The following is a 57,671-nucleotide window of genomic DNA, read 5'->3' on the forward strand; positions in this document are numbered from 1 at the left end:
TTATACGAAACGTCTTCTGGTAAATTAGCATCTTTGTCTACTTCATCTTGTAAAGGCTTGGTGTCTACACCGTCGAGGGCTGCGGCTGCAACTTTAAGAGTCTGGAGAGCCTTATCAACAAGAGCTTGCTTCTCTTTTTGAGACTTGCCTGCGTATTGTTTACCTGTGCCTTCAAGATCACCTAATTGAGAGATAAGGTCTTGTGCATCTGTGAGCGCTTTATCAAATGCAGATTGCTTGTCCTTTGAAGCGTTCTTATACGAAACGTCTTCTGGTAAATTAGCATCTTTGTCTACTTCATCTTGTAAATCATTAGTGTTTACACCATCTAAAGCTAAACGAGCTTTAATAAGCTTATCGAGCGCAGCGTCGATTTCTTTCTGTTCAGCTGCTTCTTTATCTGCAGTAGAAATATCAGCGTTCTCAGCACCATTCAAAACCGTTTGAGCTTCATTCAACGCTTTATCAAACTCATCTTTCTTAGCTTTAGAAGATGTGTTGTAAACAGAGTTGCCTGGGGTCTTAGGATCGGTTTCACTTGGCTTGAAGGTCTTATCGGACTCAATCTCTTTGCTAAGAGCATCGGTCTTTAGACCAGCACTTTTTGCATCAGGATCAATATCGCGCATTGCTTTTAGAAGGTCGTTATACAGCTCATTAACCTGATCCGCATCCTTAGGATCGCCCTTAGCTTTATCAAGTACAGCACCTGCAGCAGTAGAAGCATTATCAAATGCGGTCTTCTTTGCAGGATCACCGTTCTTGTACTTTTCACCTTTAGCAAACTTATCCGCAATGATCTTCAACTCTTCAAGACGAGCCATAGCATTATCGGTGTTTGCAGCGTTAGCAAGTACATCATCAATATCATCAGACGTTGTGCCATCAGCATTGGTGTGATCACCAGCATCAGTATCTTCAATAATCTTCTTGAAAGTTTCCTTCTGCTTATCATTAAGATGCGTGAACTCATCAATCTTCTTTAGAGCTTCGTCAATCTTCTTAGCTTTCAAAGCACGATTAGCAATAGCAGTTGGGTCGCCAATCTTCTTTGCATTATTGATGTCATCAATAGCCTTCTGCTTGTCAGCATCCGGGAGATTGCTATCTTGAATGCGCTTCTTCTGAGCTTCCTTTTCTTTATTAAGTTCAGACTGATCGTCATATGTGTTCTGAGTAGTATCGCGCTTAGGCGTATTATTCTTGATGGCTCCCTTAGCAACATTAAGCGAAGTATCTACACCATTAACAGCTGTCATGATGTCAGAAGGCTTTGTTGCGTTGTTCACAGTAGTCTTAGCATCATTGATTGCCTTAATAGCCGCGTCGTACTTATCCTTGGCTTTCGCCTGTTGATCAGCTGCTAAAGCATTGTATGCTGCATCAAGTTCTGCTTTCTTAGCTTCAAGCTTCGCAATACCAGCATTCTTAGCATTCTGCTCGTTAATGCTATTCTGACGCTTAGCAGCATCGAGAGCTGCGCGGATATCAGCTGCAGTAGGATTCTGCTTTGCAAGAGCATCTTCCAAAGCAGTGAGCGTGCTATCCTTCTGAGCTGAATCAGCACCGATTAGCTCCTTAAGAGCTTTATCGTCGTTGTCGCTTTCTCCCTTGCCGTGGCTTAAGAATGGAAGCGCGCCTTCCTTCAAAGCACCTCGAGCGTCGTTAATCGCCTTGGCCTTGTCGAGAATCTTCTGAACGGCTTCAGGAGTTGTGGCACCATTTGGATCCGCTCCCGTACCATCACCGTTTATCTCGTTCTTGAGAGCCTTTTTCTCTTCATCACTCAGATTATTGAGCTTGTCAATCTCCTCAGAAGCTTTCTTTTTTTCATCTTGAAGCTTTTGCTCTTTTTGCTTTTCCTCTTCTTTTTGCTTCTTGTCTTCGGCTTCTTTCTTTGCGTCGCCACCACCCTTGTTCTTGTTTATCGTTGCCTGGGTATTCGGGTCGGTAGATTTTGCATTCTCCTTGCCCTTTTCAGCAGCTTTTTTCAGAATTTCTTTAATCTTGTCGGGAGTGGTCGCTGCCTCAATCTGCTTCTTATATTCTTCTTTTTGCTCTTTCGTTAAGTTAGGATTACGGTCGATTTGCTGCTCAGCGTCCTTTTTCATCTGCGCAAGCGCATCAGGCGATGGCGTAGGAGTAGGAGTAGGATCTGCAGCCTTTTTCTTGTATGTTACAGGAACAGTAAACAGCTGATTCTTATTTTTGTCAGTGAAAATAAGCGTCTTAAGATCACTGTTTGTGTATTTAATCGTTGAAATACCTGTTGCGTTAGTATCGGATGCAGGCTCCATTAAGACGGTATCTGTTTTTGGCTTGAGACTCGTAGGAACGGTATACGGCACCTTATCTACTGCTAGTGAATCCGTGCCATCGTAATTGGCTTTCAAGAATGCTTCCACAGCTTTCTTGAAATCATCTGCAGACGGATTTTCTGGGTCGGTAACTTCAATATCAGGAATTGGATTGTACTTGCGCTCAGCTTTCTTGGCATCGGTAAGCTTGCGAATAAGATCGCGCAGATCCTTTTCACTCATACCGTCAATCTTGCTATCATTCAGCTGATCAGGATCCACGATACCAGCGCGTTTCAAGTCGTCGTCGGTAAGCCCATCATCTTTACGCTGCTTCAGCAGTGCTTTTGCTTGCTTCTTCAAATCATCGATCGTGGTATCTTTTTGAGGTTGAGTACTGCCTTTTTTGACGTACAAATCGCTGGCTTTTATGGTAAACAGCTGCCCTTGCATATCAGCAGACCAATCGCCATCACTACCATCATCTTGCATCCACTGGTGACCATTTACTTGGATGCCAAAGCCATCAGACAGCTGTATAGACATTACAGGTTGAGTATTACCTGTGCCATCCCAAGATCCCATATTCACAGTGCCTTGCTTTGGAGTCCAGGTCGCTGCTATTGGAATACTATCGTTTACATTAGCCAATTCGGAATCTTGAACATTGTCATAGTTGTCTTTGACGAACTGCTTCATAGCCTTAATGGCGTCTTGAGCAGTTGGTGTATCGCCATCAATCTCCGTCTTTGTAACCTTATATGTGAAGGTATTTTTCGGATGTTCTGCATCCGTTTCTGTCTTAGTTTCCGTAGAAGGTGTCTGAGGAGTTTGCTTATTAGCTTTCTGCTTAAGGAATACGCTCATTGGATACTTAGCGTCTTTGTAGTTGTCGGCGTGGAATACTACTACGCCCTTACCATCTTCTATCTTAAATTCAACATCTTTGATTGTGACAGGGGTCTTGTTGTCCTTTGCATCTTTTGCTACACATTTTTTCAATTGATCTTTAATTGAATTCAAACTCTGTCTGTTAATAGGGTCCGTTAAGTCCGTATCCTTAGCATTAAATGGATCGAAATTAACACTTGATTGGTTTTGAGGCGCTTCAACAATGAACTCTTTTTCGGCAGTAGGAGTTGGAGTTGGCGGCTGAGGATTTGGAGTTGGAGTTTCAGCCTTCTTCGTTAAGAATTGCCAAGAAGGAATCTCTGTTGTTGAACCGTCTGCCCAAGTAATAATAGCGTTCTTGAATTCTTTATCAAAGCTTACAGGAGTTTTACCGTCTTTCTTAGCTGCAGTATAGACATCCAAGTCAACGTTTGCTTTATCAAAAGCATCGGTTACTTGCTTTTGCTCTTCTGTAGTCAAGCTAGAAAGATTCTCAACCGCAATTGGATCAGGAACAACATACGGAGCCCAGTCGGCAATCGTTGCTCCTTGACACACCAGTTCAGAGGCGTCAATTTCAAGCTTTGAGCCATCTTTGTACGTAACAACGAGCTTCGTGCCGTCATCGTTGAACTTGATGCCGTCAGGATCAGCTTTCACATGCTCGTTAAAGTCTTTGTTGTCTTTGTTGGCATCCTTAAGTGCGGCAATTACCGCCTTTTTGTCAGCGTCAGTAAGCTTAGACGGCTTCACAACGGGTGTGCGCGCTGGCATGATAGGCTTGTACTTATCTCTGTCTTCTTCATTCTTAAAGACAAGCAAATCGGCAGAAATTGTGCGTTTGGACTGGTCTTTGAAGGTGATAGTAGCCACGCCCTTATCAGATACTTCCACTTTATCCACTAAGTCCGAATAATGCTTCGTATCTTTATTAGCTGTCGCAATTTTGCCTTTAATCGTGTCTTGCTCGTCGGGGCTTACTTTTTTAAGATCTTTAACAGGTGTAAGCTCAGGATACTTCAGGTCGATATGGTCGGCGATGCGCGGTGTATTGTGCTTTTGGCCTATGGCATAGTGCCAGTTACCTGCAAAGCGATAAACACCAGCAGCAAAGCGAAGTGGATTCTCATCGCGCTTTTTCCAGGCGTCATCGGTCATTTCGGCGACATAAGTCATATCATACCAACGTTGACCAGCAGATTCCCAATCTACAAATATACCCTTAAGACCTTGAGTTTGGTTTTGATATTCTCCCCATTGTTTTGCGGTATTGCCCTTATCATCATAACCCTTACTGCCTTTGGCATCCAAGCCCATAAGCTGTTTCCAGCCCTTGCTTGCAAGAATTTTTTGATCACTAAAATAATAATTAGAAATATTATTCCATTGCTTAGGGTTGTTAAAATGTTTGTCCGAGACAACTCCATAACCATTAGCGTCTGTAGTAATATACTGGGAAGAACCAGCAGGTTTAACCTGCTCCTTGCCGTTTTTTGTTAACTTTTCTATACGCTTAAATTGAATATCTTGAGGATCTTTTAAACCAGCAGGAACGCCAAACCACCACATTGGGCGGAATCGCCAGTCGTCAGCTGTACCGCCGTCCTTATTGCAATTAGAAAGATAATGGACGCGAACAAACTTACCAAGCGGGTCTTTGCCCTCATCCTTGCCCGCCTTAGCATGCTCAAGAGTATCGTAATAATCCACCTCAAGGTGGAAACGAGCTTCTGTATATTGTGCATCAGTTTTGAAACCATAATAAATGTTGTTACCTGTGCCGTCTACATAACCATCGGCATAGGCTAATGAACTAGGCAAACCCCCCAGAAGCATGGTACCTGCAAGAATGGCAGAACATGCGCCCGCAGAGAGCGCGAGGCGCGAATTTTTAGAGAGCTGATTTATATACGGCTTATGAGAACTGTGCTTAGGTGCCAATTTGCTCATGGTGTCTCCTATCAAGTATTGCCTGGGCACAAGGCCTTCATGAAAAGGTCTCATCAACTTAGATGTATTCTTATGATACATCAACACATAATAAACAACTTTTATTTTACCCTTTTTTAACTTTTTTTAAAACTATTTTAAGCTTATAAATTATTTTGTTGCTTAAAATAATGGTGCCAATCTCTACGACTTTTAAAACTGTTATTCAATTTCACATTAAATCTTTTTGGACTGCTCTAGAACTCATGAAACTATCAAAAAAGGTACTTTTCAGCATATGCCGAAAAGTACCTTAACTAGCACATATTATACAAATGTTTTTATAGCAAAATAGCTACAAAACTACGCGCATATTTTGGCATAAACGCCAAAAACAGCAAAAAATTAGTTCCAGCCTTTGTTGTCGCAACCAAAATCGCGGATAAGCTCACATGCGCGCTCCACAATTGCTTCACGTCCAGGCTTTAAGATCTTACGAGGATCAAAGCCCTTGGGCTCTAAGTCTTTACCCTCTTCTACATATTTACGAACTGCAGCGGTAAATACTTGTTGGAGCTCGGTATTAACGTTAACTTTGGAGATACCCATAGAAATTGCTTTTTGAACTTGCTCGGTAGGAATACCGCTTCCTCCGTGAAGAACCAAAGGAAGATCGCCAACTTTTTCTTTAATCATAGAAATACGCTCAAAGGAAAGGCTCTTCCAGCTCTTAGGATAAACACCGTGAATGTTACCAATACCACAAGCAAGTGCGTCTACACCAAGATTAGCAAAGATTTCGCACTGCTCAGGATCCGCCAATTCACCTGTGTTGGTTACACCGTCTTCGGTACCACCAATGCCACCAACTTCTGCCTCAACAGAAATACCTTTTTTGTGGCAAAGCTTAACAATTTCTTCGGTGCGCTTACGATTGAGATCAAAATCGTTCTCACGAGAACCGTCGTACATAACAGAGGTAAATCCTGCCTCGATAGCCTGAAATACTTCTTCGTAGTTACCGTGATCGAGGTGCATAGCAACAGGAACTGTAATATTTTTAACTTTAACTAATTCTTCGACCATGTCTTTAACAAGCTTGAATGAAGTTTGCCATTTAGCAGCTCCACCTGTGCACTGAACAATAACAGGAGCCTGCTCTTTTTCAGCGGCGTCCAAAATTGAAGAAGCCCACTCAAGATTGTTGGTGTTAAATGCACCAATAGCATAATGTCCTTGCTCTGCGCTGCGAAGCATAGAAGATGCAGAAACGAGCATGAAAGTACCTCCTTGACGTACCAACCGTTAGCATTCATATATATAATACCTTTTTCTTCATAAGAGTAACGTAGGTATTGTAACTTATACGAAATATATACGAAACTTCACGAATACCGATGTGATATAACGTTTTATCACGGATTATCTGATCATTTTTGCTTATGGTGACACATTACATTTGAAGGCAATTTTGATGAAATGAGCCAAATGTATACAATTTCATGCTCATCATGTGACACTTCTATTGTCTTTGTTTGCACGCGAACATTTAGCGACATATTTTATACCAACAAGCCTGCGATGTGTCTTTACCACGCAAACGCATCAGTGGGCGCTTGATAATAGGCAAGCCATGAGGGATCATGAAGCTTAAAGAGGGTAACTGATAGCCCCGACATATTTAAGCTTGTCATATATGTTCCAACTTTTACATCGATAATATTGAGCCCTTCAAGATCAAGCAGTTGCAGTATGTCATGCGTGAAAATAAGCTCCTCTTCGCGCGTGCAGCCACCCAGATTGTTTACAAGCACAATATAGGGGTCGTGAGTATGCCAGTGGAATTTTAAATTGAGCTTATTTACCAGCTCAACGGCTAATTTTTCAGACGATTCAAAACCAATAGTACGATAACCTTCTTCGCCATGAATACCAATGCCATAAGAAATATCATGGTCATCGAGCTCAAACATGGGCTCTGTTTTTCCTGGTAGCGTTGCTGCTCGGCTTGCCACACCAAGCGTGGCAATACATTCAGAAATTTGATTCCCCATGTACACCAAGCTATCAAGATCAACTTTTGCCTGCGCCGCAGCGCCCAAAATTTTGTGCATAAGCACGGTACCTGCCACACCACGTTGACGGCGCGTAAACGAACTAGACTCAATAGAAATATCGTCGTGAGAAATTACATACTCAACGTTCATGCCCATCTCACGAGCCTGGCGTATAGCACTCCCAAAGTTTGTAACGTCTTCTTCAAAGTTTTTAATGATAACAAGTAAACCCGTTTTGTCGTTATACACCGTTTTAATACCCTCAAGGATGTGCTCGGCTGAAGGAGGTACAAAGATTGGACCCTCTACGGCACAACTAAGCATTCCTTGGCCAACATATCCAAAGTGCGCAGGCTCATGACCCGAGCCACCGCCTGACAGCAGTGGTACACAGTCTTTTGTTAGATTTGTACGATATACAATGCCTGTTTCTTTTTTGTACTTAAGTTTGGGATAAACATCAGGCAAAACGCTCAGCATATCTTCAACAACGTTCTCTGGCTGATTGATAATCTGTATCATAATGCTTCCTGTTCTGTATTTTGCTTATGAGGCTGCGCTAGAGCGTATTGTCCGAAATAATTTGTAACGTAATGTTTATGGTATTCTTGCACATCTTAAACAATATCTCACGGTTAAAATTTTCATGCATAACATGATAGCGAATAACGTTAGAAAGCGCGATGCTGTGATAGCTTATATACGGAGCAATGTCTATATCTGCACCGTTCAGCTCCTCGTCAAAGATTTTGCGTATGAGTTGGGCGCAGTAGTCCAAAAAATAGGTTGAAAAGTCGTTTTGATCAACAATCTTAAATAATTGTGCATAATAATGCATGTGTTTTTCAAAAAAGTAAAACACTTCTTGCAGCAAGTCCAGACCACTCAAAAAGTCGAGCCGATCGGAAATTTGCTCGTGAAGATCGTTTTGGAATATCCAATCTACCAGGTCGTATTTGTCGATAAAGCAATCGTAGAAGGTTTGCCTACGGATCTGTGCGCGTTTCATTATCTGGCTTACCGATATTGAATCGAACGTGCGACATTCAATTTCTGTTTTAAACGCATTTGCAATTTTCTTTTTGGTGATGATCGACCCGGACATGCACTTTATCACCTCCCACGTGTATCAACAGTATATAAATTATTACGGAAAATGTGACTAAGAACAATGGACAAGGAGTATAAGTTGTCCACTACAATCAAAAAAATTCCTTGCATACAATAACACTAACAAGAATGCAAAGCGTACAGATGCAAGTGGTTACTACAAAAATAGGCGCGCAGCACGTGATACGAGGTTTGCACAACTACGCGCGTATCAGGTTTCTGCCTAGCAAGGCTCAGCACCAGCAGTACCAACGGTTATCTGCACGTTTGCAGTAAACTTTTACAGAAAGGTTGGTAGCCATGAAAAAGATTATCAACGATCCCACTACCGTTGTAGATGAGATGTTGCAAGGCCTCACCTTTATTCACAGCGATGTGTTGCGTCGTGCAGAAGGTTTCGACGTTATTATGCGCCGCGCTGAAAAGCAAGGTCACGTTGGCATTATTTCGGGTGGTGGCTCGGGTCATGAGCCTGCACACGCAGGGTTTGTAGGTGAGGGCATGCTTTCTGGTGCCGTATGTGGTGCCGTGTTTACGTCTCCTACACCCGACCAAATTTTGGAGGCAATTCGCCAGGCAGACGAGGGTGCTGGCGTATTTATGGTTATCAAAAACTACTCAGGCGATATCATGAACTTTGAGATGGCACAAGAGCTTGCCGAATCCGAAGATATCAAGGTAGCAAGTGTTGTTGTAGACGACGATATTGCTGTTGAAGACAGTTTGTACACACAAGGGCGCCGCGGCGTTGCAGGAACCATTTTTGTACATAAAATTTTAGGCGATGCGGCACGTCGTGGTTGCACGCTTGAGGAGATTAAAGCGCTTGCCGATGACATTGTTCCACGTATTCACACAATTGGTTTGGCACTTTCGGGTGCAACCGTGCCTGAGGCTGGAAAACCTGGCTTTGTTCTCGCAGAAGACGAAATTGAGTTTGGTATTGGTATTCACGGTGAGCCTGGTTACAAGCGCGACAAGATGGCTCCGTCCAAAACCTTTGCACAAGAACTCTTTGGAAAACTGTATGAAAGCTTTAATTGGGATACCAATAAAAAAGTTGCTCTTCTTGTTAATGGTATGGGTGCAACTCCACTTATGGAACAATACATTTTTGCGCACGATGTTGAAGAACTTTTAGCCGAAAAGGGCATTGAAGTTGCATTTAAGAAACTTGGCAACTATATGACATCTATTGATATGGCGGGCTTGTCGCTTACCCTTATGCAGGTAACCGATAACGACGTTAAGGCGCTTAACGCACCTGTTAATACACCAGCTTGGTAGTGATGACATGGAAACTCAAGTAACTGTAAAGTGGCTCTTAGCCTTTGATAAAAAAATTCAAGAAAACAAAACCTACCTTACCGACCTTGACACCCCCATTGGTGACGGTGATCACGGCGCAAACATGGCACGCGGCATGGAGTTTGTGCGCAAAGCGCTCGAAGAAAAACCACCTAAAACAGCAGCTGAAGCCCTTAAACTGTGTGCAATGCAACTTCTGAGCCACGTTGGTGGTGCATCAGGTCCTCTGTACGGTTCGGCATTTTTGGGCATGAGTATGCATGCAAACGATAGTCTTCCCGACATGTTACAATGCGGACTCGATCAAATCCAAAAGCGTGGTCATGCCGAGCTGGGAGAAAAAACCATGGTTGATTTTTGGAGCCCAGCTATTGAACAGCTACGCCGTGGTGAACTTACCTGCGACAGTATTAAAGCTCTGGTAGACGCTACTGCACCTTTGCGCGCAACGAAGGGTCGTGCTTCATACACTGGCGAGCGCTCGTGCGGTCATATCGATCCTGGCGCAGCTTCATCTGGCATGCTCTTTTGCGCCCTTCTTGAGCAAGGAGTGTAGTATGAGCACAACAGATGCACAAGACACTGGCAGCGTTGGTATTGTTATTGTTTCGCACGTACCCGAAATTGCACTCGGCGTAAAAAAGCTGGTGGATCAGGTTGCCCATGATGTAAGTATTACCTATTGTGGCGGTACGGCAGACGGTGATATTGGAAGTACGTTTGATGTGGTTTTAGGAGCTATCGAAGAAAACACCGCTGATACGCTGCTTGCATTTTATGACTTGGGAAGCGCAAAGCTCAACTTGGAGCTTGCGTGCGAAACGTGTACAAAAAAAGTGCTTATGCAGCCAGTTCCTATTGTTGAAGGTACGTTTGCCGCAGCTGTGTTACTCCAGGCAGGCGCTGCGCTTAGCGAAGTCTTAGACGAGTTAGAACCCCTCAAAATTACTAAATAATCTTCTTGAAATGAGATGAATAGTTAGGTGTAATTGCTAAAAGGAGGCACGTATGAATGCTCTTATTGGTGAATTTTTTGGCACTATGATCATGGTGTTGCTTGGTAACGGCGTTGTAGCAGGTAACATCTTACACAAAACAAAAGAGGAAGGCACTGGCTGGACGGCCATAGTCCTCGGCTGGGGTGTTGCAGTAACCATTGCCGTATATATTGCAGGTGTTGTATGTCCCGGTCACTTAAATCCTGCAGTAACTATTGCACTTGCCGTCGCTGGTATGTTTCCTGTTGAGCAAGTACCCAGCTTTGTTCTTGCGCAAACGCTTGGCGCAGCTGCTGGTGCTGTTTTAGTGTGGCTGCACTACTACCCACACTGGAAAGAAACCAAAGACGCTCCCACCATCTTGGGTTGTTTCTCAACTGCTCCTGCCATTAGGCACACCTGGTCTAACGTACTTGACGAGGCACTTGGTACCGCTGTACTGGTTATTTGCGTTATGGCATTAGGTCCAAACAACCTTGCGAGCGGCCTTGGTCCTATTGTTGTTGGTTTGGTAGTTATCGTTGTTGGTTTTTCTCTTGGCGCAACAACTGGTTATGCTATTAACCCTGCTCGAGACCTTGGTCCTCGTATTATGCACGCCATTTTACCTATCACAAACAAAGGCGACTCCGACTGGGGTTATGCATGGATTCCTGTTGTTGGCCCAATCGTAGGCGGCGTTTGCGGTGCATTGTTGTATCAGGCATTTTTAACGCTTATGTAGGCTGATATGATCCTTTGTCTACCTGTTTGTTACAGCCTCAGCTTTTGCTGTAACTCTTGGTGTAGTTGCACTTCTAGCGTTAATTGTGTTTGAGTTTGTGACTTAAGTTTTGGTTGTAGCAACGTTTGCACTGCCTTGCACCATAGGTGTAAGGCAGTGCGTTTTTATGGCGTATGGGCGTTTAGACGTATAGGCGTTTTTTGGCGATCACATTCCCATGGAATGCGGTGTGTATTAAAAAGCTACACCCAAACATCTTTTGTTCTCAATATGGCCTATGTATGTTTTGATACGCATTTATACTGAAAACTGCAAAATGTATACAATTTCATGCTTATCATGTGACACTTCTATCGTCTTTGTTTGCACGCGAAGATTTAGGGATATATTTCAAATACACCTATGAGCTAAAGGACAATCTATGGATAACCATCAGCTTCAACAAAAGCAACTTTTTACACGTGAACAGCAGAAAGAACAAACGACAACGTATCTGAACAAGCCTCAAAAAGAGCAAACGTTACGCGATGTGGAGCAGCAACGCAGTGTGGATCAACAACGCGGTATGGATCAACCGCAAGAAATACATGCCGCTACCAAAAAAGGCATGCTTAACGACGTGTCATTAGTGGCCATTATTGCCAGTACGCTTGCTTCTATTACTTCATTTGTTCTGTCTTCGCAAATAGGACTCACAGGATCACTTATAGGAGTTGGCGTAGCAGCAGCAACATCAGCGCTTGCATCGCAAGTATGCAGCTCTGTCTTAACTGCTACGGGTGAAAAAATTAAAGCACAACAGGCACAACAGGCACAACAGGCGCAAAGCCATGGTATAAACCTCAACAACAACCACTACGAAAAAACTCAATACCGTGACATGCGCTATCCTACGCCACTTGCACCTCAACATTTACGCATAGCAGCAGCGCGGCAAGCAAAACGGCGCCTTGTGCTTATCAGCGTAACAAGCACATTAGTAGCGCTTGTATGCGTTGGAATTTACGCGGCAGTAGTTATGTTTGCAACGCATGGCGAAGGCATTGGCTCAAAACAAGTCTTAAACTCAAACTCTTTATCTGCGGCTTTGGCATCTAAAAAACCCGAGAACGCCGAAAAAACCACTGCAAACGCTTCTAAGAAAAACTCAGCCGCAAATAAGCAGAACAAAGACGCATCGGCAGATCAAAATATGCCTGATACAAACGCTTTAGACAAGGATTCTCAAAAGCAGACAACAGACGTCAAAACAGAGCCGGATGAAACTAATCAACAATCTGATGAAAAACACAAAGGCACTGAGGACAAACACAAAGACGCTCATAAGGAAAAGACGCATTCCAACAACGATAAATCGCAAGGAACACAAAACAATCAGCAAAGCGATGCTCAGCAAAAAGCATCAAAGGATGCCGCTGATAACTAGCACTCTCTACACGCCGCACGCCTCATATGCATGCAATTCGCGCGCGCGCAAACGCTACCACACGTTCCAAATTACAGCAGCGATAAAATTTCTTTTTTGCACGATAAAAATTCAGGTGTAAGCGCAAAAGAATCGGCATGCATTGACGAATCGTGAGTGGGAACATGAACCTCACCAACTATAGTATGCGCCGTAGTGGGTACAGGTTGATCTAAAAGAGCACCATCAGTTTTTTTGGATATACTTCCTAACACATACACGCGCGATGCCATGGTAGCCGCTTCGTCTACATCGTGCGTAATCGCAAGCGTTGCAATGCCTAAATCGTGCGCAATATCGCAATACCAGCTTCGCATAGCAACGCGCGTAAGCGCATCAAGTGCCGAAAAAGGCTCATCCAGCAAAATACAATCGCTTCCCATAAGATAGGTACGCAAAAAAGCAGCGCGCTGACGCATGCCGCCCGAAAGCTCGTGCGGCCACTTATATTCACAACCCGCCAAGCCAAAGCGCTCAAAAAGTGGCTGAGCTTGACCGTAGGCTTCTGCTTGCGCAACACGGCGCAAAGTAAGTGGAAGGCAAACATTATCAATAATGCGTTTATGCTCCAAGAGCAAGTCTTTTTGGAACATGTAAGAAACATGCCCGGGATGTCCCGTAATATCTTTTCCATGAAAAAACACCTGCCCCATCACAGGCGTCATAAGTCCTGACAACGCATGTAAAATGGTTGTTTTACCACAGCCCGATCTTCCCACCAAACACACCAACTCGCCTTTTGCCACACGGATGTTAATGTCTGCAACAACCACCGAGCGCCACTGCTGTTCATCAGATGCATCTGCATTTTGACGTGCGCTGCGTTTTGAAGCAAAACATAGCAAACGTCCATGACGTGAGGAGGGCATCTGTTGCCACGAAAGATAGAGATGTTGCGCCATAAGTGTAGGCGTATCAGTTTGTTCATTCATATGCATTCCAACTTACGTATACAAGCAAACCTGCATGTGTTCATACGTAAACGCGCATATAAACACATGCAAGCAAACGGGCGCACATAAAAGCTCTACGCCTGTGCCAGTGCGCCCAAAGTCTTCGATATCACCAGTTATGCGTTAATAAAGTCCATGGTAAAGCCCTTATTAACATCAATGGGGTGATTTACCAGCTTGTTGTCATTAAGCCACTGGAAATATCTTGACCAACGGACAGGATCGATAACGCCCCAGGTTTGTGCGTCGTCGATATACTTTTTAGACAAGAAGTGCTGGCTTTCACGTACCAATGCTGGATCAAGCTCTTTAACAGCATCGCACAAAATTTGTGCTGCACCATCTGGATCTTCAACCGCGTCAGTGTAACCTTTGCTACAAGCTTTAACAAAGTTTTGTACCAAGCTGCGATTGTCGTCACTTTCCTGCATAAAGTTGCTGTTAACGGTAAGCACGGGTGTATAAAAGTCAAACACTTCGTCCATGTCGTTAAACGCAAAATAATTGATATCATAATTTTGAACATGCGCGTTTTGAACGCCCCAGCCTTCAAACACCCACACGCAATCGTACAATTTTGTCTTAAGTCCTTGAACTTCATCGGTTGTTGCATCGGCAGGAACCATCTTAATTTTTGAAAAATCACCGCCGTCTTTTTCTACAACATGTTTTACGGTAGCTTGCTCAATAGGCATATTCCATGTTGCATAGGTGTGGTTTTGCATAAATTTAGGAGACGTAATACCGTCTTCTTTTCTACTCATAATACCTGATGTATTGTGCTGGATAATAGCAGCCACAGCCTCAATAGGAACAGGATTGTCGCTTGCAAGCGTATTAGCAATAAAGTCTTGATAACTAATACCTAATTGTGCCTGGCCAGAACCAATCATGGCCTCAGCACCATCTTCTGCTGGCTGTACAATTTCTATATCAATACCTGCGTCTTTAAAGTAGCCTTTTTGTTGTGCAACATATATACCTGTATGGTTAGTATTAGGAGTATAGTCCAAGCAAAATGTAATCTTAGTAAGCTTTTTGGGCTCATCGCTGTTACCTTTGCTTGAAGGAGCGCTGTTTTGTGAGCAGCCAAACAGTGAAAAACCTGCAAATGCCGAAGCCGCCGTTCCAATAAATGCACGACGAGTTAATTGAGAAGCCATACTACTTCCTTTCTACCTTTTTCCAAGGCATACATATACGTTCAAGTGCGCGAACCGCACCCATTAATACCAAAGAGAGCGCCGAGGTTAAAAATATAACGGCAAACATTTTGTCGTAAGAAAACGACTTACGAACGCGAATCATGTACACGCCCAACCCTGATACGCCTCCCAGCCACTCGGCAATAACAGCGCCGATAATGGCATAGGTTGCGCTAATGCTTAATCCACTAAAAAAGTGACTGAGCGCGCATGGGAGTTTAACGTGCAAAAATACCTGCCACGGGCGTGCGTTCATAATTTTCATGAGGTTGATAGTTTCGGGGTCAACCGATGCAAAACCGCTCACCAGCGAGATAGTAATGGGGAAAAATGTGGTGATAATAACTAACACAACCTTAGGCAATAAATCGTAGCCAAGCCACAACACCAAAAGCGGAGCAATGGCAATAGTTGGAATAGTTTGTGAAATGGTGATAAGTGGATTAAGTGCTGCGTGAATAAACGGCGAGGAATCCATAAGAATTGCAACAATAAATCCCAAGACACAGCCCCAAAATAAGCCCAAAATTGCTTCGGTCATGGTGGTGATGCCGTGAGTATATAACAAGTTTTGATCGCGGATAAGTGCGCGCAAAACCTGCAGTGGGCTTGGCAGCAAAAAGTTTGCAATAACTCCTGTATCAACCGCAACTTCCCAGATAAAGATGAGCAGCAGCGTTACTACCACAGGAATTACTATTTGTTTTGTTGGTGCTAACTTACGAAATTCCATCTTACTATCAATCGACGTGTGAAATAGATACTAAATACACAATATTTGAGCGTATTTGATACTCATACAGGTATATGCATGAATGTACGCATTTACGAACTAAGCTGCGTTGTAGTATTATGCTTGGTATAAGGAGATAATTTTTGCGCAGTTGAGAGCACTTCACCTTGAGGATGATAGTTGATTTTTACGTACGTCATCATTGAGTGACAACCCGCTTTTGCACCAACAAGCGGACAATTTTTAACAATTTCTAAGCATTGTTCGTAAGAGCCTTCAATGGTGGTTTCAAAGGGGGCAACAAAATAATTTACACCCGTCGAAGCAATGTAGGCAATTACGGCATCTACCTGCTTACATACTGCTTCATCATTTTTGGCGTCCATGGGTAAAAATTGAATTGCAACGGAACATTCCATGTACAACCTCACCTTCTTTTGCATGGCATTACGGTTACCAAGGAATCGCTACACATATGATGCAAAAACAAACCCATGCTCAAAGCAAGGTGTACGCATGTTCTTATATAAGATTCCTACGCTGGTATTGTCCAGATCAGGTACGGTCAGATGCTGGCATCTTTCTCAGCCTACCTCGCTGTAAGCTCCCAAATTTAGATTAGCTTAAATTGAACACGTGATCGTGCATAAACTTGATATGCCACGCAAATTACAAAAACATAGAAATAACGACGTCGTCGACAGCACCTTGGTAACACGCTAATCAACACTTTTAAGCGATTCGACCATATCAATACGATTTAGTTTTGGCGTCATAACCAACAAAATAAGTCCAGTAAATACCAGCGTCAACACAAAAGCAATCACAAAGCTTTCAAGATGAATAGTTCTGCTGAACATGATATAATCAACCTCGGCCGTTGCTACTACAAAGCGTTCAAGATATACGCCTACGCCCAAACCACACACATCGCCTAACAGCGACAACAAAAATACTTCTCTAAAGATATAGGCATATATTTCGCGCTTGGTAAAGCCCAAAACTTTAAGGCTTGCAATTTCGCGCAGGCGCTCCTCGATATTGATGTTAGTAAGGTTATACAAAACGATAAACGCCAATAAAATGGCAGAAATAATTAGAACCGCTACCACATAATCAACTACCGAAATCATATTGCGGTATAAAGAAATGGTTTCGTCTGAAAACGCAACAAGTGAAACATCGTCACAACTGTGCAGCTCACTGGCAATATTTTGTTGCTGATCACCAGGTTTAAGATCGGGCGCTTGAATAAAGAGCGTTTCATACATAACAGGTGACGATGAAATCTTGGCAAAAATTGTTGGTGCAATATAAACGGTAGTACCTACGTAATTTTCGCATATTCCCGTAATAGTAAGTTTATGGCCAGCGCCAACTGAATTTCCCACTTTATCACGGTCGAAAAGCACAAGTGTATCGCCAACATGTAAGTGATGAAGTGTTGCCAGCTTTTCGCTGATAACAACGCTTGAGTCATCAAAGGGAACTTGTTTACCACTGATTCGATTTTTAAGCGTAATTGTCTGATTAAAAATATCCAGCGATTGCGGAACAACAACGTCTACATGCGTTACAGAAAGCGCGTCATCTTCGCCTTTTGCCGACATATGCGCCGTATGCACACGATCGATATGCTCAATTTCTGGATGCTGGGTAAGCACGTCTTTAACATGCTGTACATCCAGATCGTTGGCATGATCATTTAAACCAACTGTCATCTGATAATGGGTAATGTCTACATACTGTTTATTGATAATATCCCAAATGGCGTCATGTAAACCAAAGCCTACCAGCAATAAAGCGGTACAACCTGCAATGCCAATAACAGTCATAAACAAGCGTTTTTTATACAAAAAGAGATTTCTAAGCGTTACTTTCCACGAAAACGAAATGCGGCGCCATAAAGGACGAATACGCTCAAGAAGAATACGTTTTCCTGCCTTGGGAGCGCGCGGAAGCATAAGCGGAGCAGGCTGCTCGCGCAAACTTGAAAGCACCGAACAAATGGTTGCAATGAGCGTAATGCCTATACCCAATCCCGCAGAAAAGACTGCTACGTCGGCTTTTATGGGAAGCGGTGGTGACAACAGTGGAATGGCATAAATTACTGAGTACGCCTTCATAATAATAAGCGGCAAAACTTGGCATAAAACGCCAACGCCTAAAACAGAGCCAATACCAGCAGCCAGTAACGCGTATATCAAATATTTTGTTGCAATTTGTATAGTAGAGTAGCCCAATGCTTTATAGGTGCCAATAAGTATGCGCTCATCCTCCACCATGCGTGTCATAGTGGTAAGCGAAACAAGAGCTGCTACCAAAAAGAACATAAAAGGAAATACACGAGCTAACGCGTCCATGCGCTCGGTATCGGCATGGTAAATAGCAGCGCCTTCGTGTTGAGACCTGTCTAAAATGTACATGTCAGGAAGATCGGTTGTGTCAATCGTTTCTTGTGCATCATCGAGCTGCTTTTGAACGGTAGCAAATTTGTCATCGAGTTCTTGTTTGCGCTGTGCAAGCTCACGCGCACCCTCATCATATTTCTTTTGACCTTCTTGCAGACGAGTGTATGACGCATCAAGCTTTGCCTGGGCTTGTGCAAGCTCTTGCTCGGCATGTTCCAATTTTTTATCTGCCACAGCGCGTTCATCTTGTAGCTTTGCTTTTGCCGCAAGTAATTGTTGCACTCCTGCAAGCCCTTGTTGCAAACCTTGCAACTGCTCATCAGGCGATACAGTTTGCTTAGATAACGAAGACGCAGCTTGCGAAAACAGCGCATGAGGCGCGCGCAGGCGAGCGACACGATTTGAACTTGTGTTTTGAGCAGAGCGATCGCTTGCAAAAGGCGTCGTATCTAGAGTTGAAAGCTGTTTTTGCGTTGCGGCATCCTCAACCTGCTTAGATCCCGTAGTTTGTCCTTCTTGCGCGCGGAGCTTAAAGTCTTGTATGCGTTGTTGCAAGACAGTTTGAGCTTGCTCAAGTGAAGAAACATCCATCCCTTGTGCGCGAAGTGTTGATAACAAAGTTTCCTCTTGCGTGGCAAGACGCGTTTGAGCTTGAGACAATTTGTTTTGTGAGGCAGCCTTTTGTGATTCAAAAGCTTCTCGCGACGCTTTTAACTTGCTTGTACCTTGTGTGTATTTGCGCCATGAGTCCTGCAGCGTGCGATGTTTGCGTGCAAGCTCAGATTCGCCTGCCTCTAGCTTTTCAAATGCTTCATCTTTTTGCTGTTCAAACTCGGTCTTTTTTTCGTTAAGCTTGCTTTGTGCAAGCTCTTGTACCTCGTGTTGGCGAAGCACGCTCATACGGTCTTTTTGAGCTTCAAGGCGCTCTTTAGTAGCACCTACGATGTTTTTGTATGCATCGCTATTACTTTGAACACTATCAGCACCCTCAACGCTTATATACAGCTCGGTATAGGGGAAATCCTGCTGAAACGTGGATGTTGGTACAAAAATATATTGATCAATAGAGCCCGAACCAATGGTTGTAGATCCAAAACTTCGCGTGTAGGGATATAAGGGCGAGGTTATGGTTCCAACCACGCGCAAATGTCTGGTAGAAAAAATTTTATCAAGGTCTTCATTTGCCGAGGTAATGTCAACAATATCGCCTTCACTCAATTGTGCATGAGGAGCATATGCCGCCGCCAAACATTCGTCAGGTGATTGCGGAAGCCTTCCTGTTACCAATTGAAAACGATTAAGAAAATCATAGGAAGAATCCTTAGCAGCGTATGCATGTTCATCAACAAATTGTTGCGCCATCGTAGTGTCAAACGAAGAAACACGCACTGCTACCTGCGTATCATTCATACGCGCAATAGCGTCAACCGTATGATTGGGCATGCAAGCGCGCACGCCTTCTACATCGTCAAATTGATGAATATCGTCGTTAGAAAAACCAAGGGTTGAAATAAGGCGTATATCCCATACATTGTTATCGTCGTAATAGGTATCCATGGCCTGACGCATGTCGGGACCTGTCATCATAAGCCCTGCAAAAAATCCCGTACCTAAGGCAACTATTGCAACAATAGCCAAAAAACGGCTCAGTGTAGTATGTATAGTCCGCAAGGTTTGATGAAGAAGCGGTGCAATTCTTTTGAGCACTTCATCACCTTACCATTCAACATCGAGGGCATCACGAGGGTGATCGTGTATTTCTATAGACTGCGCACTCCCCTCGTGAACATGAATAACGCGATGCGCGATTTCGGTAAATGCGCTGTTGTGCGTAACAATGGCAACCGTTTTTCCTGTGTTAATACAGGTGTCTTGTAACAATTTAAGAATCTGTTTGCCCGTTACATAATCAAGGGCGCCCGTAGGCTCATCACATAAGAGCAGCTGAGGATTCTTGGCAAGCGCACGAGCAATTGCCACACGCTGCTGCTCACCACCAGAAAGCTGCGCGGGAAAATTGTGCATACGTTTTTCTAGGCCAACTTGTTTGAGCACATCGGCTGCTGGCAAAGGATGTTTACAAATTTGACTAGCAAGCTCTACGTTTTCGAGCGCAGTGAGGTTTTGAACCAAATTGTAGAACTGAAACACAAAACCAATAGCATGCCTTCTATACAGGGTAAGCTCGCGTGCATTGAGTCCACTAATTTGTTTACCTGCAAGCTTAATGGTTCCCTCTGTTGGAGAATCCATACCGCCGAGCATATTCAAAACGGTTGTTTTACCTGCACCCGAAGCACCAACGATGACCACAAGCTCGCCTTGTTCCATAGTAAAGTTCATATGATGAACTGCATGAACTTCGCAATCGCCCATATGATAGGTTTTAGAAACATCTTTGAACTCAACAAATGCCACCGCGCACTCCTTATGTGCTCAGCGTACACGCTTAGCTGCTTTGCACAGCAAGCATACACACGCTTTCGCCGAAGATAACCCTGTTAGTGCATATACACAATACCTTGCTTAACTTTTTCCATGGTATCGTGATCAGCTAATTCTTCAATAAGCGCCAAGCCTAAATCGACGCACGTACCAAGCCCTTTACTGGTAAAAATGTTACCCGTTTTAACATAGCTATCTTGCACAACAACAGAGCCACACTCGCGCAAAACATCCTGAAAACCAGGATTAGACGTTGCACGCTTATTCTCAAGCAATCCCAAGCGTGCAAATACCGAAGGAGCAGCGCAAACTGCTGCCAAAAGCTTGCCTTGCTTGTGATGGTTTACCACTGCGTCACAAAGCTTTTTGTTTTCTTGCAGATTTGTAGTTCCTGGGAGTCCTCCGGGCAGGAAAAGTAAATCGTAATTATCAAACGAAAAATCTGGATCGTCCAAAGCATAATCGCAGGTAAGCTCTACGTTATGAGAAGACACAATGCTGCGCGTAGGTGCAACGGCAACTTTGTCGCACGCAATAGAGGCTCTAAATAACAAATCGTAAATAACAAGTGCTTCGCATTCCTCGACACCTGGCGCTAAAAAGAGAGCTACACGTGGTTGAGTCTTTGACATATTGTCCTCCCATACTCTTAGTATAAAGGTGCGCGCAAGCAGACGCGCGCAGCTGTTACACGCTCACTTATCACAAACAGATAAACTTGTAACAAGTTTTAATGTACTTCTATGGTATTACTCCAAATGAAGTTCGCGTCTAAACACAATTAGAATCCATATTGAAATCAGGGCTGCAATACCTGCCGAAACAGGAGCGTTAAGCCACAGTCCCAATAGACCAAGCGGCTTAAGCGCAAAAAGCACCGCAAGTGGCAACAACGTAACCATGCAAAATGACAACAGCGATGCAAGTTTGGTTTTTTCGACCGCGGTAAGCAAGCTTCCACACGCAAGCGGAAACCAGCGAAATACATATGAAAGCGCATAGAATCTAAATGCATCGCGTGACATAACCAGTATGTCTTGTGAAACATCAACCATGAATAAACGCGCGCATTCATCGGGAAACACTGCCATAATAGCGGCGAGCAGCAGCGCAATAGCACAGACCGTTGAAAATACGTACTTTTCGATCTGTTTAATACGATCGTAGCGGCGCGCTCCCCAGTTGTAGCCTACGGCAGGCTGCAAAGCGTCGCAGATTCCATAAATCAAAGGATAAATAAAACTTCCCGCAAAGATTAAAAAGCCGTAGACCGATACAGCGGCAGTTCCTCCTGCTATCATCAACTCTACATTTAAGAAAATAACGGTCACACGCCCTGCGACGTCGTTTAAAAACGCAGGCGTTCCACTTTGAACAATTTCTTTAAGCAGTGCATACGAGAATTGAGGCTTAACAAATTGAAGTAACATTTTTTTGGCCATAAAAGGAATGAGCGCACACACAGACCCCAGGCTTATTGCAATTGAAAATGCAAGAGCGGCGCCAAGGGTGCCTAAATGCCAAAAATAGAGCATAGAAAATTCTAAAATGCAGCCAAAAAGAGAGGTAAACGCGTTAAGCGCAAAACTGCTTTTAACCTTGCCGCAAATGCGCAGATAGTTGTCAACCGCAAACAAAATGGTGCCCAAGGGCGCAAATAGAGCAAACATCCGCAAATAATCGGCTGCCATATCACGAAGCGTTCCATATGCCCCCATCAGTTCCATAAGCGCTGGCGCCAAAAACCAAAAGAGCGCACCAATGAGCCCACCACCAGCTAAAATCATCAAAATACCGCAGGTAAAAATATTATTTGCGCGGTGCGTGTTTCCTTCACCTAAGCTAATTGAAATAGGAACAGACGAGCCAACTCCCACCATATCGCCAAATGCAAACAGCATAATAACAAATGGCATGGCCAAGTTGATTGCCGCAAACGCCTCTTCACCTAGAATCTGTCCTACAAAAATACCATCAGCAATTTCATAAATTGCCGAAGAAAGCATGCTTAAAGCACCAGGAATTGCCGCAATGCAAAAGAGTTTCCACGGATGATAGGTAATAAAAAGCTCGTGCGACTTTTGAAAATTTTTGGAATTATACTCGTCTAACTCATTTTTCGCAAGTACGTTTTCCGTGAATGGCTTGTCATCTATATTTTTTTCATGTGGATGTTTTGTATATAATTGTTCGCTCTCAGACTGCATCATTCAAAAATCCTTTCGCACAGCCCGTTTAACTTGTGCAGAAAATCTGTTGTGTTCCTCTACTTAATCCTAAGTTTACCTGTTATAAGCCTATCATGACTCGTTACTTTTTTATAGATAAAAAAATATTTGAGTTTTTCTCATAAAACCATTGTGCCTTTGTATACAATATATCTGTTGTATATAGGACTATGTTACTGAGAGTCTCATCACCATAAAACTTATTTTCTAAAACCACTCAGCTATTGTGTGTAATATTGAGGCTGATTTTTGGTAAATTAAGTAGAGTTAAGTAACATACTAGCAAGGAGCGTGTCCAATGAAAGAGGCATGGCGTGGATTTACTGGTGGAGAGTGGACTCATCTTATTGACGTTCGCGACTTCATCCAAAAAAACTACACTCCCTATAGCGGAGATGAGTCGTTTTTAGCTGGACCTACCGAAGCTACCACTAAGCTTTGGGCAGAAGTAATGGATTTATTCAAACAAGAGCGTGAACATGGTGGCGTTCTTGATATGGATACCAAAATTGTTTCTACCATTACCAGTCATCCAGCAGGATACATTGACAAACCATACGAGCAAATTGTTGGTTTGCAAACGGATAAACCTTTGAAACGTGCCTTGATGCCAAATGGTGGTATTCGTATGGCAGTTTCAGCTTGCAAAAGCTACGGTTACGAAGTAGATCCTGATTTAATTAAGTTCTACACTGACCGTCGTAAGACTCACAATGCTGGCGTTTTTGACGTATACACGCCCGAGATGCGCGCTTGCCGTCACTCTCACATTATTACTGGTTTGCCCGATGCTTACGGTCGCGGTCGTATCATTGGTGATTACCGTCGTCTTGCACTTTATGGTCTTGATCGCCTTATCGAAGAAAAAGAAGAAGAGAAGGCAAACACTCACACCACGATGGATGAGGAAACCATTCGTCATCGTGAAGAGCTTTCTGAGCAAATTCGTGCCCTTAAAGAAGTTAATGTTATGGCCGGCGAGTATGGATTTGATGTTTCAAAACCTGCTCAGAACTTCAAAGAAGCTGTTCAGTGGCTGTACTTTGCATACCTTGCATCTGTTAAAGAGCAAAATGGTGCTGCTATGTCGTTTGGTCGTACGTCAACGTTCCTCGACATCTATGCCGAGCGTGACCTCCAAGAAGGCACCATTACCGAGAGCGAAGTTCAGGAAATTATCGACCACCTTGTTATGAAACTTCGTATGGTTAAGTTTGCACGTACTCCCGAGTACAATGCACTCTTCTCAGGCGACCCACAATGGGTAACCGAGTCCATTGGTGGTATTGGCATAGACGGTCGTCCTATGGTTACCAAGAACTCCTTCCGTTTCCTGCACACACTTGAAAACATGGGAACAAGCCCCGAGCCAAACTTAACCGTTCTTTGGTCAACGCGTCTTCCCGAGCCGTTCAAACGTTATTGCGCAAAGATTTCTATCAACACCTCGTCAATTCAGTATGAAAACGATGACCTTATGCGTGTTTACCACGGCGATGATTACGCAATTGCTTGCTGCGTAAGCTCCATGGTTGTAGGTAAGGAAATGCAATTCTTTGGCGCTCGTGCAAACCTTGCAAAGTGCCTGCTTTACGCTATCAATGGTGGTCGTGACGAAATTACCGGTGAACAGGTAGGACCTCGCTTCCGTCCTGTAGAAGGCGATTATCTGGACTACGATGACGTCATTCAAAAGTACCATGACATGGTTTACTGGTTGGTAAGCGTATACGTTAATGCTCTTAACGTTATTCACTACATGCACGATAAATATGCCTATGAGCGCATTCAAATGGCGTTCCACGATGAGCATATTCACCGCTGGTTTGCAACAGGTATTGCTGGTCTTTCGGTTGTTGCCGACTCACTTTCTGCAATTAAATATGCAAAGGTTAAAGCTATCCGCGATGAAACCGGCCTGGTTACCGACTTCAAGATTGAGGGCGACTATCCTAAATATGGTAACGACGATGACCGCGTAGACAGCATTGCTCGCGATGTAGTTGAATACTTTATGAAACAAATTCGTAAATTCAACTGCTACAGAAATGCAGTTTCTACAACTTCTGTGTTAACTATTACATCTAATGTTGTATACGGCGAAAAAACGGGTAATACTCCTGATGGTCGTCGCGCAGGAACTCCATTTGCACCAGGAGCCAACCCTATGCACCAGCGTGATACACACGGTGCGGTTGCATCTCTTGCGTCTGTTTCTAAACTTCCTTTCCGTGATGCAGAGGATGGTATATCAAATACCTTCTCTATCGTTCCAGCTGCTTTGGGTAAGAGCGGTGACGTCATGTTTGGTGAGTGCGACATGTGCGAGATGAAAGAGTTAGACGATGTTTCAAAGATCGACTTTAAGACAGCCGACTTTACCATCGAAAACAAACCTGATTGCGCATGTGCTGCAGATGCAAGTGCAAAAGAAGGATGCGAAGACAACAAATAAAGGGAGCACCGTGTAATCGGTGTATAAGAAGGGAGCGTTGCTATGGCAGCATCTAAAGAGCAAGTCGACAACCTCGTCAGCATGATTGACGGATATGCCGAAAAAGGTGGTCACCACCTAAACATTAACGTATTCAACAGAGACACTTTGCTTGATGCACAGGCTCATCCTGAGAAATATCCTCAGCTTACCATTCGTGTTTCTGGTTATGCCGTTAAGTTCACCACACTTACTAAACAGCAACAGGACGACGTTATTTCTCGTACGTTCCACGAAGCTCTTTAATAAGTCTAAACAAGAGATGTTTTTGTGGTAGCTCAAACCAACATAAACAAGACAGTGAACCCGCTTGAGGTAGTTGGGCGGGTTCACTCCCTAGAGACCATGGGTACCGTAGATGGTCCTGGTACTCGTATGGTTGTTTTTTGTCAAGGATGCCCATTTAGGTGCAAATATTGCCACAACCCCGAAACATGGGCGTTTGACAAAGGACAACGCATGAGTGTTGCTGAGTTAATGAAAATTTATGACCGCAACCGTCCTTTTTATCGTCGTGGCGGTATTACAGCAAGCGGTGGCGAACCTTTAGCTCAGCCAAATTTTATTGCAGCACTTTTCAAAGCAGCTCACGAAGATCCTAAAGGCAGAATTCATACCTGCTTGGATAGCTCGGGCGCTACCTTTAATCCACGTCATCCCGAATATGTATCCGATTTACTAGACCATACCGATATGGTTTTACTAGACATCAAGCACTCAGATCCTAAAGGGCATATGGAGCTGGTAAAAGGAACATATTTGCGTCCGCGCGCGTTTGGAGATGAGCTGTGCCGTAGACATATTCCTGTGTTAATTCGTCATGTTGTGGTACCAGGTATTACCGATCAGGTAGATGAGCTTAAAGGCGTGGGTTATATTATTGCCGATTGGGATAATGTGGTTGGCCTCGATTTATTGCCTTATCACAAGATGGGTGTGCCAAAATATAAGGAACTGAATATCCCCTATCCACTTGAAGGTGTTCCCTCAATGGACGCTGCAAAAATACCGGAACTTAGAGATATTGTTATGAAAGCGCGCGCCGAGCGACTTATGGCGCGTAAAATGGCGCTTAGAGCAGCGCAGGCAGCGCAAGCACAAGCGCGCATGCAGACGCAGCAAACGGCTTGTGTTGCAACAGGTGTTGCTCAATAGAGATATCTAAAACACGTTACTTAAGGATTTAGTAATACAACCATTAAAAAGGCGTTTACCCTTGTTGTAGGGTAAACGCCTTAATTTATACTTGTAACTCGTGTTTTAATTCACGATTGTAATACGTGCTTTACATGCAGGTATATCCACCTTTAAGATAGCTTACAAACGGTCTGCAATGTTATAAATTAAGCGAGCTGTTTTATCCCAACCCAAGCAAGCATCTGTGATAGATTTACCAAATACGCCACCGTCAACAGGTTGATTGCCGTCTTCAAGGTAAGACTCCACCATAAAGCCCTTAAACAGGCGCGCAATATCTTCGTTTCTATGCACGCTATCAAGCACTTCGTGAATAATACGAATTTGCTCAAGCGGACGTTTGCCCGAATTATCGTGGTTACAATCAATCACTACGGCAGGATTAGCATAGGTGTCTGCAGTGTAAAGCTCGCAAAGGCGCTCAAGATATTCATAGTGATAGTTAGGATAATTACGACCGTCTAGCCCCTGAAAACCGCGCAAAATAGCGTGTGCTAAAGGATTACCCGTTGCCTCAACCTCCCAATTTCTAAATATAAACGTCTGAGGCTGTTGGGCTGCATAAATGGAATTAAGCATAACCGAACACGAACCACCAGTTGGATTTTTCATACCAACAGGCGTAGAAATTCCTGCCGATACTAAGCGATGCTCTTGGTTTTCAACAGAGCGCGCACCAACGGCATTATATGCAATAACGTCTATAAGATATTGATAGTTCTCGGGATAAAGCATTTCATCGGCGGTAAACATGCCAGTTGTTTCTGCAACCTTAATATGCATATGGCGAATAGCTTTGACGCCACCTAATAGATCGGGCGCACCTAAGGGATCGGGATTATGCAACAAACCTTTATAACCCGTTCCTTTGGTACGAGGTTTATTGGTATACACACGAGGAATGATAATGAGCTTGTCGCGCACTTCTTCGGCAACGCGTGCCAAACGCTCAACATATTCCAAAACAGAATCTTCTCTATCGGCAGAACACGGCCCTATTATGAGCAATTTTTTTTCACTTTTACCGCATAATACATCTGCTACAGCTGCATCAAATGCAGGCTTTTGAGCTGCAATTTGAGGAGCAAGCGGCATTTCTTCGCGAATTTCTTTGGGAATAGGTAAGCGTCGTTTAAAATTCATGGACATAGAAAAACTCCTTTGTGAGCGCGCGAACAGCTTTTGTAACACGCGCGTACTGACGTGCTAACCTTATCTTGAGCGCGTAAAACGAAATAAAACAATATATACAGATTAAGATGAATAGTATGCTATGTCAAAATCAGATACAATAATTTAATGAAATGTTTTCTTAGAAACGGAGGCTATGATGGCATGTACCACCTTACTTGTTGGTAAAGACGCAAGTTTTGACGGGTCAACTATTATTGCACGTAACGAAGATTCTCCCAATGGCGAATTTTGTCCTAAAAACTTTACCGTTGTACAACCGCAAGATCAACCGCGTCACTACAAATCGGTTTTAACACATTTTGAAATAGATTTGCCTGATAATCCCATGCGTTATACCGCGGTTCCCAATGCACTTTCAAATGAGGGTATCTGGGCTGCAGCAGGTGTAAACGAAGCTAACGTAGCAATGACTGCCACCGAGACGCTTACATCCAACGAGCGCGTTTTAGGTGCCGATCCCCTGGTTTACTTTAAGAAGGCATGTGGTAAAGAAGGAGACGCTGATTATACGCCCGAAGTTCGCGGTGGTATTAGCGAAGAAGACATGGTTACGCTTGTTCTTCCCTATATTCACTCTGCGCGCGAAGGTGTAGAGCGCCTGGGTCATTTGCTTGAAACGTATGGTACCTACGAGATGAACGGCATTGCGTTTAGTGATACCGAAGAAATATGGTGGCTCGAAACCGTAGGTGGTCATCACTGGATTGCTCGTCGCGTGCCTGATGATGCCTATGTTACCATGCCAAACCAATTGGGAATTGACGAATTTGACCTTACCGATGCTTACGGTGAACAAAAGTCGTATATGTGTTCTGCGGATCTTAAAGACTGGATGGATACCTATCACCTTGATCTTACACTCAAAGACGACAATTTAGATGAATGTGCATGCTGCTGCGATGAAAATACCTGCGGCGATGATTGCGACTGCGATGACAATGCATGCTGTGCCGATTGCTCTTGTGACGAAACCTGCGCCTGCAAACACGAAATCTTTAATCCGCGCGATGCTTTCGGCAGCCACAGTGACGCCGACCACGTCTACAACACGCCGCGCGCGTGGAGTATGCACAAATACTTTGTTCCGTCACTGTTTGCCGATCCTGCATGTGCTCCTTGGCAGCCCGAAAGTGACGATATCCCCTGGTGTCTTATCCCCGACCGCAAGATTACCATGGAAGATGTTAAATACTCGCTATCGCTTCATTACCAAGGAACCGTTTTTGATCCATATTCAGCACAAGGAACAGCGGTAACACGTTCTTTGTATCGTCCTATTGGAATTAACCGCAATAGTCAGCTTGCAGCACTACAGCTGCGTGGATGGGCGCCTAAGGGTTGCCAAGCGCTTCAATGGATGGCTTATGGATCTAATGCTTTTAATGCGCTGGTACCTTTTTATGCAAACGTTAATGCAACACCTGAGTATCTTAATAACACCTGTGCACATGTTGATACCCAAAGTTTTTACTGGGCAAATCGCTTAATTGGTGCTTTGGCTGACGCTCACTTTAATGCATGCGCCAATCATATTGAGCATTATCAAGAAGCAGTTGGATCCCAAGGTTGGCGTTTAGTATTTCAATGCGATAAACAGGTACAAGACCAAAAGCTCTCGTACGAAGCTTGCACAGAGGTATTAGAAAAAACCAATCAGGCTATAGCCGACATGACCAAACAAGAAACCGATATAACCCTTGACAAGGTGTTGTATAGCGCTTCTATGGGTATGAAAAACGGCTTTAACAGAAGCGATCATTAGTAAACGTGTAAAAAAAAACTGCATGCATACCAAGTATGCATGCAGTTGAATGTGTTGTGCGTTAGATAAACGCGTGTTATAAAAAGAGTGTATGAAACGTGCATGATTTCGCGCCTGCGAGTTTACGTGTTTATGCCTTTACGCGATTGCGCCTTTACGACTTTTCATTTGTGCGTCTTTGCGCGATTGTACCTGCGCGTTTATGCGCCTTTACAAAACCTTTACGAAAGCGGTATGCCCATACACCAGCCCCAACGAGGCGTTGTAATAGAGCTATAATAGCTAATCCAGCGATCCAAAGAAGTTGTGGCTACATATCCTATGTTTTCGCGCACTACCCCGTTGCCAACATAAATACCAATATGGCCATAAATTCTACCAGCGCGCGTACCTGCATGCGAAGGAACAGCTATAATCATTCCCGGTTTAAGATCACTCTTGTTTGAGCTATGACACCAGGCATAATACATATCGCAGGCATTACCCGTAGGATAACCCATACCTGCAGCCGAGAAAACCTGAGAGACCCACATAGCACACAAACCAACACCTGGAGAACCTACTCTATATGCATACGAAATAACATTTCGTTGGCTGCCTGATAAATTGCCACCAAGATTGAGATCGCCTGTTACTTCGCTTAGATTATACGAACGACTTCCCGAACGAGCAGCCGCTGCTTGTTGGGAGCGCTCTTCAGCTGCTCTTTGAAACTCTGCGTCACGCTTTGCCATTAAGTCTTTTACATCTTGAGAAAGACCTTCAAGCACCTGCTTTGATTCGTTCTGCTTGGACGCCATGCGCTCAAGCTCTTGATCTTGTTCTGCTTTAAGCTGTTCAAGAGATTTTTTATGATTTTCAAGATTAGCTTTTTTATCGTCGAGCTCACCTTTAACGCGATTAACTTCTTCTATCATCGCGCGATCTTTTTCGGAGATCTTATCAAGATAATAAATATTAGAAGAGAGTTCGGCAAGAGAAGAAGATGAGAGTAAAACGGATAAAAACCCGTCTATACCAGACTTATACGCGCTTGAAACACGCTTTGAAAGCGCTTTCTTTTTAGCATCAAGCTCCTGCTGCTTTTTATCGATTTGGACCTGCGTTGAATCAATTTGTCCTTGTACTTCTTCTATTTGAGTGCACGTTTTTTCTTGATCGCTTACCAGCTTTTCATACTGAGCAGCAATATCGTCAAGCTGTTTTTGAACTTCGTCGAGCTTTTTTTGAGCAGCATCTATTTGATCCTGTGTATCGGCGCGCGCAATATGGGCAGGCATAGCGGCAAGTACCGTAGTTATACCCAAAAGCTGCAAGAGTTCACGACGCGTAAAAGTTTTGATAGCCAAGTTCCAACTCCTATTCAATTTAAGCTACGATGTATCGTAGGAGCTTGTTATCGAATATGTGCCCTTATTTTAGCACAACCAACCATGCAGAATTTATAGATTCTCCAACGCTTTATGCCGCAAAATCATTTTTAGCGCGTGAGACAAAATGTGCTGACAAGTCTTACGGGCTTTAGCACGTGCTTAAGCCTGTTGTGCGTTTTGCGATGTATGGTGAGCACGACGTTTTATAAGCTTAAGAAAAAGCAGGCCAATCAACATAAAAATCAGCGTGAAAACACAGACAAAATAAAACACGCCAATTCCAAGCGTATAGGTATTTGCAGCACTTAGGTCAAATCCAAACCATCCGCAGGGCGCGCCAAAATTTAAAAAGTTATACGGTGCAAGCATTACCGTTTTCCAGCGCACGCCAAATACAAGCGATAACACACATACATAGCCGATATACACAAAAGGTGGAAGCAGCGACCAAAATACGTCGGATACCTGCATGTTAAAGCGATAGTCAAACCATACAAAGTCTACTATTGCGCATAGAGGCGCAATAAAATGCGTGCACAGTGACGAGGCGTAATGGCTAAGATATGCTCCTATAAAACCTGATTGAGAAGTAGGCGCCAAAAAACATAGATACAGCAAAAACGTAATGCTTATCGCAAGTGTAGCCATATATTTTATGCGATACCACATTTGAGTTTGCAGCGTATTTCTCACACACGCACGCAAACCAAGCAAGGCAGAATCTGCCACGTCGCAGCTCTGCTGTGAGCACGACAAAAGAATTTTGCCTACAAGGGCACACAATAAAACACATCCCATAACAAGATTAGATAAATTGGTGAAATACGTAAACGAAAACAAGCCTTCCCAGTGGACTGCCATTCCATAAAACGCAGCCACGACACCGATGAGCTTAATTATTATCTCGGGGCTGAACATGTGTATAGGTTTGTGCAGCGTCACATTGTGTAATGTTGTATCCATTACAACTCCTTTGTTCAAATGTAAAAGTGAACATAAGGATAGTCATATTAGTTAATATTATCAACTATTTTTTGTACTAATGCACAATTTTTGGCATCTGTAACACAATCAGATTGCTACTCCACTTAAATTATATGCACATACGCAATATACACGTAGTTTAAGAAGGGCGTAAACATAACCATATACCACGCAAACACAATAGAAGGAGCCCATGGAAATGTTTTCTGCCTAATGAGCGCAGCATGACACAGACCGCCTATACACGCAATAACCAACATAACCATAAAGGACAACGGTGTCATATACAAAGACAGCACAAGTAAAAGTTTTATATCGCCAGCGCCTATCGGCGGTGCTGCGTTTGCGTCGTGATTTGTATAAGCAAATACAAACCAAATAATACACAAGATAAAACATATAAAGGAGGCGCTATATGATAGAAGTGAGCCATTCATAAAGCGCAGATGCGCAAAAAATACGCCGATACAAGCAGGTATAGCAAGCAGCGTGTGCGGAATAACGCGATACTTGTTATCTACCAAAGCACATGCAACCAAACACAAAGTTGTAAGTGCATAGAGCGCAAAATACCAGGTAAATGCAAATAAAAAATAAAGCCACCCAAGTAAGCACGCAAGGGTTATGCCTACGCCTACGCGCATACGGGCAGATGAAGAACAGTAGATATCTAAAAGCTCACTCACAGCAATTTCCTAACTCTATACACGTTTACCTGCTGTTATACCTACTGCTATTGCGCTCTCATCTCGTAAAATTAAACACCCGTATATGCGCCCGAAGCTTACTTGATGGACAAACGCATTTTTACAAACGACGCCCGTATAAATAAATAACGCTATTTCCCCTATCGCCCGAGGTCCCCTGTTTTTCCTGAATACAGTTAAGCCCCCGATGCTCAAAGAAATCGATGTCAGATTCTGAACTTACAATAAGGAAAAAGCCACGAGCACCAGCATCTTTAAAACGCTCTGTCATATCGTCAAACAATCGCGAGCCAACACCTTTGCCCATGTGATTAGGGTCTACAATCAATAAGTTAATTTCTGCTTCGGAATTAGCATAACCAAGCGAGATAAAAACATCCGCCGTTGTGTAACTTCTTAAACGACTAAAAAGACGATCCTCAACTTTTACGCCACCACGGCGTGCGCGGTCGCGCGCAATTACCATAATGTCTTCAAAGCGACGGTGCCAAAACGAGTTTTGCGAAATGCTCCTATTGCTGCTTAATCCACCAAAGCATACGCCGATAACACTGCCGTTTTCTTCGGCAACCATCGTGTACACCGAACGCTGCAGCGCACCAGCGGTAAGCACACGACCAAAAATAATACGATCATATGCACCCGTAATATCACTGCACCATTTTCTGACGCACAGATTAACAACTTCATCAAAGTCAATATCTTTAAAAGGGCGAATGATGATCGAAGTATCAAGTTGCGGCATAACCAGTCCTTTGAGCGTAAAACAATATGCAATAAGAAGCAAATATTAAGTATATTACAAGTAAATATGAATATTCACAAAGCTTTTATATTGATTGTTGTGTCCAATGCGCAAGAAAATGCACTAACTATTTGATAATGCTTGCCAGCTCATCTAAACTCTTACGATCTTCATGACGAGCAGATGGCACGCCTTGAGCTGATGGATAGCCAATCTCAAGCATCGCAAGCATCCGATAACCCTTCATCTCTTCAAAAGAATCAGCCAGAACTTTAGGATCAAAATATCCCACCCACGTGCTATATAAACCTAAGTCTTGAGCTTCAAGCATCATATGTGTTGCCACTATAGCGCCGTCTACATCAACAAAATCATGCTCATCATAGCGACGTGTCCAACCGCTTCCAGGCTTTACTCCCACAGCTATAATCAATGGTGCGTCAAAATTAAAGCGTGTAGCTTCGTATGCGCGGCTAAGAGCTTGAGCACCTTGTATCACCCAAGCGTGCCAAGGTTGTCTGTTAACACAGGTAGGCGCTACCTGCCCTGCCTGTAATATTTTTGTTATTTTTTCATTCTCAACGGGTTTTGAGTCAAAGCTTCTGCACGAATACCGAGCTCGTGCTAATTCAAGAAACGACTGCATAGCTGCTCCTTAACACAAAGGAGCGCTCAAAGCACTCCTTTGCACTGCACTGTTATAAAGCGTGGACGTCCTCAGACGAAAACTTAATAAACGCCTTTTCTCCCACTTCATAAATTCGCTTGTTCTTGGGATTAAATTCTGTAATCTTTACCAGCGTATTGCCACACATCACGTGGTAATTTTGATAATGACCCATAAAACGAGAAAGAATAACTTCGCACGGAAGCACGCCTTCATCGGCTACATGCACCGATTCGGGGCGTAATACCAGCGTAATCTCGTCGTCTACGTGCTTACCATTAAGATCGGCAATTTTCACTGGTGAACCCTCTATAACCGCAACACCTGTCTGATCGTGGGCTTCGGTTACCTTACCGTGTAAGAAGTTAGACTCACCGATAAAGTCAGCAACAAATTCATCGCACGGACGATGATAAATGGTACGTGGATCACCAATTTGATCAACAACGCCTTTTTTCATAACAATAATTTTGTCTGAAAGCGCCATAGCTTCGGACTGGTCATGGGTAACGTAAATTGCGGTAATTCCTGCTTCTTGTTGAATACGACGAATTTCGGTACGCATATCAACACGAAGTTTTGCGTCCAAGTTAGAAAGCGGCTCGTCGAACAGAAGAACGCCAGGCTCAATTACAAGCGCGCGAGCAAGGGCAACACGCTGCTGCTGACCACCAGAAAGCTGATTAGTTTTGCGATCCTCCATGCCTTCAAGACCCACGAGAGATAAAATGTGCTCAACTTTAGCTTTAATGGTTTCTTTGTCCATATTTCTAAGCTTTAAGCCATAGGCAACATTGTCAAAAATGTTGTAATGCGGCAAAAGCGCATAGCTTTGAAATACCATAGCAGTATCGCGTTTATTAGGCGTAAGTTCGTTAATAGGCTCATCTGCTAAGAATATCTCGCCTTCATCGGGCGATTCAAAACCAGCAATCATACGTAAAATAGTTGTTTTACCACAACCCGAAGGACCAAGAAGCGTTACAAACTCTCCTGGTTCAATGGTAATATTTGCATCATGAACTGCATAAAAGTCTTTATGCGTTTTTGGATCTTGATAAATCTTTGAAACGTGTTCAAGACGAACACCTTTTTTCTCTTTAGCCATCATATACTCCTTGTTAATCTCTTGTAGATGCACTTGTACCAAAGAACTTGATGGCAATATTCATCAAGAGCACTGCACCATAGGTAATAAGTATCAAAATTGTGGCAAACGCACACGCAATACCATATGCGCCTTTTTCGGCAAATTCGTTAATCTGCACGGTAATAAGCAAAAATTGAGGCGTAACTAACAAAATGATGGCCGAAATTGCGGTAATTGAACGCACGAACGCTGTAACCAAACCACTAAGGAACGAGTCTTTAATAAGAGGCAACGTAACCGTCATAAACACATGGAAACTGTTTGCACCCATGTCATAAGCAGATTCCTCAATAGATTTGTCTATTTGTCGAAGTGCAGAGATACCAGAGCGTGTTCCGGTAGGAAGTGAACGCACAACAAATACGATGATGAGGATTGCAGCGCTACCATAAAGCCCCTGCATAACACCTGTGTGGAAAAGTCCGCCAGAAAAACCGCGAATATATCCAACACCTAATACCGTACCAGGTACCGCCATAGCCAACATAGACGCTGCTTCGATAAAGCCTTTAAGTGCAAATTTACGCTTTACAACCAAATACGAGATGATCATAGATAAAAGTGCCGTAATTGGAGAGGCAATGAGCGACAAAACAAACGAGTCTCTAAACGCCTGAAAACCGTGGTGAAGCTTAAATACCTGTTCAAACCACTTGGTAGTAAGAGAAAAATCATAACCCCAGGTTTTGAACAATGCGCCAAACGGCACACATATATACATCATGATAACAAAGCATGCAAGCAAACCACATAACAGAGTAAGCGGCAAACGAACCGAAAGGTCGGAAATAAGCATACGGCCGCGGCTTGCCTTACCAGTAAGCGTTGCCGTGCTTTTTGCCTCAAGAATATATTTTTGTACCACAAACATGGCAAGCGTAATACCAAGCAATACAACTGCCATTGCTGCAGCACCCTGTTTATCGTATGCGCCTGTAATTTGCAGGTAGATAGATGTTGCAAGTGTGTCGTAAGAACCACCAATAAGCATAGGGTTTGCAAAGTCGGCAATTGACTCAATAAAGGTAACCAAAAATGCATTACCTAAACCAGGCAAAATAAGCGGAAGCGTAACCGAAGTAAAGACTTTCCAACGAGAAGCTCCCATATCGCGTGCCGCTTCTTCAAGAGAGGGGTCAATGTTTTTGAGCAGACCTCTAAACATCATGTAGCATACGGGGAAGAATGTAAGCGTTTGCACAAGCGCAATGCCCCAAAAACCATAGACGTTATTGTCGTAAATGCCCAATAAGTGCCTGGTAATAATACCTGCTTTACCAAACAGCATGATAACTGACAAAGACAATACAAACGGAGGTGAAACAACAGGCAACATAGAAACAATCTTAAACAGTCCGCTAATAAAGCGACTTTTAAGCTTAACGTACACCTCTACATACGCAAAAAGCAAGCCAATAAATGTTGCAATAATACCTACAAAAAATCCTACATTCAGCGTGTTAATGATAGCGGTTTCAAAAGTAGGCATTGCTAAAACACGTGCAAACACATCAAGCGTTGGACCGTGTTCACCTACAATGCTATCAACCATTAAGATAGCAAGTGGGTACAAAATAAACAGCACAAGTGCTGCTACCAGTACAATAATAGTTGATACCAAGATAGGATCTGCTAAAAGCTTTTTGCGATCAAGCTGCGCACTTTGACTTATTGCCATAACACCCTCCTTTATCTGCTCTCGACAATATTACCAACGAAAAGAGCGGTGTGCATACATGGTTATGCACACCGCCTATCCAAGAATTACTTGGTCTTAAAGCGATCATCCCCACCTTTAAGAGCTCCCATAGTATCTTTGACATACTGCTCGGTGTTTTTCTTGGCGTCTTCAAAGTCGTAATCCATAACGTTATTAGGATCAAGACCAAATTGAGTTGCAACTTCTGGCTGTTTTGCATCATCGATAACCAAGAATTGATATGATCCTACTTCCTGACCGCGCTCAACGCACGCAGGTGAAAGCGCATATTCAATCCAGAGTTTTGCAGCATTTTCGTGCTGAGCACCCTTAAACATAGCCGTAGCACCAACTTCAAACGATGCACCTGAGGACGGAATAACCATGCCAATGTTTTGGTAACCATTATCAACAATTTGATAAATTGCATCATGCAAAAATCCAATACCGAGCGTGCACTCGCCCGTACCAACATTTTTAGATGGGCCAGAACCACTCTTTGTATAAACAGAAATATTTTTATCAAGCTTGGTAAGATACTCCAAACCTTTATCGTGACCATATTTTTGAATAATAGTGTTAATAACAAGCTTTGCCGTACCTGCGGTATTGTAGTTTGAAAGCCAAATAAGGCCTTTGTATTTTTCGTCGATTAAATCGGGCCAATCGGTAGGCGCATCCAAATTACGACGGCTCATCTCGTCTTTGTTGTAAAAGAAGCCCAAAATTCCTTTATACACACCATACCAGTGTCCGTCTTTGTCCATATATACTTTTGAAATAAGGTGTGACGCATTTTTTGCCTGATAAGGAGCCAAAATACCCTTGGTAATAGCAACGTTATATGGATCGGTAGTACCTCCAAACCAAACATCTGCAGAGGGGTGGCCAGCTTCTTCTTCGACCTTAGATTCAACTTCGCCCGTTGAAAGACGTTGATATTGCGTGTCAATACCAAACAGAGATTGGAAATTCTCGCAAACTGCAGCAACATGAGACTCTTCACTTGAGCCGTATACAACCAGCTTACCGTCTTTTTTTGCAGCATCTATTAAGTCGGAGCTTGCAATTCTGCTTAAATCTCCACCATCGTTTGCCGAGCTGGATCCTTTATCGCATCCTGCAAGTCCACCAAGGCCAAGAGCTGCTCCAAAAATTCCTGCGTCCTTCAAAAACGTTCTGCGCGAAATAGAAACCATATGTCTTGCCTCCATAACAAAATCCTTCCCTGTGCACATGTGACAGGCATACAACTTACCTTATAGGCGCTTAATGTGCGGCTCATTGTATGGTCAATCTTGTAGGTATCAAGCAATATAACACGTGTTATACACCCGAGTGCACTACAAAAGCATGGAACATCAACAAACAATCACACCAAGCTCCTTCATTTATAAAGCAATACAAGCGCGCGCTCAAGTAAATATCGGCAAAACGGCTTAGATTTTAGGTAAAGGGTTTAAGCAATTTCGTCGGCGGCACTGTTTTTCCAGCTAGACGTTTTATGCCAAGGTATTAAGCGGTGTACATGAATTTTCCAGATGTAATAAAAATGTTGGATGTTGTTAACTAAGTGCGCTAGAATAAAAAGTGTTCTTTTGTAACACACCAATACTATACTCATCTGTCGAACTATCGAGGTTACTTTGTCTAAGCACGCAGCACACTTTGCTTCACGTAAAGAATCTTCAAATAACCAACAAACTACAATCATAAAAAAATCTATACCGTCTACCTTTGCTGATGATACGCGCAAGTCTAATGCTCGTGATAGCCATACTACAGCCGCTTCTGGTCAAACTGCGGCGCCTAGTCAACAAAGTACCCAAACAAAAGTTGCGCGTGCACACAAGCATCAAACACGTGTTTTTGTCTTAGTCCTTTTTGTTTTAGCATGTATTGGATATATTGCCGCAGGTATGTACTTCACTAATCATCTTATGTATCGTACAACACTTAATGGTCACGATGTTTCTTACATGGATGCAAAAGGGCTCACACAGTATTTAGATGACGAGCTCGATGCGTATTCTATTCATGTATCTGGCCTTAATTTTGATATGACGCTTGATCAAAGTCAGCTTAATCTCAGTGTTGATACCGCAGCATGTGCACAAAACACCATTGAGCAAACGGCTCCTGGCTTTAAATGGCCACTGAGTTTGGTACAGCCGCAGCAGGCGTTTATCGAAGAAACGCCAACCTTTGATAGTGATGCCACGCAAGCACTTATCAACGAGCAGGTACAAGAATTTAATAAAAATGCCACTAACCCCGTAAATGCATATTCGCAATACAATCCTGATGAGCAGGCATTTACCATCAAAGATGCACAAGTTGGCTCCGCACTTGACGCAAAAGCAGTAAGTAATTCGGTGATGCAGGATATTTATGCGTTGCGCGCAGAATCGGTTTTGGATGAAAATACCCTTTTGCAACCCACGCTTACCGCACAAGATCAAGATCTTATCGCTATCAATGATAAAGCAAATAAGGCGCTTGAGCTTTCTATTCCGCTTATGCACAATCAAGAGCAGATTGCCGTGGTAGATAAAACGCTTCTGGCTCAATGGATGCATGTAGCTGATCCTAAAACCCTGACCATTGATCAAAGCGCTGTTGAAACATGGGGAAAAGACAATTTACAAGTTAAATCAAAAAGCGCAGGAATTATTAACAAAGTAAATTACGAAAAACTCAATGAATTACTTACGCAGGCTGTATGCAATCTTGATTCAAAAGAAATTACTATTCCGGTAAAGGTTCTGCATGCAACGCCAAAAGGTGCGCCTGCCGAAACTCCGGGTGCGCGTGATCGTGGACGTCATGTTGATATCAATCTTTCAACACAATACGCACGTCTTTATGATGAGGCAGGCGACATACTTTGGGAATCTTGGTTTGTTTCGGGCTCTCTTGCCGGCAATCATTCAACGCCAACTGGCTCATTTGATGTGACAACAAAAGCTCGTAATCAAACACTCATTGGAGCAGATACTAATCACGATGGCGAACCCGATTATAAATCGCACGTTGATTACTGGATGCCCTTTATTGGAAATATGGTAGGAATGCACGATGCGCCTTGGCGAAGCGCTTTTGGCGGAAGCATCTACAAATCAAATGGAAGCCATGGTTGCGTGAACCTACCGCCAAGCAAGGCAGCTGAGCTATATTCTTTGGTGCATGTAGGTGATCCGGTTATTGTTCATTGGTAGAATTACGCAAAATCGCTCTTTGCGGTAAATCGTTCAACTGCTGATAGTATCTTTAAGGTTGCAGAAAAGATTAAACGGGCGTTATTCATAAAATTTTTGTTGCCGAGGTAATATGGTTGCCTCGGGGAGTTTTTTGAAAAGTTTAATGCCTCGTATGATCGGATAGATATAAACTAAAACCAAAACTGCATAAAAGATAGCTAACGATATGCCATCAGCACCTTTAACTACATAATCAGTTGAAACAGGATGTCCCAAAATACCAAATGGAATAATCATAAGGATCAGATCGTCGAGTGCGTGCAGAAGTGAAACGCCAATAATCGACTTTGTTTTATACACCGCCAAACAAAACAGAACGGAACATAAGCCCGTTTGTAGCATTTTCCCCACAATTTGTGCCAGCTGAATTTCATCATGCACATCAATTTTATTCCAGGCGATATGAAAGGCGCCAAAAATAAGAGCAACTACAATACAACTTAACAAAAGCTTATGCTTGCACGAAGAAAAAATTTTTAGGCAGCCATGAAAAATAACCCCTCTGAACAGCACTTCCTCGGAAAATCCTACATACACGCACAAAATAATCTGATACAGCACCGAGTGGAATACATTCGGCGCAGGCAAGCTTTGAAAAAGCAAGGGTACCGAAAGCAATGCGTTTAAAAATGCAATAACAATCATTGGCTTATAAATCTTCCAGGCAATATGCAGCTGTTCTTTTGTTGATCGAAAAATGGACGCACCCTTGAGCAAAACGCACAGAATAACAGACCAGATAAGACTGACTGCTTCATAGGTGAGTATAAGATCAAAATTAAAACGATGGACGCAATAAATTGAAGTGAGTGAAGTGGCAAAGATATAAAAAGCTATCAGAACAAGATAACCCAATGCACACATAACATGCCGCAAACATGCATGTTTAGTGAGTAGATTATGGAATGCGATCACAAGAAACATCCTTTTAAAATACACCGCTCACAATGAGCTACAATACGTCTTTATGGTAAAGTATGTTATCTTATACGCAAACTCAATACACAGCGTTTGTGAAAACATACCGCCACAGGTATACCAATTATAAAGCAACTGTCTGCGCAATGTGCAATCGCACATGTGCAATCAGGTACTAGGTAACTAAATTGCAAAGTTTTTGCACGTCCGCTATGCAAAAGGCATGGGAACGCGCTACATGTAAAGAAGGTGAATATGCTGCGCGATATTATAAGCTCAATTGCAAGCTGGAGCCCACTTGCTATCTTTTTACGACTGCTTTTAGCAACGTTTGTAGGTACTTTTATTGGTTTTGAACGCGAGTTCAAAAATAAGGGCGCTGGAATTAAAACACATGTTCTGGTTTGCTTAGGATCTGCTATGGCAATGATTGTAAGTGAATATCTTATCCATCAATTTCCTGGAGTACGTGCAGATATGGCTCGTATTGGCGCGCAGGTTATAAGTGGCGTCGGCTTTTTAGGCGTAGGGACTATTATTATCACGGGCAAAAATGAAGTGCAAGGCCTTACTACCGCAGCTGGTCTATGGGCATGTGCATGTATTGGTCTTGCTGCAGGTGCAGGATATGCAGAAGGCACTATCATTGCCATGCTGTTTGTGATCTTTACCTTTGTAATTCTTAACAAAATTGATCACTGGCTCCATGAAAACGCAAGGATTTTTACCCTGTATGTTGAGTTTGAAAATAGACACGGCATTAAAGAGTTGCTTAAAAAACTCCATAGTTGGAATTGCAATTTTTCTGCATTTCAACTGGTTAAAGGCGAAGCAGGCAAATTTGGAGGAGCTGCTACATTTACCATTACGCTTGACCGCGGAGCACGTAAGCAGCCCTTTATCGACGCAGTTCAGGCACTCGATGTTGTATGCTTTGTTGAGGAAGTTAATTAGATTCACAAAAATAAATAGCCCCAACTTGGTTTTGGTCAATTAATGTCCGCCTATGCGTGTAGACTTATATTACGTTGTTAGCCATCCTAAGGAACGATCATTATGAATATTCAGCAAGCGCTCGAACATGCACATAGCTCTGTTTTGCCAGGCTTTATCACGGGAGATGCCGCCATTACAGAAGAACGTAGGCGCAACGAGGATTGTGTTGCCACGCTTATGAGTGCCTGGAAAACGTCTAAAGCAGGTGAAGAACCCTGCGATTTTGCCACTATTATGCAAGTAGCAGATAGAAATCGCGAGCTTTGTGATTCATACGGAATTGAACGCCTTGAGCGCGTTAATGGTAGTAGCTTACAAAGAACGCTTTCGGATAATGATTTCATACGAGCTGTTGCGGTTATGCAACAACGCAGCTTTCAAAAAGTGCAAAAAACCGCAGGTCCTGCCTTACAAGATCTCTCAATCGCATATCGAGAAGCTACTATTAAGCCAATTTCTATCTTAGGTATAGACCTCGAAACCACCTCGCGCTTTCCGGACCGCGGTTACATCATTAACCTTGGTATGGAGTTCATTGATCTGCGCGAAGATGCCGCACCACGTGACGGACACAGTGCGTATTTTGGTATGCCAGATCTCTATGCACAAAAGGGCGTTCCTCTTGCGCCAATCCATCACATTACCTGGGAGAACATTGCAGGAAAAACTCCTTTTAGGCAAGCAACAAAAATTCAAGAAGCCTTATTACATGCGTTTTGTGCATTCCCTATTATGGCTCACAATGCCGCATTTGAGGATTCGTGGTTTATGCTTCACCTTAACGGCTATGCTCAAGCACGCAAAGAAGGAAAAATTGTAGTGATTGATTCTCGTGATATTTGTAGACGGTGCGACCCCGAAATTAAATCGCTTCCACGTGAATCAAGACCTGCAGCGCTTGAAAGCTGGGCACGCAGAAGAAAAACGCTTGTAAGCGGAGAAAAAGAAAAACATCTTGGTCTTGAAGACGTAGATCTTATGTTTAGAACCGTTCAAGCAGAATTTAAAGAGCGCGAAATGTTTGCATAAGCTTAATGTTGTGCCCCTTAAAGTTACTTAGTTCACTTTAAGGGGCACTTATTACGTTTTGAACGCGCGCGTAGCTTTGCGTATACTACTTTTTATCGTGTACAGCAGGCGACTGATGAAGCGTACAGTCACTGCAATACCCATACATAACCGACCTCATCAGATCAACTACAAACTTATGCTCGTTATGAACATGTGAGGCAAAATTAACAAGGGCATCACAATCAAAGGGAATAACCTTACCGCAGCATATGCAAACAAGTTGACCGTATTCTTGGCCTTTACCTGCCAGACGATACCTCGACTCTTCTCCCCCTGGGGCTGCAACCTTGGCAACAATACCATCTTTTACAAATGCTTCCAGTGTTCTATACACGGTTGTTCTACCAGGCGACTCGTTTTGTTGTGCAAGACGTGCGTAAATTTCGTCCACGCTTAAATAATGGTCTTGGTTATTAGCCAAAAACTCGCCTATGATTTTCTTTTGTTTCGTGTTATAAGAACGTCGCTCTACCACAACACCCAAGCTCCCCTCGTACATGCACGATACTTGTCGATACGCACTAAGGCTTTAACCGTGCTTACCTTTTGATTATATCATGGTAAGCGTAACACTTAAGTTAGACTACATTAACTCACAAATATGCTTTGCGAACATAATTGGATCCTCAATGGTAAGACCTTCAACCAACAACGCCTGATCCAAAAGTACGTTTGCATATAATGTAAGTTTGTCTTTATCTTCTGAAGCACACGCATCAACAAGTTTTTTGAACACAGGATGCTTAGGGTTAATCTCCAAAATACGCTGTGCACGTGGCGCATGTGCTGCATCGGGGCTTTGCTCAAGCACGCGCTCCATCTCAAGAGATACATTGCCTTCTGCAGAAATACGTGCAGGAAAATCTCCTAATTCAGCAGAAACTCTTACATCATTAACTTTAGATTCAAGTGCGTCTTTAAGCGCCTCAAAGACATCTTTATGCTCTTCTTGAGTCTTTTGAGCCTTTTCTTTTTCTTCCTTAGTGGCAAAGTCAAGACCTGCAGCCGAGACATTTGTAAACGCCAGTTCACGCGTAGCCTGTTCAGACGCCTCGCCATCTTGTACAGCAGCGGCTGCCTCATAGTTGCGCCATACTTGGAACATGAACTCGTCTACGTCCTGCGTGCATAACAAAACATCAAAACCATGAGAAAGCGCCGCAGTTACCATAGGCAGCTGTGCTATACGTTCACGCGAAGAGCCAGCAGCATAATAAATCTTGTCTTGATCCTTTGACATGTGTTCTGCATATTCGGCAAGCGTAATAAGTTTTTTATCGCGTGCAGACCAAAAAAGTAACAGCTGCGATAAATCTTGCGCTTTTGCACCATAGCTACTATAAATACCAAATTTAAGCCCGCGACCAAAGTGCTCAAAGAATTTTTCGTAATCTGAGCGTTTATCGTTGAGCATGCGCAACAATTCGCCGTGTACTTTTTTCTCAATTCTGCGCGCAATAGCATGTAATTGAGCATTCTTTTGAAGCGTTTCGCGCGAGATGTTAAGGCTAATGTCGCACGAATCAACTACGCCGCGCACAAAGTTGTAATAATCGGGCAAGAGCTCGGCGCATTTATCTTGAATAAGAACATTAGACGAATAAAGTGCAAGGCCTTTTTCGTAATCTTTGCTATATAAGTCAAAGGGAGCTTGTGATGGAATGAACAACAGGGCATCGTAGGAAAGAGAGCCCTCGGCGTGGAAGCTCAACACAGAAAGCGGGTCATTCCAATCGTGAAACGTTGACTTATAGAACTCGTTGTAGTCCTTTTCTTCCACATCACTTGCATGCTTTTTCCAAATAGGTGTCATAGAATTAATGGTTTCAAGCTCTTGGTACTGTTCGTACTGTGGCTTGTAATCATCGCCTGCGTCTTTAGGACGCGGCAATTCGCGACTTTTTGTGACCATCATTTTAATAGGATGGTGAATGTAGTTAGAATATTCGCGAATAAGCTCTTGCAAAGTCCACTCGCTTAAGAAATGGTCAGTATTGTCTTCTTCGGTATTATCTTTAAGATACAAAATAACATCTGAACCATGATCCGAAGGCGCAGGGCGGCTAGAACTTTTTTTAATTTCGTAGCCGTCAATGCCATTAGATTCCCACTCGTAGGCGCACGTCTCGCTCATGGAACGGCTGATGACGCACACACGTTTTGCAACCATAAATGCCGAATAAAACCCAACACCAAATTGCCCGATAATATCAACTGATTTCTGCGCAGAACTTTTTGTTGTATCATCTGCTGCATTATCTGCGGTATCATCAGATTTTTGCGCTTCGCTTGTAGATGAGTTTTGTTGCTGCTTAAATTGTTCAGAACCAGAATGAGCAATGGTTCCAAGATTGGTGTCTAGTTCTTCGCGCGTCATACCAATACCGTTATCGTGAATGGTAATAGTGCGTGCGTCCTTATCAAAATCAATGGTAATAGCTGCATTTGTAGAATCAACTTTAATGGAAGGATCGGTAAGTGAGGCAAATGCTAATTTATCAAGAGCGTCAGAGGCATTAGAAATAAGCTCGCGCAAAAAGATGTCTTTATTGGTGTAAATGGAATTGATCATCAAATCAAGAAGTTTTTTACTTTCGGTTTTAAACTTTATCATACGGTATTATCTCCTATCTACATATATGTTATAAGCTTGAAACATGTTTGGTGCGCTGGTTACTTAGTTACATACGGTATTTGACGATACGTAATGCCGCAGCGATCTAAAATACTACGCGAAATTTTTGCGCCTTCGGTATCTTTATAGGTATCCTCGGCATAAATCACCTCTCCAATACCTGCTTGTACCAGCATTTTTGCACATTCCTGACAAGGGAAAAGCGTAACATATGCCGTTGCACCCTGCATGTCTTTAAGAGAGCCTCGATAATTAAGCAGCGCATTTGCCTCGGCATGGATAACAAAATTATGCTTATCGCGAAGCGGATCTACTGATGATTCCCACGGAAATTCATCGTCGTTAATTCCTGTTGGCGTTCCGTTATACCCAACCGATAAAATGCGGTCATTGCTGTCGGCAATACATGCTCCAACCTGCGTATGAGGGTCTTTACTGCGCATAGCAGCTGCAGCAGCAACGCGCATAAAAAACTCATCCCATGTGATAACATTTTTACGTTTACCGGGCATATCAGCCTCCTCAAGCATTATCATCACGTAAGGCTTATCTTAATTTATAGACAAATTAAGATAGCGTATGCGTACAAAATATATACTATACAGACTTAGATATTCTATCATGCAAATTATATATATCTCAATAAATAATCACAATAGCGTGCACAAGCGCTGTGTGAAAGCGGCTATTACGCAGGCATCATATGCCTCTACGTATGATTCAGGCGATTAAGAACAACCCAGGTACACCATGCGGTTGCCTATTTACGAGAGTCAAGCACATCAAAGCGATTGATACGCATTAAAATTTGCTCAATATCCAAAATTGACCAAATATGAAATACATAATGCGTGTCCTCGTGATGCCTATTGACATCAATGCTGCGCGATACATCATGAGACACCGCCGACTCAGTAGTAGCGATCTTGTATTGCTCGTGATTGGCGTTCTTATTTTGTTTACGGATGAGCGTCTCGTCTTGTTCGTATGTGCGTTTCTTAGGATCTTGTAGGGATTTACTTGCGGATACATAACCCGAATGGTTTTGAGACGGGCAAAAAGCAACACGGATACTTTGTTGCGTGGCAAAGAAATATACAGGCGTCCATTTCATAGCCGTAATTTTTTCGTACGCAACTATAAAGGATTTGCCAAAAAATGGTGTAATACACATTTGTGTATCATAGGTTGCAATGCAGTAACGGCTTAACAGTATCCAAATAGCTGCGCAAGTAAGCGAAAATGCAGAAAAAAATACCGTCACTGTTATCGAATCAAACGCAATATTACCAGTTACACACAAACAACCAAGGACAATTCCCATGAGCGAGCTACAAATGGATGCATATGCAACAACTTGCAACAATGCAGGTGAAACCGAATAGGTGTCATGGTGTGCGTGATGGCGCTCGGCAAGATCGTTTGAACGCTCCCACATGCGCCATACAACAAAAAGAGGAACGCACACAAGTATTACAAACATAACTTCAAATACCATTTCGCCGTCACCTCTCCTGCTACTTTAAACACCATATCTAAACACAGCGTGCCTAATCTTTAAGTACGTACTACGCGCACTTAACGTTAAGGCGCGGTAAAAGCAAAGCTTATGTACAGATATTTGTATCAGCACAAAATCAGCTTAACCGAAGATGCACATGGCGCTATACAACAGTTACGTATATGGACGTGTATTGCCTGCAGATGGTTTCCTAGCCACAACAAAGCAAACGCTCTTTTGATCGGAAACGAAATAAGCGCATAAGAAAAAGCATATATACGTGTATAAGCGAATTACATTAAAGAGGCAAACCACGCAATAAGCGGAACAAAAATAATGGGCAAAAATGCGGCAGGCAGCATGTTTGCAACCTTAAACTTTCCAACTTTCATAAGGTTAAAGCCCACAACAATTAAAAGAAGCGAACCAGATGCAACAACATTATTAATGACCTCAGGACTTAAATATGGGCTCACAATATGAGCCAGAACGCTTAAGCATCCTTCATAAATGAACACGCTCAACGCACAAAACGGTACGCCTTTGCCCATAGAGGCACCAAACGCAAAACAGGAAATCATATCAATAAAGCCCTTTGCCAAGAGCGTTGAATGGTCGAGTTGCATGCCGCTTTGCAGCGAGCCAATAATAGCCATAGCGCCCGTACAGGTAAACACGCTTGCACAAATAAAGCCCGAAGAAAAAGAAGCGTGAGCACATGAGTCGTCTTCACTACTAGTTGCGTTTGTTTGTGCTTTACCAGAAAATTTTTGCGCAACACACGCGAGTGAGTCCTGGATAATATTGGCAAAATGTGTAATTTTTGAATCTATATTGAGCGCAAATCCAATTAAAAAACCAAAGCCCATAGAAAGCGTTATAACGCAAATATCGCTGTGATACCCAATCATTCCTTGTATGCCCAGCAAAATACAAACAAGACCTTGGCCAATCAGCAAGAACTCCCCCAAATCACGTGATACATGACGGCGAAAAATAAGCCCTAAAATGCCTCCTGCACATGCAAGAATTGCATCAACAAGCGCTCCTGTAAGTATCATGTATCAACGCTCCTTTCTTATGATGCCTTTGTGCCGCAACACCTCAAGGCCAATAAAAAACACGCATGAACTAATCAGTACGTGTTTGTTTGCATATGTTAGCGTTTAACCTCGCATTATGAGGCGTCATCCACAATATCTTGATATTCGGGATGCTTTGCAAACCATGATTTTGCATAACTACACGAAAGCTTTGCACGATTGCCCGAATCCTTAATATATGCCGCTGCGCGACCCATAAGCCTGCCTGCAAAGCCAAGGCCACGATCATTAGGGCTTACATATGTTTCTACAATATCAATTACACCATCTTGTGGATCGCTCATGCGTACGCGACCTTTAACGTCGCCGGTATCACCCAAAAAAAGAACTTCATTTGGAGTAGTTTGAAAAACCATGGTCAACTCCTTCTTCCGCGTTTTTAGTTCATCGTTATCTATTGTTAAGTATGAACGCAAATTACCTAGAAATAAAAATTACACGATAAATAAACGAAAAAAGTGAGGGACACTCATGTTTTTGCGGCTTTTCTCGATCTGTTATACAAATAGTTGTATATTAATACCAGCTATGCTGTGTATTTGAGAATTATGAGCTGAACGCATAAGGCATTCAAGTTGTTTGTTTTATACCGTTTTGATATATTGTTACACTTCAAAGACACATGCCAAATCGTCAAAACTTTTTTTACAAAAATAGTTATTCTAATATACAAACAGAAGGGAGAACGCATGAGTGATTTTATATTGAGCTGCTGCTCAACAGTTGACTTAACAAAAGAGTATCTTGCTAAGCGTTCAATTAACTGCATTTATTTTAATTACGAGCTTGATGGTGTTGCATTCAAAGATGATTTTGGTGCTTCTAATTCTAGTCATGAAATTTTTGAACGCATGCTCAAAGGTGCCGATGCAAAAACTTCGTGCGTTTCTACCGGAGCATACATCCAATCATGGACTCCTTTTTTAGAAGAAGGCAAAGACATTGTCCATGTATGCCTTTCTTCTGCAATTTCGGGAACCTACAACGCCGCATGTACCGCACAAGAAGAGCTCCAGCAACGTTTTCCTGCACGCCGCATTGAAGTTATTGATTCGCTCAACGCATCTGCTGGATTTGGACTCTTAGTAGATAAACTTGCCGACTTACGCGATGAAGGCATGGATGCAAAGGAAGTTTCCGCGTGGGCACAAAAGAATCGACTTAACATACAATCTTGGTTTTTTACCTCGGATTTGCGCTTTTTCATAAAAGGTGGACGCGTATCAAAAACAGCTGGCGCTATCGGCGGCTTGCTTAAGATTTGCCCTATTCTTGCTATTTCTCAAACAGGCGCGCTTGAAGTTGTGGAAAAGGTACGCACAAAAAATCGCGCTATAAAACGCCTGGTAGACATAATGAAAGCCACTATTCCTAACCCTCAAGAAATCAGCGGCAAAGTGTTTTTAAGCAATTCTGATTGTGAGACAGACGCGCTTGAACTTACGTCACAGATACAAAACGCTTTTCCATCACTTGAGCCTAGCTCTATTCAAAATTATGAAATTGGAGCTACTATCGGTTGTCATACCGGACCTGGAACTGTTGCCGTATTTTACTGGGGAAAAGAAAGAGAAGTCTCCTCGAAACAATAAGCAGGTGCATAGTTCTCTAGGCGCCACCTTAATTCTCTATGCACCACTTAAGGCTTTCTTTTGCTTTACTGTGGCAAATGATAAAACTGCTCGTACAAATCAAGTTGGTGTGCGTCATGAGAACTTGTTGCAAACGTCACACATCCACGCTCAATTTGATCGTTCAGCAGATCTCTATCCTGCAAAACGTCGCGTACATGATGGGCAACTCCTGCGGCGCCATCAAAGCACACGGGATTTCCCAAGATTGATACAATGTGATCTTTTACAAAAGGATAATGCGTACATCCCAAAACCACCGCATCAACAGCGCCGATATAGGGAGCCAGCATAGTTTGCAAATCGTTATCTAAATCGGGTGCATCAAGATTTCCCTGCTCAATTCTATGCGCCAAACCGTCGCATGCCAAAGCAGAAATCTTTACGTTAGCACTGTTACATGCACACATACGATCACGAAGTTGATGGAATTTTTCCATGCGCAGCGTCACAGGCGTTGCCAACACCAAAATATGTTTATAGGCATGTGCATCACAGGCCTGTTTAAGAGCAGGTTCTATACCAATCAACGGAAGTTGAGGATAAATTGTACGTAGTTTATGCGCAGCAGCGGCAGTTGCCGTATTGCATGCAATTACTACGGCCTTTGCTCCTTTGGAAACCATGTTGTCTACAATGGTTTTTGAAAGATCAAAAATATCATCAGCGCTGCGCGACCCATAAGGATTATGAGCAGTATCTCCAAAATAAAAGAAATCCTCGTGGGGAAGCTGGCTCACCAGTTTCTTTAAAACACTGATTCCACCTAATCCCGAATCAAAAACGCCTATAAAACCCTGACGATTGCTCATACTTTCACCTTAAATCCCTTACGCACGGCGCGCGTATATAAATTATTGCACAAGTACAAAGCGCTATAAGTTGCAATTAAAGAGTATACACGCTTATTATGGTTGTCTTCTCGAGTATTGCGGTTGTCATCTCGTATAAATAAAGATTGACCGCCTTAAAGAGCACGGGCGCGCAACAGCTCATTGTCGCTAGTTTTCGCGATAAAATTGTAGCGCCCAACCAGCGCAGGTGCATTATACTGTACGCAATAGGCTATTCGTTTTGAAAGCAGGATTTATGTCTCGTGGTTCTTATAAAGCAAAGCAACTTATTATCATGCGCAAAGATCTTCATATGCGAAAAGGAAAAATCGCAGCTCAAGCTAGTCATGCAAGCGTAGAAGCCGTGCTTATGGCTTTGGCTCATAATGGACGGCAATCAGATATAACATTGAATGACGAATGCACGTATGCTTATCTTGCACCGCAAACGCAAGAAACCTATTCAGATGATATAACCCCTCTTGATGCATGGTTTGAAGCAGGCGTCGCAAAAATTTGCGTATACGTTTCTTCGGAAGAGGAGTTATTGGACATTGTTGACAAAGGAAGACAAAGCGGCTTTTTGGTAGCTTTAATTAAGGATGCTGGACTTACCGAGTTTCACGGTGAAGCAACCTATACCTGCTGCGCGTTTGAGCCGCTTTTTCCCGAACAAATTGATCCTATAACTGCCGATTTACCACTCTACTAATCCACGCGCTACAATCGCGCGTAAGCAGCGCAAAACGGCTAAAATTCGGCGTTACCAACCGTACGTGGATGAGGCAAAACATCGCGAATGTTATCAACACCAGTTAAGTACATTACAAGACGCTCAAAACCTAAACCAAAGCCGGCGTGATGGCACGAGCCATACTTGCGCAAATCGCAATAGTAAGCATACTGCTTAGGATCCATGCCTAGGTCTTTAATGCGTTGCTCCAAACGATCAAGGCGCTCCTCACGCTGAGATCCGCCGATAATTTCGCCAATACCAGGAACCAAACAATCTGCAGCAGCAACGGTTTTATCGTCGTCATTCATGCGCATATAAAATGCCTTAATTTCTGCAGGATAGTCGGTAACAAATGTTGGCTTTTTAAAATGCTCTTCGGTAAGATAGCGTTCGTGCTCGGTTTGCAAGTCAACACCCCACGAAACAGGATAGGTAAAATCATGACCTTGAGCTTGAGCTTTTTGCAAAATAGAAATAGCATCCGTGTAACTTACGCGCGCAAAGTCTGAGTGTGCAACATGCTCTAAGCGAGCCTGCAAACCCTTGTCTACAAACTTGTTAAACAGCTCCATTTCATACGGGCAAGCGTCCATAACATAGGAAATCACATATTTAAGCATAGCCTCGGCGCAATCCATATACCCTTTAAGATCACAAAACGCCATCTCGGGCTCTACCATCCAAAATTCCGCAGCATGGCGGCGCGTATTAGAGTTTTCTGCTCTAAATGTTGGACCAAACGTGTACACATCGCCAAAACTCATAGCAAAGTTCTCGGCCTCAAGCTGACCCGACACCGTTAAGCTGGTAGGCGCACCAAAGAAATCTTGACTGTAATCAACCGCACCATCTTTCATAGGAACATGAGCTAAATCAAATGTAGTGACTTTGAACATCTCGCCTGCGCCCTCGGCATCAGACGAGGTAATAATAGGCGTATGAACATAAACAAAGCCGCGTTCTTGGAAAAACTTATGAATTGCAAAAGCTGCGGTAGAGCGAACACGAAATACCGCACGGAATAGATTAGTACGAGCACGCAAATGCTGCTGAGTACGCAAAAACTCACGAGAAGCGCGCTTCTTTTGCATGGGATAATCGGGATCGGAGGTGCCTTCAACCATAATGGTTTTTGCTTGAAGCTCAAAAGGCTGAGGACGCGAGGGCGTAAGCTCAAGCGTTCCTGTTACAATAAGCGCCGCACCCATGTTCTGAGCAGCTATTTCGGCATAATTTTGAAGCGTTTCGCGCTGCATAACAACTTGAAGATCTCTAAAGCAGCTTCCATCATTTATGGTAACAAAACCAAAATTCTTCATATCACGAACAGAGCGCAGCCATCCGGCAACAACTATTTCGGTCTTATCAAACGAATCCATATCATCATAAATGGCTGCAATTTTGGTTCTATCCATATATGTATCTCCTCGTGGTACAGCGCGCCTACGTTGGTTTTATCGCTTACAATACATGTAATTTTATATCAAAACGATGTTTAATTTTCCCAAAGTAAAAAATCTTTATCTTTACCATGGTTTTTCAAAAAGCCTCCCGCTGCGGCGAAAGGCTTTTGCATGCTTGCGTATATTTGGATACACTACACACCTTCTATTGTTACATGGTAAGGTGCTTGTTTGAAAAAACTTTACGCTTTATAAGGTTCAAGAGCTTGCAGAACAAAATCGTTTGCTTTCTCGCACAACTCATCGGTAGGAGCTTCAGCCAAAACACGAATAAGCGGCTCCGTTCCACTTGCACGCACCAACACACGGCCATTACCCTCTAAAAATTCCTGCGCTTTATGAATAGCTGCCGTTACGTCCTTTGCTTCCATAACTGCCTTCTTATCAGCAACATGAACGTTGATAAGCTGCTGTGGATAACGAACAACAGGACGTGCAAGTTCGGAGAGTTTTTCGCGCTCGGCATTGAGAACTTCCATTACGCGCAAGCTGGTCATAATTCCATCGCCCGTTTTCTCAAGATCAGAGAAAATCACATGACCCGACTGCTCACCGCCTAGCGAGAAACCGCCATCCATCATAGCAGCCCATACGTTTTTATCGCCAACGTCAGTTTTTACATAAGAAATACCTGCATCATCAAAAGCTTTAAACAGGCCAAAATTACTCATAACGGTAGGAACAATGGTGTTTTTGGCCAAACGACCGTGCTTAGCCAAATATGTACCGCAAATATATAGAATAAGGTCTCCATCTATAACGTGACCTCGTTCATCTACAGCCAGGCATCTATCGGCATCACCATCGTAGGCAAAACCTACATCAAGATGATTACGCAGCACAAGATCCTGCAGGCGCTCAATATGAGTAGACCCACAATCAACGTTAATATTAAAACCACTTGGTGCGTTGTTGATAACATGCGTTTCTGCACCCATAGCGTCGAACACAGGGCGCGCAACACTTGACGCTGCACCATTGGCACAGTCCAAACCAACGCGCCAACCCTGCATTGAGAATCCACACGATGCAATAAGATGCGCAATATAGCGATTTCTTCCTTGCATATAATCTACGGTGCAGCCAATTTTGTCACCTGTCGCCAGCGGAACATCACCTGCACCGTCAATATAGGCCTCAACCTGCAATAAGACGTCTTCATCCATCTTATAGCCCTCGGAATTTACCAGCTTAATGCCGTTATCATCAAAGGGATTATGTGATGCTGTAATCATAATTCCACAGTCAAAGCCACCGTCAAGCACCTCATAAGAAAGCCCTGGCGTTGGAATAACGTGCAACATATAGGTGTCTGCACCCGAGGCAACAAGACCCGAGACAAGCGCACTTTCAAACATGTAGCTTGAGCGTCGTGTATCTTTTCCTAACAAAACACGGGCCTTTTTGCCCTCGCGCAAGCCGTAATACCAGCCAATAAATCTACCTATTTTAAAAGCATGATCAACACGTAAGCCTTCGTTGGCTTTACCTCTAAAGCCATCTGTTCCAAAGTACTTCATCCGTAGTACCCCTTCTATATTGCAGTACAAAAATCTAACGTTATGTCTACATAAGCGGCTCATACATAAAAACTTATACAGACACAAAAGTTGATATTTATTATAAACCGATTGACGCATTATTGCGAAAAGCGCACACATCACAGATGTTTTATTACGCGCACCGCCGACACAGATAACCGTTACAAAAAAAGAACTTGCCTGCATACCAGACAAGTTCTTGTAATACACATATGTGTATAAAATTAACGCTTTGAGAATTGTGGGCGTTTACGAGCCTTCTTTAGACCGTATTTCTTACGCTCAACAGCACGTGAATCACGAGTAAGCAAACCTGCTTTTTTAAGATCTGCACGATACTCGCCTGCTTCAAGAAGTGCACGAGCAATACCCAAACGAAGCGCACCAGACTGACCATTAATGCCGCCGCCATCGCACAGAGCAACAACATCAAAGCGATTAACAGTATCGGTTACGCGAAATGGTGCAAGAGCATTATCAAGTAATTGGTGACGACCAAAGTACAAGCCAGCATCGCGACCATTTACCAAGATTTTACCAGTTCCAGGAATTAAACGAACACGGGCAGTAGCCTCTTTACGGCGGCCAGTGCCGGTGTATACAGCGCTTGTATCAGCCATGTGCTATGCCTCCAAATCAATCTTTTGTGGGTTCTGTGCAGTATGAGGGTGCTCGGCACCTGCATACACCTTAAGCTTGGTAGCTTGTTTGCGTCCAAGGGTACCCTTTGGAAGCATGCCTTTAACAGCGTGCTCAATAACGCGCTCAGGATGTTTTTCCATAGCCTCGGCAAAAGGCTCAAACTTAATGCCGCCAAGGAATCCAGAGTGGCGCCAGTAAGTTTTCTCTGCCGCTTTGTTGCCAGTCAGACGAACTTTAGCAGCGTTAATAATTACAACAAAATCTCCAGTATCAGCATTAGGTGTGTACTGAGGTTTGTTTTTGCCACGAAGAATCATCGCAGCTTTGGTCGCAAGGCGACCAAGTGTTGCGCCGTCTGCGTCGATGAGCACCCATTTGCGCTCTACTTCGCCTGCTTTGGCGTAATGAGTCGATTTAGTCACTTGACTCCTCCAGTTATTACGATAAACCGCTTATCCTTTTGAGATTACGGGGCTCAGTGGTAAGCCTTAAAAGTATACGTCATTTTTGAGATTCCATGTTTTTGCAATTCTCATTTATCTTGGCAGTTCAAATTTTAAACACAAAAAGCTCACGTAACTGCGGTGCCCACATATGCGCGCGGCGCTTATTCCTTACAAGCGCCAATCAATCGGCGCTACTCCTTGAGAAACCAAAAAAGCATTGGCTTTTGAAAACGGCCTTGACCCCATAAAAGCTGGGCATGCGGCAGTGCCTTTGTACGCAGAAAGCGGACTTGGGTGCGTAGACCTTAACACACATACGTGTTGAGGTTGTATTGCGCGCATGGCATCTTGTGTAATGCGATAGGCAAAGCTTCCCCAACACATAATTACTTTGGGTTGCTCAAAACGCAATGCAACGCGCAAAATTTCCTGAGTTACCACGTCCCAGCCCAATTTTTGGTGACTATTTGCTTTATGCGCTTCAACGCTAAGCGTAGCGTTAAGAAGAAGCACGCCTGCCTGTGCCCATGGTGTTAAATCCCCTGTTGTTGGAATAGCTATTCCTAAATCATCGTGCATTTCAGTAAATATGTTGCGAAGCGAAGGGGGAATTTTGGTTGGCGCGTCTACTGAAAATGCAAGCCCATTAGCTTGATGCGGCTCATGGTAGGGATCTTGTCCAATGATAATTGCCTTCACCTTATCGGGAGGAGTGAGCTTAAGAGCGTTATATATCTTGTCGCGCGGTGGATACACCGTTTTGTGCTCTTGTTCGACAAGCGTTGTTATAAGGTTATTCATTGCATGCACTTGTTCGCGTGATTCACGAGACATATAAGGAAACCACTTTTTTGAATTCTGCAAAGGTTCAGTTGGTACATTTTCAAACTGTACGGCCATGTTGCGCTCACTCTATAAAAATTGTATATGTATCTATAACTTTCAGACATATTTTATATGTGTTCAAATCATACCAATTTTTTAGGCTTGGTACAAAGCCTGCTTTTTTATTAACGCGCCTCTTATACATAAGGTCTTTATACGCCAATTACTGTTGAGAGTGCCTGTCGATATTCTTGAATACAAGTTGGGCATTTTTGTAGATTTTTGCATATTGCGCATGAATTTTAGAATAATAATTGCTGTACAAGTGATGCATGAAAAAATAGAAATTTTCAGCATACTTTATACAATATAGGTTTATATAGACTTTATTTTGCCTAGAGTATACTATACTTGTAATATAACTGGTCATACATGAGTAATGCCATGCGCAGTTAGTTATACCTTATTTTGTTATTGCACCTGTGTTTTGTTATACGAACATTTTGTTAGTTGAAAACACTTTATCATGCTGCGGAGAGGCTGCCACATGAAGATACCCAAGTATTCCTTAGTAAAAGACGCTTTAAAGGCCGAAATCACTACTGGTAATTTTTCTGTCGGTCAAAAGTTCTACACCGAAGCAGAACTTATACACAGGTTTGGCGTTTCCTCCATTACTGTTGTGCGCGCTCTCAACGATTTAGTGCGCGAAGGCTATCTCGTGCGTCATCAAGGAAGGGGAACCTTTATTTCACAAGCACCACAACGTAAAAGCGAAAAACTTGTTCATATTATCCGTCAACCATTGGCAAACGAGGTTCCAACCGTTTTAAGCGTTCAAAGGAGTTCTGATCAGCAGATTCTTTCCGAACTTGATTTAGGCGACAACAATTATTGCATTGTTATTGCAAGGACGCACTCACTTAAGAGCCTTGTATTTGAATATCAAGAAAGCTATTTGGTAAAAGAATTAATCGATGAGCATGGCGATAAGGACAATTACGCGCAACTTTATGACCATATACGAGCAGATAAGAAAATTTGTTTACGTGACGAGCCTTATGAGCAAAGTACGTGCATTGAGGCCCCTGCCGAAAAACACGTCGCAGATATTTTAGGATTACGCGAAGGCGAATTATGCGTTAAGCAAATAAGAAAAACATGCTCTTCTATCACCGGAAAACCTCTTGAGTATTCCTTAAACTTTATACGCTGTGATTTCTTCAAAGTTTCTATCACCAACCGATAGTACAAACTTAGGCATCGCGCCGCGCCAGATTTTAATGTTTTACAAGCAAGAATTAGTTGCAAGACCTGTCACATTTCTGTCACATGAGAATTTTT

49 protein-coding genes are annotated in these 57,671 nt (G+C 43.1%); 15 read left to right on the forward strand and 34 right to left on the reverse strand.

The features are described from left to right. From AC1DBT_RS05465 to dhaS, 4 genes are all read right to left on the reverse strand, one after another. The coding region (locus AC1DBT_RS05465) for a MiiA motif-containing surface protein (protein WP_480018927.1) at positions 1-5,138 on the reverse strand (5,138 nt) is incomplete at its 3' end. 384 nt (positions 5,139-5,522) lie between these two features. Then, entirely contained in the window at positions 5,523-6,395 is an 873-nt protein-coding gene (locus AC1DBT_RS05470) for a class II fructose-bisphosphate aldolase (RefSeq protein ID WP_480018928.1), read from the reverse strand. 311 nt (positions 6,396-6,706) lie between these two features. Beyond that, a complete protein-coding gene (gene dhaQ, locus AC1DBT_RS05475; protein ID WP_480018929.1) occupies positions 6,707-7,696 on the reverse strand; it encodes a DhaKLM operon coactivator DhaQ in 990 nt (329 codons plus the stop codon). A 37-nt stretch (positions 7,697-7,733) separates the two neighbouring features. Then, positions 7,734-8,279, reverse strand: a complete 546-nt coding sequence (dhaS, locus tag AC1DBT_RS05480) for a dihydroxyacetone kinase transcriptional activator DhaS (protein WP_480018930.1) — start codon at positions 8,277-8,279, stop codon at positions 7,734-7,736. A 305-nt stretch (positions 8,280-8,584) separates the two neighbouring features. Between dhaS and dhaK the strand changes: the two genes are divergently transcribed. The 5 genes from dhaK (at position 8,585) to AC1DBT_RS05505 (ending at position 12,740) form a co-directional block, all read left to right on the forward strand. Continuing rightward, positions 8,585-9,571, forward strand: coding sequence for a dihydroxyacetone kinase subunit DhaK (gene dhaK / locus AC1DBT_RS05485; protein WP_480018931.1), 987 nt, complete (start codon positions 8,585-8,587; stop codon positions 9,569-9,571). 7 nt (positions 9,572-9,578) lie between these two features. Further along, a complete protein-coding gene (gene dhaL, locus AC1DBT_RS05490; RefSeq protein WP_480018932.1) occupies positions 9,579-10,148 on the forward strand; it encodes a dihydroxyacetone kinase subunit DhaL in 570 nt (189 codons plus the stop codon). A 1-nt stretch (position 10,149) separates the two neighbouring features. Continuing rightward, positions 10,150-10,548, forward strand: a complete 399-nt coding sequence (gene dhaM, locus AC1DBT_RS05495; protein ID WP_480018933.1) for a dihydroxyacetone kinase phosphoryl donor subunit DhaM — start codon at positions 10,150-10,152, stop codon at positions 10,546-10,548. 52 nt (positions 10,549-10,600) lie between these two features. Further along, complete coding sequence (locus AC1DBT_RS05500; protein ID WP_480018934.1) at positions 10,601-11,314, forward strand: MIP/aquaporin family protein; 714 nt, start codon at positions 10,601-10,603, stop codon at positions 11,312-11,314. A gap of 421 nt (positions 11,315-11,735) precedes the next feature. Next, on the forward strand, positions 11,736-12,740 hold the full coding sequence (locus AC1DBT_RS05505) for a hypothetical protein (RefSeq protein ID WP_480018935.1): 1,005 nt from the start codon (positions 11,736-11,738) through the stop codon (positions 12,738-12,740). A 71-nt stretch (positions 12,741-12,811) separates the two neighbouring features. Here AC1DBT_RS05505 and AC1DBT_RS05510 read toward each other — a convergent pair whose 3' ends face one another. The 8 genes from AC1DBT_RS05510 to AC1DBT_RS05545 form a co-directional block, all read right to left on the reverse strand. Further along, the gene (locus AC1DBT_RS05510; protein ID WP_480018936.1) at positions 12,812-13,711 is read right to left on the reverse strand and encodes an ABC transporter ATP-binding protein; all 900 of its coding nucleotides are present in this window, start codon (positions 13,709-13,711) and stop codon (positions 12,812-12,814) included. Positions 13,712-13,848: 137 nt separating this feature from the next. Beyond that, the gene (locus AC1DBT_RS05515) at positions 13,849-14,895 is read right to left on the reverse strand and encodes an ABC transporter substrate-binding protein (protein ID WP_480018937.1); all 1,047 of its coding nucleotides are present in this window, start codon (positions 14,893-14,895) and stop codon (positions 13,849-13,851) included. Position 14,896: 1 nt separating this feature from the next. Further along, entirely contained in the window at positions 14,897-15,670 is a 774-nt protein-coding gene (locus AC1DBT_RS05520) for an ABC transporter permease (RefSeq protein ID WP_480018938.1), read from the reverse strand. A gap of 92 nt (positions 15,671-15,762) precedes the next feature. Further along, the gene (locus AC1DBT_RS05525; protein ID WP_480018939.1) at positions 15,763-16,089 is read right to left on the reverse strand and encodes a thiamine-binding protein; all 327 of its coding nucleotides are present in this window, start codon (positions 16,087-16,089) and stop codon (positions 15,763-15,765) included. Between the two features lie 300 nt (positions 16,090-16,389). Then, positions 16,390-19,788, reverse strand: coding sequence for an FtsX-like permease family protein (locus AC1DBT_RS05530; RefSeq protein ID WP_480018940.1), 3,399 nt, complete (start codon positions 19,786-19,788; stop codon positions 16,390-16,392). 9 nt (positions 19,789-19,797) lie between these two features. Then, positions 19,798-20,499 carry an ABC transporter ATP-binding protein gene (locus AC1DBT_RS05535; protein ID WP_061103021.1) on the reverse strand — a complete coding sequence of 234 codons (702 nt, stop codon included), beginning with the start codon at positions 20,497-20,499 and terminating at the stop codon, positions 19,798-19,800. Between the two features lie 83 nt (positions 20,500-20,582). Further along, complete coding sequence (locus AC1DBT_RS05540) at positions 20,583-21,158, reverse strand: DJ-1 family glyoxalase III (protein ID WP_480018941.1); 576 nt, start codon at positions 21,156-21,158, stop codon at positions 20,583-20,585. 117 nt (positions 21,159-21,275) lie between these two features. Further along, entirely contained in the window at positions 21,276-22,736 is a 1,461-nt protein-coding gene (locus AC1DBT_RS05545) for an MATE family efflux transporter (RefSeq protein WP_480018942.1), read from the reverse strand. 316 nt (positions 22,737-23,052) lie between these two features. On the opposite strand from AC1DBT_RS05545, the gene pflB reads away from it, so the two are divergent. Genes pflB through pflA form a run of 3 tightly spaced genes read left to right on the forward strand, consistent with a single transcriptional unit; the run spans position 23,053 to position 26,403 of the window. Continuing rightward, positions 23,053-25,209 carry a formate C-acetyltransferase gene (pflB, locus tag AC1DBT_RS05550; protein WP_480018943.1) on the forward strand — a complete coding sequence of 719 codons (2,157 nt, stop codon included), beginning with the start codon at positions 23,053-23,055 and terminating at the stop codon, positions 25,207-25,209. A 42-nt stretch (positions 25,210-25,251) separates the two neighbouring features. Then, entirely contained in the window at positions 25,252-25,494 is a 243-nt protein-coding gene (gene grcA3 / locus AC1DBT_RS05555; protein ID WP_480018944.1) for an autonomous glycyl radical cofactor GrcA3, read from the forward strand. Positions 25,495-25,518: 24 nt separating this feature from the next. After that, positions 25,519-26,403, forward strand: a complete 885-nt coding sequence (pflA, locus tag AC1DBT_RS05560) for a pyruvate formate-lyase-activating protein (RefSeq protein WP_480018945.1) — start codon at positions 25,519-25,521, stop codon at positions 26,401-26,403. A 162-nt stretch (positions 26,404-26,565) separates the two neighbouring features. Here the strand turns inward: pflA and AC1DBT_RS05565 are convergent, their stop codons facing one another. Beyond that, positions 26,566-27,594, reverse strand: a complete 1,029-nt coding sequence (locus tag AC1DBT_RS05565; RefSeq protein ID WP_480018946.1) for a 3-deoxy-7-phosphoheptulonate synthase — start codon at positions 27,592-27,594, stop codon at positions 26,566-26,568. 181 nt (positions 27,595-27,775) lie between these two features. Between AC1DBT_RS05565 and AC1DBT_RS05570 the strand changes: the two genes are divergently transcribed. Next, positions 27,776-29,401 (forward strand): C69 family dipeptidase, encoded by a 1,626-nt coding sequence (locus AC1DBT_RS05570; protein ID WP_480018980.1) that lies wholly within the window; start codon positions 27,776-27,778, stop codon positions 29,399-29,401. A 221-nt stretch (positions 29,402-29,622) separates the two neighbouring features. Here AC1DBT_RS05570 and AC1DBT_RS05575 read toward each other — a convergent pair whose 3' ends face one another. The 8 genes from AC1DBT_RS05575 to AC1DBT_RS05610 form a co-directional block, all read right to left on the reverse strand. Further along, positions 29,623-30,750 (reverse strand): coiled-coil domain-containing protein, encoded by a 1,128-nt coding sequence (locus AC1DBT_RS05575; protein ID WP_480018947.1) that lies wholly within the window; start codon positions 30,748-30,750, stop codon positions 29,623-29,625. A gap of 183 nt (positions 30,751-30,933) precedes the next feature. After that, positions 30,934-31,737: a hypothetical protein gene (locus tag AC1DBT_RS05580; protein WP_480018948.1), complete on the reverse strand. Its 804-nt coding sequence runs from the start codon at positions 31,735-31,737 to the stop codon at positions 30,934-30,936. A 125-nt stretch (positions 31,738-31,862) separates the two neighbouring features. Beyond that, a complete protein-coding gene (locus AC1DBT_RS05585) occupies positions 31,863-32,444 on the reverse strand; it encodes a prepilin peptidase (protein WP_480018949.1) in 582 nt (193 codons plus the stop codon). 121 nt (positions 32,445-32,565) lie between these two features. Further along, positions 32,566-33,210, reverse strand: a complete 645-nt coding sequence (locus tag AC1DBT_RS05590) for a GNAT family N-acetyltransferase (protein ID WP_480018950.1) — start codon at positions 33,208-33,210, stop codon at positions 32,566-32,568. A gap of 127 nt (positions 33,211-33,337) precedes the next feature. Further along, positions 33,338-33,856 carry a nitroreductase family protein gene (locus tag AC1DBT_RS05595; protein WP_480018951.1) on the reverse strand — a complete coding sequence of 173 codons (519 nt, stop codon included), beginning with the start codon at positions 33,854-33,856 and terminating at the stop codon, positions 33,338-33,340. Positions 33,857-33,908: 52 nt separating this feature from the next. Beyond that, positions 33,909-34,985: an ABC transporter ATP-binding protein gene (locus tag AC1DBT_RS05600; protein WP_480018952.1), complete on the reverse strand. Its 1,077-nt coding sequence runs from the start codon at positions 34,983-34,985 to the stop codon at positions 33,909-33,911. Between the two features lie 13 nt (positions 34,986-34,998). After that, positions 34,999-36,705, reverse strand: a complete 1,707-nt coding sequence (locus AC1DBT_RS05605) for an ABC transporter permease (RefSeq protein ID WP_480018953.1) — start codon at positions 36,703-36,705, stop codon at positions 34,999-35,001. A gap of 86 nt (positions 36,706-36,791) precedes the next feature. Beyond that, complete coding sequence (locus tag AC1DBT_RS05610; protein WP_480018954.1) at positions 36,792-37,940, reverse strand: ABC transporter substrate-binding protein; 1,149 nt, start codon at positions 37,938-37,940, stop codon at positions 36,792-36,794. A gap of 432 nt (positions 37,941-38,372) precedes the next feature. Between AC1DBT_RS05610 and AC1DBT_RS05615 the strand changes: the two genes are divergently transcribed. Next, positions 38,373-39,944, forward strand: coding sequence for a L,D-transpeptidase (locus tag AC1DBT_RS05615; RefSeq protein ID WP_480018955.1), 1,572 nt, complete (start codon positions 38,373-38,375; stop codon positions 39,942-39,944). An 81-nt stretch (positions 39,945-40,025) separates the two neighbouring features. Here the strand turns inward: AC1DBT_RS05615 and AC1DBT_RS05620 are convergent, their stop codons facing one another. Continuing rightward, positions 40,026-40,901 (reverse strand): CPBP family intramembrane glutamic endopeptidase, encoded by an 876-nt coding sequence (locus AC1DBT_RS05620; protein ID WP_480018956.1) that lies wholly within the window; start codon positions 40,899-40,901, stop codon positions 40,026-40,028. A gap of 258 nt (positions 40,902-41,159) precedes the next feature. Between AC1DBT_RS05620 and AC1DBT_RS05625 the strand changes: the two genes are divergently transcribed. Then, a complete protein-coding gene (locus AC1DBT_RS05625) occupies positions 41,160-41,858 on the forward strand; it encodes an MgtC/SapB family protein (protein ID WP_480018957.1) in 699 nt (232 codons plus the stop codon). 102 nt (positions 41,859-41,960) lie between these two features. After that, a complete protein-coding gene (locus AC1DBT_RS05630; protein WP_480018958.1) occupies positions 41,961-42,929 on the forward strand; it encodes a 3'-5' exonuclease in 969 nt (322 codons plus the stop codon). Positions 42,930-43,014: 85 nt separating this feature from the next. Here the strand turns inward: AC1DBT_RS05630 and AC1DBT_RS05635 are convergent, their stop codons facing one another. From AC1DBT_RS05635 to AC1DBT_RS05660, 6 genes are all read right to left on the reverse strand, one after another. Then, positions 43,015-43,470, reverse strand: a complete 456-nt coding sequence (locus AC1DBT_RS05635; protein WP_416447827.1) for a Fur family transcriptional regulator — start codon at positions 43,468-43,470, stop codon at positions 43,015-43,017. An 84-nt stretch (positions 43,471-43,554) separates the two neighbouring features. Continuing rightward, entirely contained in the window at positions 43,555-45,585 is a 2,031-nt protein-coding gene (htpG, locus tag AC1DBT_RS05640) for a molecular chaperone HtpG (protein WP_480018959.1), read from the reverse strand. Positions 45,586-45,644: 59 nt separating this feature from the next. Then, complete coding sequence (locus tag AC1DBT_RS05645) at positions 45,645-46,118, reverse strand: deoxycytidylate deaminase (RefSeq protein ID WP_048597057.1); 474 nt, start codon at positions 46,116-46,118, stop codon at positions 45,645-45,647. A 248-nt stretch (positions 46,119-46,366) separates the two neighbouring features. After that, entirely contained in the window at positions 46,367-47,104 is a 738-nt protein-coding gene (locus AC1DBT_RS05650) for a hypothetical protein (protein WP_480018960.1), read from the reverse strand. 296 nt (positions 47,105-47,400) lie between these two features. After that, positions 47,401-48,168: a DUF554 domain-containing protein gene (locus tag AC1DBT_RS05655; protein ID WP_480018961.1), complete on the reverse strand. Its 768-nt coding sequence runs from the start codon at positions 48,166-48,168 to the stop codon at positions 47,401-47,403. Positions 48,169-48,284: 116 nt separating this feature from the next. After that, positions 48,285-48,566 carry a GNAT family N-acetyltransferase gene (locus AC1DBT_RS05660; RefSeq protein WP_006302151.1) on the reverse strand — a complete coding sequence of 94 codons (282 nt, stop codon included), beginning with the start codon at positions 48,564-48,566 and terminating at the stop codon, positions 48,285-48,287. 333 nt (positions 48,567-48,899) lie between these two features. Here AC1DBT_RS05660 and AC1DBT_RS05665 point away from each other — a divergent pair, with 333 nt between their 5' ends. Then, positions 48,900-49,802, forward strand: a complete 903-nt coding sequence (locus AC1DBT_RS05665; protein ID WP_480018962.1) for a DegV family protein — start codon at positions 48,900-48,902, stop codon at positions 49,800-49,802. Between the two features lie 65 nt (positions 49,803-49,867). Here AC1DBT_RS05665 and murI read toward each other — a convergent pair whose 3' ends face one another. Further along, positions 49,868-50,653 carry a glutamate racemase gene (gene murI / locus AC1DBT_RS05670; RefSeq protein ID WP_480018963.1) on the reverse strand — a complete coding sequence of 262 codons (786 nt, stop codon included), beginning with the start codon at positions 50,651-50,653 and terminating at the stop codon, positions 49,868-49,870. A gap of 277 nt (positions 50,654-50,930) precedes the next feature. On the opposite strand from murI, the gene AC1DBT_RS05675 reads away from it, so the two are divergent. Then, a complete protein-coding gene (locus AC1DBT_RS05675; RefSeq protein ID WP_480018964.1) occupies positions 50,931-51,386 on the forward strand; it encodes a peptidyl-tRNA hydrolase in 456 nt (151 codons plus the stop codon). A gap of 38 nt (positions 51,387-51,424) precedes the next feature. On the opposite strand, the gene asnS is transcribed toward AC1DBT_RS05675, so the two are convergent. The 5 genes from asnS to AC1DBT_RS05700 all read right to left on the reverse strand — a co-directional run bounded on the left by asnS (position 51,425) and on the right by AC1DBT_RS05700 (position 56,402). Next, on the reverse strand, positions 51,425-52,825 hold the full coding sequence (gene asnS / locus AC1DBT_RS05680; RefSeq protein ID WP_480018965.1) for an asparagine--tRNA ligase: 1,401 nt from the start codon (positions 52,823-52,825) through the stop codon (positions 51,425-51,427). Between the two features lie 230 nt (positions 52,826-53,055). Further along, a complete protein-coding gene (gene glmM, locus AC1DBT_RS05685; RefSeq protein ID WP_480018966.1) occupies positions 53,056-54,393 on the reverse strand; it encodes a phosphoglucosamine mutase in 1,338 nt (445 codons plus the stop codon). Positions 54,394-54,638: 245 nt separating this feature from the next. Next, a complete protein-coding gene (gene rpsI / locus AC1DBT_RS05690) occupies positions 54,639-55,034 on the reverse strand; it encodes a 30S ribosomal protein S9 (protein ID WP_006302157.1) in 396 nt (131 codons plus the stop codon). Positions 55,035-55,037: 3 nt separating this feature from the next. Beyond that, complete coding sequence (gene rplM, locus AC1DBT_RS05695; RefSeq protein WP_480018967.1) at positions 55,038-55,478, reverse strand: 50S ribosomal protein L13; 441 nt, start codon at positions 55,476-55,478, stop codon at positions 55,038-55,040. A 192-nt stretch (positions 55,479-55,670) separates the two neighbouring features. Next, the gene (locus tag AC1DBT_RS05700; RefSeq protein ID WP_480018968.1) at positions 55,671-56,402 is read right to left on the reverse strand and encodes a uracil-DNA glycosylase; all 732 of its coding nucleotides are present in this window, start codon (positions 56,400-56,402) and stop codon (positions 55,671-55,673) included. Between the two features lie 472 nt (positions 56,403-56,874). Here AC1DBT_RS05700 and AC1DBT_RS05705 point away from each other — a divergent pair, with 472 nt between their 5' ends. Continuing rightward, on the forward strand, positions 56,875-57,576 hold the full coding sequence (locus AC1DBT_RS05705) for a GntR family transcriptional regulator (protein WP_480018969.1): 702 nt from the start codon (positions 56,875-56,877) through the stop codon (positions 57,574-57,576). The last annotated feature ends 95 nt before the right edge of the window (positions 57,577-57,671 follow it).

Source organism: Fannyhessea sp. C0108B2, from assembly GCF_056583915.1.

Excerpts from the sequence above, each read along its gene's own strand:
- AC1DBT_RS05660 (WP_006302151.1), bottom strand. The coding sequence starts at position 48,566 with ATGGTTTTTCAAACTACTCCAAATGAAGTTCTTTTTTTGGGTGATACC.
- AC1DBT_RS05500 (WP_480018934.1), top strand. The coding sequence starts at position 10,601 with ATGAATGCTCTTATTGGTGAATTTTTTGGCACTATGATCATGGTGTTG.
- AC1DBT_RS05625 (WP_480018957.1), top strand. The coding sequence starts at position 41,160 with ATGCTGCGCGATATTATAAGCTCAATTGCAAGCTGGAGCCCACTTGCT.
- AC1DBT_RS05675 (WP_480018964.1), top strand. The coding sequence starts at position 50,931 with ATGTCTCGTGGTTCTTATAAAGCAAAGCAACTTATTATCATGCGCAAA.
- rpsI (WP_006302157.1), bottom strand. The coding sequence starts at position 55,034 with ATGGCTGATACAAGCGCTGTATACACCGGCACTGGCCGCCGTAAAGAG.
- AC1DBT_RS05645 (WP_048597057.1), bottom strand. The coding sequence starts at position 46,118 with ATGCCCGGTAAACGTAAAAATGTTATCACATGGGATGAGTTTTTTATG.
- AC1DBT_RS05545 (WP_480018942.1), bottom strand. The coding sequence starts at position 22,736 with ATGATGCAGTCTGAGAGCGAACAATTATATACAAAACATCCACATGAA.
- dhaS (WP_480018930.1), bottom strand. The coding sequence starts at position 8,279 with ATGTCCGGGTCGATCATCACCAAAAAGAAAATTGCAAATGCGTTTAAA.
- AC1DBT_RS05525 (WP_480018939.1), bottom strand. The coding sequence starts at position 16,089 with ATGGAATGTTCCGTTGCAATTCAATTTTTACCCATGGACGCCAAAAAT.
- AC1DBT_RS05520 (WP_480018938.1), bottom strand. The coding sequence starts at position 15,670 with ATGGAATTTCGTAAGTTAGCACCAACAAAACAAATAGTAATTCCTGTG.
- dhaQ (WP_480018929.1), bottom strand. The coding sequence starts at position 7,696 with ATGATACAGATTATCAATCAGCCAGAGAACGTTGTTGAAGATATGCTG.
- AC1DBT_RS05510 (WP_480018936.1), bottom strand. The coding sequence starts at position 13,711 with ATGAATGAACAAACTGATACGCCTACACTTATGGCGCAACATCTCTAT.
- htpG (WP_480018959.1), bottom strand. The coding sequence starts at position 45,585 with ATGATAAAGTTTAAAACCGAAAGTAAAAAACTTCTTGATTTGATGATC.
- AC1DBT_RS05665 (WP_480018962.1), top strand. The coding sequence starts at position 48,900 with ATGAGTGATTTTATATTGAGCTGCTGCTCAACAGTTGACTTAACAAAA.
- AC1DBT_RS05605 (WP_480018953.1), bottom strand. The coding sequence starts at position 36,705 with ATGGCAATAAGTCAAAGTGCGCAGCTTGATCGCAAAAAGCTTTTAGCA.
- AC1DBT_RS05595 (WP_480018951.1), bottom strand. The coding sequence starts at position 33,856 with ATGCAGTCGTTTCTTGAATTAGCACGAGCTCGGTATTCGTGCAGAAGC.
- AC1DBT_RS05515 (WP_480018937.1), bottom strand. The coding sequence starts at position 14,895 with ATGGCTTCTCAATTAACTCGTCGTGCATTTATTGGAACGGCGGCTTCG.
- AC1DBT_RS05580 (WP_480018948.1), bottom strand. The coding sequence starts at position 31,737 with ATGGATACAACATTACACAATGTGACGCTGCACAAACCTATACACATG.
- AC1DBT_RS05650 (WP_480018960.1), bottom strand. The coding sequence starts at position 47,104 with ATGGTATTTGAAGTTATGTTTGTAATACTTGTGTGCGTTCCTCTTTTT.
- dhaK (WP_480018931.1), top strand. The coding sequence starts at position 8,585 with ATGAAAAAGATTATCAACGATCCCACTACCGTTGTAGATGAGATGTTG.
- AC1DBT_RS05570 (WP_480018980.1), top strand. The coding sequence starts at position 27,776 with ATGGCATGTACCACCTTACTTGTTGGTAAAGACGCAAGTTTTGACGGG.
- dhaL (WP_480018932.1), top strand. The coding sequence starts at position 9,579 with ATGGAAACTCAAGTAACTGTAAAGTGGCTCTTAGCCTTTGATAAAAAA.
- AC1DBT_RS05700 (WP_480018968.1), bottom strand. The coding sequence starts at position 56,402 with ATGGCCGTACAGTTTGAAAATGTACCAACTGAACCTTTGCAGAATTCA.
- AC1DBT_RS05630 (WP_480018958.1), top strand. The coding sequence starts at position 41,961 with ATGAATATTCAGCAAGCGCTCGAACATGCACATAGCTCTGTTTTGCCA.
- AC1DBT_RS05705 (WP_480018969.1), top strand. The coding sequence starts at position 56,875 with ATGAAGATACCCAAGTATTCCTTAGTAAAAGACGCTTTAAAGGCCGAA.
- AC1DBT_RS05655 (WP_480018961.1), bottom strand. The coding sequence starts at position 48,168 with ATGATACTTACAGGAGCGCTTGTTGATGCAATTCTTGCATGTGCAGGA.
- glmM (WP_480018966.1), bottom strand. The coding sequence starts at position 54,393 with ATGAAGTACTTTGGAACAGATGGCTTTAGAGGTAAAGCCAACGAAGGC.
- AC1DBT_RS05565 (WP_480018946.1), bottom strand. The coding sequence starts at position 27,594 with ATGTCCATGAATTTTAAACGACGCTTACCTATTCCCAAAGAAATTCGC.
- murI (WP_480018963.1), bottom strand. The coding sequence starts at position 50,653 with ATGAGCAATCGTCAGGGTTTTATAGGCGTTTTTGATTCGGGATTAGGT.
- pflB (WP_480018943.1), top strand. The coding sequence starts at position 23,053 with ATGAAAGAGGCATGGCGTGGATTTACTGGTGGAGAGTGGACTCATCTT.
- AC1DBT_RS05505 (WP_480018935.1), top strand. The coding sequence starts at position 11,736 with ATGGATAACCATCAGCTTCAACAAAAGCAACTTTTTACACGTGAACAG.
- AC1DBT_RS05540 (WP_480018941.1), bottom strand. The coding sequence starts at position 21,158 with ATGTCAAAGACTCAACCACGTGTAGCTCTCTTTTTAGCGCCAGGTGTC.
- asnS (WP_480018965.1), bottom strand. The coding sequence starts at position 52,825 with ATGGATAGAACCAAAATTGCAGCCATTTATGATGATATGGATTCGTTT.
- grcA3 (WP_480018944.1), top strand. The coding sequence starts at position 25,252 with ATGGCAGCATCTAAAGAGCAAGTCGACAACCTCGTCAGCATGATTGAC.
- AC1DBT_RS05590 (WP_480018950.1), bottom strand. The coding sequence starts at position 33,210 with ATGCCGCAACTTGATACTTCGATCATCATTCGCCCTTTTAAAGATATT.
- AC1DBT_RS05600 (WP_480018952.1), bottom strand. The coding sequence starts at position 34,985 with ATGGCTAAAGAGAAAAAAGGTGTTCGTCTTGAACACGTTTCAAAGATT.
- AC1DBT_RS05470 (WP_480018928.1), bottom strand. The coding sequence starts at position 6,395 with ATGCTCGTTTCTGCATCTTCTATGCTTCGCAGCGCAGAGCAAGGACAT.
- AC1DBT_RS05610 (WP_480018954.1), bottom strand. The coding sequence starts at position 37,940 with ATGGAGGCAAGACATATGGTTTCTATTTCGCGCAGAACGTTTTTGAAG.
- dhaM (WP_480018933.1), top strand. The coding sequence starts at position 10,150 with ATGAGCACAACAGATGCACAAGACACTGGCAGCGTTGGTATTGTTATT.
- AC1DBT_RS05635 (WP_416447827.1), bottom strand. The coding sequence starts at position 43,470 with ATGTACGAGGGGAGCTTGGGTGTTGTGGTAGAGCGACGTTCTTATAAC.